The following is a 57671-nucleotide window of genomic DNA, read 5'->3' on the forward strand; positions in this document are numbered from 1 at the left end:
CAAACTCTCATCAATAGTTCCGTAAATTTTTATTTACAGAAATTATTGGCGGCAGTGGCAGGTGTCATAAAAAAACCAATGAGGGTAATAAATAATGATGAAGCGCAATATTCTGGCAGTGGTGATCCCTGCCCTGCTGACTGCCGGTGCGGCAAACGCTGCAGAAGTCTATAACAAAGACGGCAACAAACTGGATCTGTACGGTAAAGCGGTAGGTCTGCATTATTTTTCTAAAGGCAACGGTGAGAACAGCTACGGTGGCGATGGCGACCAGACCTATGCCCGTCTTGGTTTCAAAGGGGAAACACAGATTAATGACCAACTGACCGGTTACGGTCAGTGGGAGTATCAATTCCAGGGTAACAACTCTGAAGGGGGTTCTGACGCGCAGAGCGGCAACAAAACCCGTCTGGCGTTCGCGGGTCTGAAATTCGGCGACGCGGGCTCCTTCGACTACGGTCGTAACTACGGTATCGTTTACGATGCGCTGGGCTACACCGATATGCTGCCTGAATTTGGCGGCGATACCGCCTACACCGATAACTTCTTTGTGGGTCGCGTGGGCGGCGTTGCGACTTACCGTAACTCCAACTTCTTTGGTCTGGTTGAAGGCCTGAACTTCGGCGTTCAGTACCTGGGCAAAAATGAGCGCGCAAGCACCTATGAGGTTGACGGCGATGACAACAACTTCAGCGACGTGCGTCGTTCTAACGGCGACGGCTGGGGTGGCTCTCTGAGCTATGAGTTCGAAGGCTTCGGCATCGTCGGTGCTTACGGCTCCGCCGATCGTACCAATGCGCAGACTAACCCGGCTCTGCGTGGCCAGGGTGATAAAGCTGAGCAGTGGGCAACCGGTCTGAAATATGATGCGAACAACCTCTATCTGGCGGCAAACTACGGTGAAACCCGTAACGCAACGCCAATTAGCGGCGGTTTTGCTAACAAAACCCAGGACATCCTGTTAGTCGCACAGTACCAGTTCGACTTTGGTCTGCGTCCGTCCATCGCCTACACCAAATCTAAAGCGAAAGACGTAGAAGGTATTGGTAATGAAGATCTGGTGAACTACGTGGAAGTTGGCGCCACTTACTACTTCAACAAAAACATGTCCACCTACGTTGACTACATCATCAACCAGATTGATTCTGACAACAAACTGGGCGTAGGCTCCGACGACACCGTCGCAGTCGGTATTGTTTACCAGTTCTAATAGCAGACCCCTTTGTTAAATGCCTCAAAAACAGGACTTCGGTCCTGTTTTTTTATGCCTGTCAGCGGAATCTCGCGACTTCACAAAACCTTGAGAGTTTTCACGTCTAACGGTTGGCATTTTGTAAATCTCCCGTTAACCTGATAGCGGAATTCCCTTCTGTAACCACAATGGAACCTCGTCATGTTTGAGAACATTACCGCCGCCCCTGCCGACCCTATTCTGGGCCTGGCCGATCTGTTTCGTGCTGATGACCGCCCTGGGAAAATTAACCTCGGGATCGGTGTCTATAAAGATGAAACTGGCAAAACGCCGGTGCTGACCAGCGTTAAAAAAGCCGAGCAGTATTTACTCGAAAATGAAACAACAAAAAACTACCTCGGCATTGACGGTATTCCGGAATTTGGCCGTTGCACCCAGGAGCTGCTGTTCGGGAAAGGCAGCGCGCTGATTAACGACAAGCGCGCACGCACGGCGCAAACACCAGGCGGCACCGGGGCGCTACGCGTCGCGGCAGACTTCCTGGCGAAAAACACGGCGGTAAAACGCGTATGGGTGAGCAACCCGAGCTGGCCGAACCATAAGAGCGTCTTTGGCTCTGCGGGTCTTGAAGTCCGTGAGTATGCGTATTACGACGCAGAAAACCATGCGCTCGACTTCGACGCGCTGCTGAACAGCCTCAGCGAAGCCCAGGCAGGCGATGTGGTACTGTTCCACGGCTGCTGCCACAACCCAACCGGCATTGATCCGACGCTTGAGCAGTGGCAAACGCTGGCTCAGCTTTCTGTCGATAAAGGCTGGCTGCCGCTGTTTGACTTCGCATACCAGGGATTTGCCCGTGGTCTGGAAGAGGACGCTGAAGGGCTGCGCGCTTTCGCCGCGCAGCATAAGGAGCTGATTGTTGCCAGCTCCTATTCAAAAAACTTTGGTCTGTACAACGAACGCGTGGGCGCCTGTACGTTGGTCGCCGCCGATGCGGAAAACGTTGACCGCGCGTTCAGCCAGATGAAGTCTGTCATTCGCGCCAACTACTCTAACCCACCAGCCCACGGTGCTTCCGTTGTCGCCACCATTCTGAGCAACGACGCGCTGCGCGCGATTTGGGAGCAAGAACTGACCGACATGCGTCAGCGCATTCAGCGCATGCGTCTGCTGTTCGTGAATACCCTGCAGGAAAAAGGGGCAAACCGAGATTTCAGCTTCATTATTAAGCAGAACGGCATGTTCTCCTTCAGCGGCCTGACCAAGGAACAGGTGCTGCGTCTGCGCGAGGAGTTCGGTGTTTACGCCGTCGCCTCCGGTCGGGTTAACGTTGCCGGAATGACGCCAGACAACATGGCGCCGCTGTGCGAAGCCATCGTCGCGGTTCTGTAAGCGACCCGGAAAACAGAAAGCCCGCTGAAACAGCGGGCTTTTTTACTGGCGCGTGGCACCGGCCTGGGGCCTGGCTACATACCGTTACCAGACAGGCATTTCATCCTGGAGGAAAGGATTATGCAGACGTTCGTACCCCAGCGTCGACAGCGGCCCATGCCCCGGAATAAAGGTTACCTCATCGCCTAACGGCAGCAGCTTACGCTTAATGGAGTCAATTAACTGACTATGGTCACCGCGTGGAAAATCGCTGCGCCCCACCCCGCCTTTGAAAATCACGTCCCCGGATATGAGCAACTGAGATGATTTATCAAAAAAGACGATGTGTCCTGGCGTGTGGCCCGGGCAATGTAACACCTGTAAAGTCACATTCCCTACGCTGACAGTCTCTCCTTCATTCAACCAGCGGTCAGGCGTCAAAGGCTGACACTCGTCGAGGCCGAACATGCGACTCTGGGCAGGCAGTCCCTCAAGCCAGAACTGATCTTCTTTTTCCGGACCGATAATCGGGACGCCGTAGTGCTGCGCCAGCTCTGCCGCCGCTCCCACGTGATCGAGATGTCCGTGAGTGAGCAGGATCTGCATCAGCGTTACGCCGCTGGCGTCCACTTCCTGTTTGATTTTCCCGGCATCGCCACCAGGATCGACCAGCGCTGCCAGACGGGTTTGCTCACACCAGATCAAGGAACAGTTCTGGGAGAACGCGGTGACCGGAATAATACGATAGTTCATACTTCCCCTGTTTCGTTAATCACCAGTGCCGTACGGGACCGGTGTCAATATGCACAAAGTTACTGCGTGGGTAGTATCCTACACCACCAGCGCGCATAGATAACGCGGCTTTGCGAATATTGCTTAACGAAACGCCTTCAATATGGAAATCCATTGCCTGGCCTTTGGTGTGATAGCTTTTTTTAGCGACTCCACGACTGTGGGCGCGCAATTCATTATTGGTATCGAGCGAACGATAACCGGAAATCAACTGGACGGGTTTACGGGAACCGAGTAGCCCCTGCAGGCGGAAAAGCTGGTCAAACAGTCCTGGATCGATGGACTTCACCTTGTTTGCGCGGTAGTCGCGGAAAAAATGGTTAAGTTTGGCTAATTCATCCTGAATGTAAGCTCTGCCATCAAAAAATTCCGCTTTGATTGACTCACCGGTATGAAGATTATTGAGAGTCAAAATACGCGGACGCGGGGTAGAGAGAGTGGCAAACGCAGGCACGGGCAAGATGGCAGCTCCCAGGGCAGCACCACCTAACGCCAGCAGTTTGCGGCGATTAGCGTCAAAATTGTCCATGGTAATAAGGTCTACAGGTAAAAGGTCATCAACAATATGCTTTAGCGCACGAAGGGCACCTTAACTGGCAAAAAAGCCGCCGTCAAGATGGCCCAAGCCCAGCAGTGGCGGGGCTTCTGGCCGGATAGCCCCGTGACTGCCAAATATTACGACAACAGATTTATCAGAACTTCTTCATTTACCTGATTAATTGTTCCGCTTTTGCCACAATTTGTGCGCTGGATCGCGCTATCTGGTCATAATTGTAAATATCTGTGCGATATTCCGTTCGTCCATCGGCTCCCACGAACGCGGTCAGATAATAAAGATTGACCGGAATCGTCTGGCGAATATTGACGTAGCGGGTATCCCCCTGCTTCAGAGCGTCAGAGATGCGGGTATTATTCCAGCCAGCATCCTGTAGCAGCATATTGGCAAGCTCAGAGGCCTTGTTTACGCGCACGCAGCCGGAGCTTAACGCCCGGGAGTCCCGTTTGAACAGATTATGGTTCGGCGTATCATGCAAATAAATAGCATCTGAACTGGGCATGTTAAATTTATACCGTCCCAGCGAGTTATGCGCGCCGGGCGCCTGCTGGAAACGAAACGGCAGATTCGACGGCGTAATGGTGGACCAGTCGACCTGCCACGGATCAATCGCCTCCCTGCTGTTCCAGCCGCGCATCACCGTATAGCCGTGACGTTCCAGATAGCCCGGGTCATTCCAGACCTTCGGCAGGATGTCTTTTCTCGCCAGCGTCGGTGGGACGTTCCACGGCGGGTTGACCACCACATTATTCAGGGCGCTGCTCATCATCGGCGTTTTACGATCGGGACGCCCTACGATAACCCTCGACGCCAGCACCTGGTTGCCGTTCTGATAATAGACCAACGAGTAGGCCGGGATATTAACCATGATCCCCGTCGACAGGTCAGCCGGAAGTAAGCGCAGACGCTGGATGTTCAATGCCAGCACCCCTGCGCGCTGTGCCGGGGTGACGTTCAGCCAGTCGCGGGTCGCAGGGCCAATCGCCCCGTCCGCGCCCAGTCCCTGCCAGGTCTGGAAGCGTTTGACCGCCGCGACAAGCTCTTTATCATAAGCCGCGCGTACGGCTGGCGCTGGCTTGCTGCGCGGCGCGCTCTGCGGCGAGGACTTCGCGTCGGGTGCGTCAATGGCGACGGCTGACGGACTGACCACTGCCTCTGATGGCGTTTCATCGCCGGGTAGCGCGATCTTCGGTCCCCCTTCCAGCATCCCGGTACGCTGGAGGATTTCGCGCAGCGCCGGAACATCATTACTCCACTGTCCCGGACGCAGCGTCGCTTTCCCGGTCAACTGCGGCCATGGACGGGAATCGCCGACCAACTCCAGCAGCGACGCATGCATCGACGCGTATTGCGGGTGTTGCGGCGCCAGCCCGGCGATAAAAGCAGGCAGCTGACCGTTATCCAGCGCGACCTGCCACTGGTTAATCACCGACAGTGGCGGCGTCGTCATTGCGTACGGCTTGCTGCTGTAGAGCCAGCGGTTGCCTTTGACCGGAATATTGGCAATAAAGTGCAGGTACCCCATCATCGCGTCAGACAGAACGACATCGCGCGTTAATCCGCTGACGGACGGATCGGTGAGTAGCGCCACCCAGTGGGTGAACTGTGGCTGGAAGCCCGCGATCGCCACCTCAGCCAGTTGCTGCTGGAAGGCTTTCACCGCATCACGGTTCTCCCACATCGGCCGCATATCACGCGCCGCATACAGCAGTTCCAGTTGATTCATATAGACAGGGGCGTACCCCGCAGGCAACAGGGACTGAAGCTCCGCGCGCGCTTTTTCCGCCGTGCCTTCGGGAAGGGGCTGGAGACCCGCCATCACAGCCGTTGCGGCGGACTGCGCCTGCGGCTGAGCGAGACTTTGTTCATTGGCGACGACAGGACTGCCGCCAGCGATAACCTCAGGCTCATCAGCCTGAACATTGAAGTGTGGAGCGAATGTTACAGCCAGGCACAAACTGAATGCCGAAAGCCGACGACCACCAAATTGATTAAGCAACATCCCTTGCCCCCTGGTTGCTATACGACATGCCCGCACATCCGGGGCTTTTTCCTATTATAGAAAGGCTGACAGGCGTTTACCTAACCTTATGTAAAGGAATTTAAAGATAACTCAGTATGAGAAGGTTGTTAAGTGGGCAGAAAAAAATCCCCGTGTTTTAAGCACGGGGAAATAACGAAAAGGACGCCTTATTCGGTAATGGTTAATGTGGTCTCGACATCATACTTGTACGACCATTGCGTGCCTTTACTTTTGCCTAAAAGCTGTATCGTGCCGCGATAGACTCCCGCAGGCAAAGACGTGTTTGTTGTGGAAGAATACACGAGATTCGCCCAGACAGGCGCAGTGGCCTCGTAACAAGACTGCCCATAAGAGTTCAGTTGGAAGACATTACAGGCCGTGGCGCGACGTCCCTGAACGATCACATTCCACGTTTTCCCGTTCTGATCGGTCATTGGCACCGTGAGCGGGCTGGCACCCTTCGCGTCGGAAATCAGCGAGTCTGGCCCCTGTGTATCGCCAGTCGTCACGAATGCCATATTAGGGATGCCTCCAATATGCTGTGAGTCCCAGTTATCGCCTTGTACGGTGGTGCCGACAACCGAGATGTCCCAGCTCCCCCGGTAATCATCAATGAAGGTGACCGCTTTATTGGTTAACTCTGAGCTGCCAATGGTGGCCTTTACCGTGACCTGCCCAACCGTAGAGCCCGACAGTTTAACCGTAGCGATCCCCCCGCTATCGGATTGCGTTTCAGTAGCAGAAAGCGAATTCAGCGTCGTGCTCCAGGAAACCGTCGCGGAAGGCAAGGGATTATTATTACCGTCGACCACTTCAGCACGGTAAGTGACTTCGCCCTTCCCTACATAGGCTGAGTCAGCGCTTGGGGTTAATTTTGCCAGCGTTGCCGTCTTCGCATCCGCAGTAAAGGTAACGCTATTGCCCGAATGTGCTCCTAAAGGATTAGCGTCTGGCGTTGCAGTAACCGTTACCACGCCTGATTTCACAGAGGTCCCCTCCGTTGTGGCGCTGCCGCTGCTGTCAGTTTGACTGCTTTGCGGGGACAGTGTGACGCCGTCCAGGTCAGCACGCCAGTTTACCGATGCACCCGTTAAGACGTTGCCATTTTCATCCGCAACTGTCGCTGTCCAGCTGATTTTTTCCTGGCCATCGGCTACCGCCGTCGCGGTGTTTGCTTTTACATCCGTCACCTGCGCGGTTGCCACATTCCCGATGACCTGGAGTTGTGCCGTCTGGCTGCTGGCGCCTGCCGCTGCGGTCACCTCGATATTCCCCGCCTTCAGGCTTGAGAATTGGGTCTTCGCGATCCCCTGAGCATCCGTCGTTGATGCACTTTCACTAAAGCGGCTGCTCGTTTCACTGCTACTCCAGTTTACGATTACGCCTGTAATTGGGTTCTGGTTGGCATCAATAACCTTCGCTGTTAGCGTCACGTTATCTTTACCCGCAATAATTCCCGACATTTTATCCGCGCTGAATGACGATACAGTCGCCGTTCCTGGATCGCCAGTAAACGTTAAATCGCCTAACGTTTTTGTGCTTCCATTGATGCTGGCTTCGACGCTGTAGAGGTCCACCGTGGTCGTTGTCAGCAGCACATCCGCAACCCCATCGGCCTGCGTGGTGGAGCTTGTCGCAGACAACTGACCTGTGGAGGGCGAAACAGCCCATTTTACTTCAGCGGCGGACAGCGGGTTTTCATTTGCATCCACAACCGTTGCGCTAACTTTTATTGCCGCAGTTCCATTGGCTAGCGCACGTTGTTTGTCGCTACTTAACGCCCCAACGCGTGCAGTCGTTGGATCAGCCGTAAAAATCGCGGCTTCAGCCTGGAAAGGCGCGCTCTCACTGGTTTGCGCAGTGACAATCACGCTACCCGCTTTCTTCGAGCTTACAGTCATTGCAGCGACGCCATTCGCATCACTGATCGTCTGATTCTGGCTTAATGTGACATTACTGTTGTCCGCTGACCAGTTAACGGTAATATCGGGTAAAGGAAGACCTTCCGCATTTCTTACCGTCGCTTCATAACGGATAGTGCTGGCGCCATCGGCAACTTGTTTTGTGGTGCTTACCGTAATACCGTCAATTTTCTGCGTACTACTATCCGCAACAAAGGTGATGGGATCTGTGGTTTGCGCCTTGCCATTATTAACGCTTGCGCTCACCGTCACTGTTCCCGTCTTCGCTGACTTCAGACTCAATGTTGCCTTACCCTGTACGTCCGACACCGACGTCTTTTCAGTGATTTTTGCGCCGTCCGTTTTATTAACGACCCAGTTAACCGTCACTCCGCCCAGCGCATGATTGGCATTATCCGTCACCTGGGCGGTAATGATGTCGGTATCATTATTGTTTGCCACGACCTGCTTCTTCGCGGCAGAAATAGCGCTGACCTCTGCGCGGGTTATATCTGCGGTGAAACTCAGCGAAGGGGTGCTAATCGCGTTGCCCTGCAGCAACTGAGCTGTCACAACTGTGGTGATCACTGCCGTACTGCTTACCTGAATTTGCGCGGTACCGTTAGCATCTGTCAGCGTAGTGTTCGCGGACAATTTTGCCTGCGGATTATCGGCCGACCAGTCAACAGTCGCGTCTTTCACGATATTACCGTTTTGATCGGTGACATGCGCGGTCAGGGTTAGGGGCGTGACGCCGTTCGCCAGAGCGCTGGTTGCCGGGACATCCACGGCGGTGAGTTGCGCAGCGCTTTGCGTAGCCTCTTCAGTCAGCTTCGCGCTGGCCAGCTTCACGTTTCCGTCAATCAGTGGTTGAATCGTCAGTGTTTCAGCCTGTGTGCCCGCCGTCACGGTAGCAACGTATACGCCAGCTGACGTCTCGTTAAAATGACCAATCGTCGCGTTCTTCTCTGCTACCTCACCGCTCACCTGCGCGGTGTTCATTTTCGCAGCGCTTAGCGTAGCCGTCAGTCGTGCCGCCAGTCCGCTCGCATTTTCGCCAGACGTTGTTTTGAGACTGACAGTAACATTGGCCGTTGAAGCGCCATCAGCAGGAATGCTGGCGGGTGAGACCACCGTTGTCGACTGCAGCGTAGTGACATTAATGCCGCTCACGTTGACCTTCATTTCGCTGGCGTCAGAAGCGTTGCCTTTTTTATCCCACGCAATAGCTTTGAGGGTGTAGCTATTGACGCCACTTCCCTGCCAGGCGGGTAAGGTGAAAACAAATTGCTCCGCACTTCCACCGGAACTGATCTTGCCGCCGTTGCTGAGAAATGAAGCCGCCTGCCATTCAATACGTTCAAGACCATATTTTGTTTTTACTTTCGCTGTCACGGATTGTTTAGTCTGTTCTTCCCCCTGAATCGCCGTGGGTAATGACAGTGAAATGAGTTCCTGTTTGCGGTATTCAAGTACAATATTATTGTTACGGTCGACGAGATCCTGACGGCTTCCCATCAGAGAGCGACGCTGAGCCAGCGCGGAAGGATCGAGCTGATCGCGCAAAGGCACGCCAGGCGACCAGTTTACGCTGAGATTGAGCTGCGTATCGTTCTGGCCGCTTTTGCCCATTTTTTGATTTGCACCAAGGGTAATCAACGGTACAGGGGTATAGTTGAGGCCTAAGGTGACGGCGTAAGGATTTTTCTGTCGATCGTCTTCATCGTCACCGAATAATCCCACGCTGTCGCCATAATATTTTTCATAAATTATATTGGCGCCTAACTGAGGATAAGCAGGCAAATACCCCGTCGCGCGAACATCAAAACCATTCGCCGCGCGCTCGTCATAATCCCGATACTGAGAAGATGCCATCCAGTCACTGAGACGAAAATAGCCATTAGCGGCAAGTTTGACGTAATCCCAACCTAACTCAGCGCCCACGCCGAGACGTTCGTGATGGTTATCCGAAACCTGCCGATCGTAAAAAAGATTCGTGCCCCACATCCAGTTGTCAGAAAAATGGCGATACCCCAGTCCTGTATTGATAACATTTCTGTCATCATGCCGTCTGCCGCCTAACTGAGTAAAAAACAGATGTTCTTTTTCGTTATACAACGGAAGCAGGAGATCAAGTTCAGAATCAGAAAGCGTAAAATGTTCATCAGTACTGATATTCACCCGCGCCGTGCCAAACTGATTCAACCACTTTTGCACGGCGGAGGAGGCTTCGCCTGTTGCCGTCGAGATAACCGTAGTGCTTAAGGCGGTCGCTGCGTCATCACCACTCAGTAACGATCCCGCTTGCACGGCCGCTTGCGCAACACGATTTGCGTCCTGCCCTTCGCGATTATTCGTATCGTTGGCTGATAAAACAGAGGACTTGTCCTGTGCGCTCTCAGCATAACTCGGTGAAAAATAGACCAGGCTTGTGGAGGAAAATAACTGAAGCGCTATTTGCAAACAGGCTAAAGACTTCCTTGTCGATAAATTCATATAATTTGCCCCTGGTTTATCCATAGGGAAAGATAAAAGCTTATCTTATGGTAAACAGCACAACACCTTCAATTACGCCAATAATTAACAGGATTAAATTATCTGGATAAAACTTGAAATTACATTCCTGAAAGAAATTAATATAAACCCACCAGCCAGTTCTTTTGAATAAAAATTAATACCTTATAAAGATAGGCAGAATGAATATTAGAATTTTGAGTTATATATTTAATTTTATATAAATATAAATTTAGAATTTTTCAGGTATCACGCGTAAAAAAGCCGTAATCCACTGATTACGGCTTTTACGTTGTTGCGAACCGATCTACGACGCTTCAGTCACGCCCGGCACACCTTCCGGAGGCTGTGGCGCAAAGCCGCGCAGCCCTACCACGTGTACGTGTTCCGTATTCTGGAAGACTTTACGCACCAGTTTATAGGTGGTGCCTTTTTCCGGACTGATGTTTTCCGGCGCCGCGATGATGAGCTGCATCTGCAGGCGTTCGCACAGCTCAAACAGCGTGGCGATGGAACGCGCATCGAGACGCGCCGCTTCATCAAGGAACAGCAGGCGGCACGGTGAGATATCTTTGCCGCGCAGGCGACGCGCTTCATCTTCCCAGCTCTGTACCACCATCACCAGAATAGACATACCGGTACCGATCGCCTCACCGGTAGACAGCGCGCCGGACTCTGCGCGCAGCCAGCCGTCGGAACCACGGTTAACCTCAACTTCCATTTCCAGGTAGTTACGGTAATCCAGCAATTCCTCGCCAATGGTCTGCGGCGTGCGCTGCCCCATGTCAATTTGCGGATTCAGTCGCTGATACAGCTTCGCCAGCGCTTCCGAGAAGGTAAGGCGATTGCTGTTGAACAGATCCTGATGCTGCTCGTGCTGTTCAGACAACACCTCCAGCAGCGTCGCGTGGGTTTCACGCACGTTGACATTCAACCGTACGCTATTGACCTGGCCGAAGGAAACGCTCTGCAAGCCCTGGTTGAGCTGACGGATACGGTTCTGTTCACGCTGGATAGTTTTACGAATGATGTTCGCCACGCTACGGGAGCTGATCGCCAGTTTCTGTTCGCGGGACGTCAGCTCTTCGGTCAGGCGGCCCAGTTCGATCTCCATCTGTTCGATCGCTTCCACCGGGTCGTCGGTACGAATGATATCCTGACGGATACGTTCACGCAGATGCTGATACACCGCGACGAAGAACTGAATTTTACGCTCCGGACGTTTTGGATCTTCCGACAAGCGCAGGACGTCACGCAGATGCTCGTTATCCGCAACGGCCAGACGCAGCGCGCCGAGCGCCTTATCCGACATGGAACGCAGATCGTCCCCGGAAAGATAGGCCAGCTCGCGGCGGTGCAGGCGGCGCTCCACGCCGCTGTCTTTCACCAGCCGCATCACTGCACACCACCCGGCTTTCGCCGTGACAACCTGCTCACGCATTTCAAAGTAATCGCGTTCCAGACGGCGCAGTTTACGGGTCAGGTTATCCATTTCCGCTTCACAGAAGGTGAGCGCTTTCTCAAGCTGGTTGCGGCGCGAACGGTTATTGCTGAGCTGGGCATGCAGTTCATCACGACGCATCCGCGCACGCTCTTCCGCCCCGCTGTCGGCGCGCACGCCGATATCCTGCAGCTCGCGTTGCAGGTCGTTGAGCAACTCTTTCTTGGTGTCATAGGAACTTTTCAGCGACGCCAGCACCTGGTTGTACTGGCTCAATTGCGCAGCATGACCACGCAGCGCTTCGCGGGCGCGGGTGCGTTCCGCTTCCGCCTGTTCCAGACGTTGACGCAGCTTTTCGTTCAGATCGCTGTTGCCGCTGAGCATTTCCGCTGAGTCGGAGTAACCGAAGTGGGCACGACGCTGCACCACTTCCGTCAGCGCAAACGCCTGTTGACGGGCATCGCGCTGCACTTGTTGGGCATAGGCGAAATCGTCTTTCAGTTGTTCAAACTGTTCCGGGTCGCTCTGCAATACCGAAACGACCGGTTCCAGTTTAGCAAGCTGGTTGCCGTGCTGCTGAATAAAGCGCGCGGCTTCCTGCGCATCGTCCAGCCGTTCGCGGATCTCATCCACGCGATCCGCCAGGCTGTCGTCCGCCAGCAGATTCAGGCGCGGCAGCAGACGGTTCAGGGCGGAGACGCCCTCTTTGGCCTGCTCATATTGCAGCCGCTGCTGCTGGTTATCGTTCTCATGCGCGCTTAATGCGCGCTCCAGCTCAACGCGGCGGGCGTTCAACTGGCGAATTTCGGCTTCCGGATCGGACTCAAACGCCACCGAAAGATGGCTACCGATGAAGCGGCTAAAAGCCTGATGCAGACGCTGGGTTTTCTGGACGTCAAAAGAAAGCGTGGCGAAACGTTCCGACAGACCTTCACGCTCAGCATGCAGGCTTTCGATACGGCTTTCACGCGCAGCGCGGCCAAACAGCGGCACCGACGGGAAACGGGAGTAACGCCACTGGCGATCGGCAATTTTGACCACCACCGCTTTTTCCAGTTCGTCGACGCTGAAAACGCTGTCATCGAAAGACTGCGGGTCCCCTTCAATCAGATACAAATCTTCCGGGCAATCCGTTAAGCCTTCCAGTTGCTCGGCGATCTGCGAAAGATCCGGGACCACGATAGCATGGCGCGACGGGCCATACAGCGCGGAGAAGTACGGCGCATCTTCCAGACTGACGTCGTCATAGATTTCCGACAGCAGGACGCCGCCAAACCGTTCCGCCAACGCGTTAAGCCGTTGATCTTCCGCACCGCCAGGCTGACTTAAGCGTTCAATTTCTTCGTCAACGGCGTTCTTACGCGCGCCGACTTCATCACGCTCAACAATCGCTTCACGTTCGCGTTCCAGCAATTGTTGCAGATATCCGGTCACATCCTGGCTGGAGGTGAACTCCTCGCCACACTGCTCGCTGAGCTGACTCAGGCTGTTCTGCGCCGCCAGCCACACCGGCGCGCGCTGCATTAAGTGCTGAATGCGCGACTGAAGCTGCTCCTGTTCCTGACGCAACGCCATCCGCTGTTCGTGAGCGTTAGAGACGCTATCAGAGAGCGACGCGATGCGCGCTTCCAGTTCCTGATGCAGTGCCTCCAGTTCATCAATGTCGAACTGTTTACCCTGCCGTTTGCAGAACTCCGCCAGCAGACGCTCCGCATCTTGCTGTTCGCGCAGGCGCTGCTCCAGCTCGCTCAGGCGCATCCGCAACGGCTGAACCTGTTCAGCCAGGTGGCGTTGATCGACGCCTTCGCGCAGCAGTTCGCGCGCCACGTCCCATGCTTCGTTACGCGCCAGCGGGCCGTTAATCGCCACCACCAGTTGATACGCCTGCTCAAACTGGCTGTGCGCCGTTTGCGCCACACTCATTTTCTGCTCGAGAGAGAGCATTTTTTCGGTGGCTTCCTGCTCTTTCGCCTGGAAGGTGTCCAGCCACTCGGCGGCGCTGTCTGCGGTGAGGTCCGGCAAATGGCAAAGTTCTTTAGCGCGCTGTAACGCGGAAATCGCCTGGTTGTATTGAATCGCGCGGGTCTGCTGAACGTCCAGCGCCTGCTGGTAGTCGGCGAGCTGGCTTTTCAGCTCATCCACTTCCAGTTCGGCGGCTTCGGCGCGCGCCTCGTTATCTTCCTGCCGTTCGGCGGCTTCCGCCACCACTTCGTTTTGCTCTTCGAGACGGATCTGCAGCTCGTCGAGATCCGCTTCATAGCGCTCAATTTTTTCCTGCTGACGGAGCGCGGTTTGCACCAGATTCAGGTGATCGCTCGCGGCCTGATAGTCGGCCTCAAGATCCCCTTCCGCGCCGTTGTGCTCGGCAAGTTCGCGCGCCATATCGACATGTTTATACTGCTCAGCCGCAAGCTGTTTACGCGAGGCGTAAAGTTCACGACGGAACTCCAGCGCCTTGTCCAGGTGAATGCGACGCTCGTTGGCGTGGCGCATGTAGTCCGCCGCCACATAGTTGGTGGCTTCGCTGATCAGGTGCTTAAACAGATCGCGGTCAGACTGGGTGACGCGGATCGCTTCCAGGGTCATGCGGTTTTCACGCAGCGCCGCTTCCATATCCTGGAATGCCTTGCGCACACCGCTGTTTTCCGGCAGCAGGTAGTCGCGTAAAGAGCGGGTGATGGCGCTGGAGATGCCGCCGTACAGCGACGCTTCAATCAGGCGATAGAATTTACTGCGGTCGGAAGCCGAGCGCAGACGACGGGCAATGATGCCCAAATCAAACATCAACGAATGGTAATCAGTTATGGAGTTGAACTGCTTAAACTGTACGCCTTCCATTTCATCGAGCTTGTCTTTCAGCTCGTTGAGCGTGAGCACGCGCGCCTGACGTTCGTTGAGGGTTTCCGTCACCAGTTGCGTCGGCTGAACCGACATCGGCAGTCCCTGAATGGCAAAGGGTTTAATGTCAACTTTCCGGTCGCGACCGGCGACCTGTTGCAGACGCACGCCGACCACCACCCGCTGGTGGCGTGAGTTGATGGTATCGAGCATCGAATAACACACGCCCGCCTTCAGCTTACCGTGCAGGCCTTTATCGCGTGACCCGCTGGTCGCCCCCGCTTCGGTTGTGTTACGGAAGTGCAACAGGGTTAAGTCCGGGATCAACGCCGTGACGAAGGCCGCCATGGTGGTCGATTTCCCCGCCCCGTTACCGCCGGAAAGCGTGGTGACTAATTCATCAAGGTCAAAGGTACGGGCAAAGAAACCGTTCCAGTTAATCAGCGTAAGTGAGCGAAATTTACCGCGTTCAATCATTATTCTTCTTCTCCACTGTCCGGCTGATTCTCTTCGGTCTCATCGTTGAGCTGTAAGTGGTTTTCGACCGGCATCGCCTCTCCGTCGCGAATTAAGCGGCGCTGGGCTTCGCGCGGGTCGTCGCCAGTACGAACATCCGCGCCAAAGCGGAATACCGATTCCGTAATGCGGAATTTGCTGCTGTCGTGCCCCATAAACCATACCATGCCTAAGCGACGCAGACGGTTTAAGGACGAGCGCATTTTTTCCTGCAGCTTTTGCCGGTCCACGTCGGAGCCGGTTGAGCGGTTATTCACCAGCTTCAACAGTTTAGCTTCGTCGGCCAACGTTAACAGTTCGTCGTACAGCTCCTGTTGGGTGAAAATCCCTTCATTCGCCAGCCGCTCCGGGCTGAGATAGAGGTAGCAGAGGATTTTCCCGACCATCATATCCAGTTCGGAAAGAACAGAACGCGGGATCAGCGTCGTGGAACGCGGACGCAGGTAGAAAAACCCTTCCGGCGCGCGGATCAGCTCGACGTTATAGCGGCTGTAAAACTCTTCCAGATAGTCCTGAAAATCCATCAAAAAGGCATGATTATCCAGTTCGTCCAGTCCAATATGACGGCCTGAGCGTAACGCGCTGTCCAGCGCCGGAAATAACGGATTCGCCAGCGCCTGCGCCAGCTTAACCGGCATCACTTGTTCAATATTTGTCAATGACATGCGCCTGTACCTTGGCTCCGTAATCATTAATCGGCTGCCATTTGGCTGGCAGTCCGGTGAAGTCTGCTTGCGCTACGCCAAGACGTACCGCCTGATCGATAACAATACGCGCCACGTCGAAATGACGCGCACGCGGGTACTGCGACAGATATTCGCGTACCACGAGACCGAGATCCAGCGGCGTCTCTTTGGTTTTGTAGACAGCCAACTGTTCTTCGATGATCGCCGCCAGTTGCTCGCGGATCTCGTTAAATTCTTCGTACTCTAAATCCGGTGGAAGTTCCCCAGTCACCTCTTCGTCGCGCAGCGCCATTTCCTCGTCACGCATATCCAGCAGACGATCGGCGTTCGCATAGGTCAGCGCCCACGGCTCGTCGAAATAGGTCTGGACAGACTGGCGCAGACGTTGGGCAAAAACGCGATTTTTATCCATGTCGATAGCGGTACGGATAAATTTATGCACGTGGCGGTCATAGCCGATCCACAGATCGATAGACTGCTGACCCCAACTGATAATACGGTCAAGCTTACTTTGCAGATCAAATACCAGACGATCGACGAAATGCAGATCGTCATGCGCCAGCGTCGCATCCTGGATGCGCAGCAGGTTGGCCTGCAGCTTATCACCCGCCGCCTCCAGCGTATCCTGCAGTTCGCGCAGGGTGCCCGACGTTTCCGAGAGCAAGAGTTCGCAGCTGGAAATTGCCGCCCGCCAGTCTTTATTCAGCAGTTGCGCGATGTCGTCTTTTACCTGCTGTTGCTGCTCATCCATGATGCGCTGAGTGAGATCGATGCTGTCGAAAATTTCCGCCACCGAATATTTCAGCGGCGCATAGACGTTACGGTGCCAGTGGAACTCGTCGCCGCCTTCATCTGCGGCATCCGCTGCGCGCTTCAGTTCCCCTGCGACGATCGACAACTGCATTGACAGACGCAGCGTGGAGAACTCGCGCTGGCGGATATAATAATCGGTAATCCCGATGCCAAGCGGGGTAAGACGGTAAATGGCGTTCCCTTCCGCCTGCTCGCTGGTAAAGCGGTTCAGCAGACGTTGACGCACCATGTCGTTGATCGCATTGTTCGCGCGTACGCCAATGGTTTCGCTGGTTTGCTCAAACGCATCACTGACATGGCGAAACGCATCCACCAGTTCGCCTTCACTCATCTCGCCGTCGAGTCGCTCACCGTTCAGCGTGGCCACGGCCAACAGAAACGAAAGTCGGTCTACCGGCAGCGAGATAGAAAAATCATTTTTTCTGGCCCAGGCAACCAGTTCGGGGACTGTCTGGGAAAATTCACTCATAGGTTATCCTTGCATCTGCGGGTAAAGCCTCATGGGACAGGCGTTTCAGCGCGGTGACGTGTATATACCGGCCAAGGCTTATCCAGGGTTCCTGACGGCAATAACGCGTTTCAAGTTCAAGCAGCATCTCATAGCAGTCCCGCTGCTGGTGCTTTTCACGCAGATAATCATGAAAGACGCGCACCCCGGTTTTTCCGGTAATTTGCCAGCCAATCTGTTCCAGCCACTGATAAACCTGCCCTGGCTCACGGGGATAGTCCGGTGAAAGCGTGCGCTTTTTACGCTTTGGCATCCCCACCTGCACGTAATCGAAATTCCCGGCCACCATATTGTGCATCAACAGGCCGTTGGCATTGTAGAACATTAACGACAGTGCGCCACCGGGGCGCAATACCGACCACAGCGTCTCTAATACGCAGACCGGTTCTGCAACCCATTCCAGCACCGCATGAAACAATATCAGATCAACCGGGCTTTCCAAATGCGAAGCTACGTCCTGAGCGGCGCATTGTATAAAATGCATGTTATCGCTCACACCTTTTGCGTCCGCCGCCTGCTGCGCGCGGGCGATCATTTCCGCGGAAAGGTCACATAAGGTGACGTGGTGGCCCCGCTCTGCCATTTTGATCGCGGTCTGGCCTTCGCCGCCGCCGGCATCCAGCACGCGCAGTTTTTGCGTACCGTATTGCGCCAGCAGGCCATCGAGATCCTGCCAGAGGATCGCCTGGCGCAACTGGCCTTTGGTGGTGCCGTAAATGTTACGGGAAAACTTTTCCGCGATGTCATCAAAATTGCGATCCCGCATCGGGCTCTCCACTGACGGCTTGGGGTTCTTAATCAAAACCGCTATTTTGTCACACCCGAGCGGAGAATGAACCTGTCTGGTGTAATATCCTGATTATTCTTCTGCCGTATGGTTAAAAAAGGAACCAAAAAGAATGCTTTTTACACTAAAGAAAGTGATTGGCGGCATGCTGCTGCCTCTCCCTTTCCTGTTGTTAGCGATCGGCGCAGGGTTGATGTTGCTGTGGTTTAGCCGTTTTCAGAAAACCGGGAAGGTGATGATCAGCGCAGGCTGGCTGGCGCTGTTTCTGCTTAGCCTGCAGCCCGTTGCGGACGGACTGCTTCGGCCGATAGAAAGCCGGTATACCACCTGGCAGGAGACACGAAAAGTGGACTACATCGTCGTGCTGGGCGGCGGCTATACCTGGAATCCCGAGTGGGCGCCCAGCTCCAACCTGATCAGTAACAGCCTGCCGCGCCTTAATGAGGGCATTCGCTTATGGCGGGCGAATCCGGGTTCGAAGCTGATCTTTACCGGCGCGCCCGCGCTGACTAATCCGGTCAGTACCGCGGAAGCCGGCGCGCGCGTCGCCGAATCGTTAGGCGTGCCTCGCGCAGATATTATTACCCTGGAGCAGCCGAAAGATACTGAAGAAGAAGCGCTGGCGGTGAAGCGGGCCATTGGCAACGCGCCGTTCCTGTTAGTGACGTCCGCCTCGCACCTGCCGCGGGCGATGATTTTCTTTCAACGCGTCGGGCTGGATCCGCTGCCTGCCCCGGCAAATCAGTTGGCAATTGATTCACCGCTGAATCCGTGGGAATACGCGCTCCCCTCGCCGGTCTGGCTGATGCACAGCGATCGCGTGGGTTATGAGACGCTGGGGCGTATTTGGCAGTGGCTGAAAGGACTGTCAGGCGAGCCAGGGCAGGAGTGATTTCGCCGCAAGATCGACGTTAGCGCGGCTAAAGCGCCCGGTATTGACCAACTGGGCCACTTCGTCCCATAAGACATAAAGCCAGCGCCGACAGATAAACGACTCTGCCACAGGCGCGCGGCGCAGGTAATGCCAGAGCAGATCTTCCGCCAGCGCGTTATCCATCAGACGGAACAGTTCATATTCCCGCGGCGCCCAGAGCATAATGCCCGGCCCCACCATCGCCAGAAGCTGATCGCTTCTGGCATCTTTTAACATACTGCGCAGGCTGAAATTGCCATGCACCAGCACGCAATTATCATTGAACCCCTCGAATAACGCAGGGAGGCATTCCCGCGTTCGAAACAGGATCCTTTTGTCCTGCATCGTCAGCCCGGTGTTGTTGAACTGATTGAGCGTGCTCCATAGCACTTCAACACGCTGGCGATACCACGAGGGCCAGATGTTTTCCTGGGTATTATCCACCGCGCCGACGCAGCCCCGGCTGTCCTGACGATGCCAGGCGAGCAGACCTTCGACGATCTGATCTTTAAGCTGCTCCCAACGCTCCGGGGTGCGCGCTGGCGCTTCCACAGACACGCCCCGCAGGCGTTCCAGCAGCAACACGTCGGGGCCGGGGTGCTCGTCGTGGGTCATTACGCCATACACGACCGGCATCCGGACGGTACCGCTGCGCGCCAGCATAGTGATTTTCCACGCCAGCTGCTGCGCGACGCCGGGAGTGGTGAAACTTCTGGCCATCAGCGGCATCGGATTGCCATGGCTGTCATACAGTGACCACAGCGCCGTATCGGCTTTTTCATTCACGCATTCAATACGGCTCAGTTTTTCGCCCAGTAAATGGCTTAATTCGGCACGCAGCTGTTCCATTCAGTTTACCCTTATAAACGCTACTGCTTTTATAATGAGCGCCAGAGGGGCAGATGTCACCCGGATGAGATCAATTGTTGACAAGAAAATGTGAGGAAAATCGTAACGGTACGACGCGCCGCCCAGGATCGGACGACGCGTCGTAAGGGAACATTAACGCATTTCGGCGCGGACGCGCTCAAGATCTTCGGCGGTATCCACCCCGGTACCGGGAACTTCTTTCGCCACCGCGACGTGGATCTTTTCGCCGTACCACAGCACACGGAGCTGCTCCAGCATCTCGATGTTCTCCAGCGGGCTGGGCTGCCAGCTCACGTAACGGCGAATGAAACCGGCACGGTAGCCGTAAATCCCCAGATGGCGCAGGAAGGTATCGCCAACGGTTTCCAGGCTTTTGGCGAATCGGTCACGATCCCATGGGATTGTCGCGCGCGAGAAGTAAAGCGCATAGCCTTCCGCATCCAGCACAACTTTGACCGCGTTGGGATTAAAGGCTTCTTCCGCGCCGTGGATCGGTGCCGCCAGCGTAGCCATGCCGACCTGACGCTGCGCCAGGTTTTCTGCGACCTGACGAATAATGACCGCCGGGATCATCGGCTCGTCACCCTGAACGTTAACAATCACGGTGTCATCGCTAAACCCGCACTTCTCGACGACTTCCGCCAGACGTTCCGTGCCAGACTGGTGGTCAGCGCGGGTCATGCAGACTTCGCCGCCCGCAGCCTCAACGGCGCGCGCGACATCGTCGTGATCGGTTGCGACGATAATACGCTCGGCGCCGGATTCACGGGCGCGCTCCAGGACGTGCACTATCATCGGCTTGCCATTAATGTCCAGCAGCGGTTTGCCAGGCAGGCGCGTTGACGCATAGCGCGCGGGGATGATGACCACGAAACTCATGATTTCCCCTCGTCAGCCGCCAGCACGCGGGCTTCTGTTTCCAGCAGGACGGGAATGCCGTCACGCAGGGGAAACGCAAGGTTATCCAGTTTGCAGATCAGTTCTTGTTTTTCCTGGTTAAACCAGAGTTTCCCGTTACAAACCGGGCAGGCGATGATTTCAAGCAGACGATGATCCATAGTTCCTCCAGATGGACCGGACAGTGAATCGGTAAATCTTATCATAATCGTTCACGCGTCTGCGTCTAATTCCCAGCCCTGCCGACATTCCGTGAACAGTCCCGGCGGGCAGTGGCCTAACGTCACGCGCGTGGCCTGCTGCCAGCGGGCAAAATCGCCAATCGCCTGTTTTAAGCCGTTCTGTAGCGAAATCCCGGACGTGACGCCCTTTTCCAGGTGCAGCGAAATGATCTCCAGCACCGCTGTTCTACGGTGCATTTTGGCGTCCATCCGACCAACCAGCTGTCCCCGGTGAAGCAACGGCAGGACAAAATAACCAAACTGCCGTTTCGGCGCGGGGGTGTAGCATTCCAGCCGATAACTGAAACCGAAGAGTTGTTCCGCGCGTTTACGATCCCAGACCACCGGGTCAAACGGCGACAGAACCGCACTGTGCGTCGCGCTCAACTTTTTTGCCTGCGCCTGTTCAAGCAGCGGCAGGAGCTCTGCGTGTAGCCACAGCGTACCGAGCGTGTCGACTTCAACGGGAATAATTTGCTGTTGCTCCGCGCGCGTCTCTCGCCAGCGCTGTAGATCGGGTCGCTTTAGCCGATAGTAATCCGCCAGCCATTGCTCGCGAAAAATGCCGAGGCTGCGGGCGCTGTTGTCCAGCATGAACAGCTCAGCCTGGGCGCGCGGTAGCAGGTCGCGCTCATCATCCCAGTGCGGCATCACGCGATGGGTTAAATCATAAACGCGCTGAAAGTTGCGCCGTTCAACCACCATCAGTTTCCCGGCGGTGAACAGCCCTTCCAGGTGGCGCTTATGCGGCTTCCACTCCCACCATCCGCTGGTTCCCTTACGTGGATGCGCAAAATCCGCCGACCGCACCGGGCCGTTATGCTGAATATGCTGTATGAGTTGTTCAATTTCCCCGGCATGGTCGTTCATCCACGCCGCTTTGTACTTCCAGCCCATGTTTTCCGGGGTCAACATCCGGTGACGTATGAGCTTAAAGTCGCTGCGCGGCAAAAAGCAGGCTTCGTGCGCCCAGTACTCCATTAGCTCGCCGCGAGTCAGCGCGGCGTCAAGCCACTGCGAGGGATAATCCCCCAGACGGCTGAACAACACCAGATAAGGGCTGCGCGCGACAATATTGATGGTGTCGATTTGCAACAGCGACATGCGGGTTATGGTCGCGAGAATATCGGACTCGCGGGCTCGACGGCGTGGCTTGCGCAGTAAGCCCTGTGCAGCGAGGTGGAGAAGACGGGCCTCTTTAAGAGAAAGGGACGGCAACGACATTGATGACTCCATCATTCATTCGCTGCCCTCGTGTCAGAATGCTAACGCGCCAGCGAGATCAGCTTTTCAAGTAACGCTTCAGGTTTGTTCCCCGACAAATGCGCATCGACAGGGAGATACCACCAGTTGTCTTCAGCAAACGCGCGACACTTCACGGCATCTTTTTCCGTCATGATCAGCGTTTGCCCTGCATTCAGCAATGCCTGTACGTCACGCGCGCGCAACGCCTGGTGATCCGCCAGTGCGACACACTTTTGCGGCTGCACGCCGCAGGCTTCAAGCGTGGCGAAAAAACGTGGCGGATGACCAATGCCTGCCATCGCAACGACATTGTGTAACTGCGCGACGTTACGCCGCTCGCCAGTGCGCAAATTTACCGCCAGCCCCGGCTCCAGACGCATTGGAATTTCTCCCGGCTGCGGCACACCGCCATTAACAATCATCGCATCAACGGTTTTCAGACGGCCTGCACGTTCACGCATCGGCCCTGCCGGTAACCACCAGCCGTTACCGAAGCGGCGAACGCCGTCAATCACCACGATCTCAACATCGCGCGCCAGACGATAGTGCTGCAAACCATCGTCAGTCACGATAATCTGGACGTCATGCTGCGCCAGTATCGCCTGAACCGCCTCCGGGCGATGAGGCGATACGGCAACCGGCGCCCCGGTACGCTGATATATCAGCACGGGTTCATCACCCGCCTCGGCCGTAGTGGTTTCAGCGCTCAACAACAGGGGATAGGCAGCCGCTTTGCCACCGTAGCCTCGCGAAACAACACCAACGCGCAGTCCACGTCGCTGAAGCTGCTCCACCAGCCAGATCACCACCGGCGTTTTGCCGTTACCGCCTGCCGTCAGGTTTCCCACCACAACAACCGGCACCGGGGCGCGCCAGGCGCGTTTGATGCCCAGCCGATAGCACAGACGAATCGCCCCGCTCACCAGGCCATACAGCCAGGAGAGCGGCAGGAGTAGCCGCCACAGAGGCGATTCACCGGACCAGATGCGTGCGATCATTGACCAAACTGCATTTTGTGTAGCTGCGCATAGACGCCATGGTGCGCCAGCAGTTCGCTATGCGTCCCGCGTTCTACGATCACGCCGTCTTCCACCACCACAATTTCATCAGCCTGTTCAATGGTAGAAAGGCGATGCGCAATCACCAGCGATGTGCGGTTTTTCTGCAACTCGTCCAGCGCCGCCTGGATGGCGCGCTCAGATTCGGTATCAAGCGCCGACGTCGCTTCATCCAGAATCAGGATTGGGCTGTCACGCAACAGCGCGCGCGCAATGGCGATACGCTGACGTTGACCGCCGGAGAGCAGCACGCCGTTTTCTCCGATGATGGTATCGAGGCCATTATCCATCTTATTGATGAAATCCATTGCGTAAGCCATGCGAGCAGCCTCTTCGATCTGCTCACGGGTGTAATGCTCGTTACGCGCATAGGCAATATTGTTGGCTACCGTATCGTTGAACAGATGCACATTCTGCGACACCAGCGCAACCTGATTACGCAGGGACGCCAGCGTATAGTCACGCAGATCGTGACCATCCATCAGGATTTCGCCTTCATCGATGTCGTAGAAACGCGTAATCAGACTGGCGATCGTCGACTTACCGGAGCCAGAGCGCCCCACCAGCGCGACCGTCTTACCCGCCGGAATTTTCAGGTTGATGTTGCGCAGCGCAGGCACTTCGCGTCCCGGATAGGTAAAGGTAACATTGCGGAATTCCAGATCGCCGCTGGCGCGTTCAATAACGCGTTTACCGTCATCTTTTTCCTGTTCGCTGTCGAGAATCGCAAACAGAGTCTGACACGCCGCCATACCGCGCTGGAACTGGGCGTTGACGTTAGTCAGAGATTTCAGCGGACGCATCAGGGCGATCATTGCCGAAAAGACAACGGTAATGGTCCCCGCCGTCAGGCTCTCCATAACGCTCGGGAAGCTAGCCGCATACAACACAAACGCCAGCGCCAGCGAGGCGATAAGCTGGATGATGGGGTCAGAAATAGACGACGCGGAGACCATTTTCATCCCCTGCAGACGCATTTTGTTGCTCACCTTATCAAAGCGTTTGGTCTCGACCTCCTGGCCGCCAAAGATCAGGACTTCTTTGTGTCCCTTCAGCATTTGCTCGGCGCTGGTCGTGACCTGCCCCATCGTGTTCTGCATGTTTTTACTGATGGCGCGAAAACGCTTTGATACCACGCGGATCGCAATCGACACAATCGGCGCCAGCACCACGAGGATAATCGACAGTTGCCAGCTGTAATAGAACATCATGGCAAACAGGCCGATTATCGACGCGCCTTCGCGCACAACGGTAATCAACGCGCTGGAGGACGAGGAAGCCACTTGTTCAGAATCATAGGTGATGCGGGAGAGCAGTGTCCCGGTAGATTGCTTATCGAAGAAGGCGACGGGCATCCCCATCATATGACCAAACAAACGGCGACGCATGGTCATCACCACTTTGCCCGATACCCAGGAGATGCAGTAACTGGAGATATAGCTGGTAATACCACGTAATATCATCAGCCCAATGACCACCAGCGGCATCCAGAGCAGCACTGAGCGATCGGTTTTACCAAAACCTTCATCAAGTAAAGGTTTGAGGAGCGATAACATGAAGGTATCGCTGGCCGCGTTGAGGATTAACGCCACACCCGCCACGATCAGACCCGCTTTGAAAGGCGCAATGGTAGGCCACAGTCGGCGAAACGTCTGCCACGTAGAGAGATCTTTATCGTTATGCATTCAAAAAACCAGCATTTGTTGAAATAGCCGCATATTCTACCCGTTATCGTCTGACACGCCAAACCACTGATGATACCAACGCGGTAAAATTTGCTCCCGTAGGCTGCTTATGCGCCAGCCCTGTGCGGAGAAATCCAGCGAAATTTGCCCCTGATGCGGGGTATCGCGCCACTGGTACCCCTGCTGCTGATAACGCTGTCTGACCTTCCATGACGGTAACCGCCAGGCGTTATAACGCGATGCCGAGGCCAGCGCCATCTCGCCATTAACCCGCTGTATGAGTGCCAGCGAAGAGGACGTATTGCTGCCATGATGCGGCACCTGAATAATCGTAGCCGACAGATGCTGCCAGTAATGACTCAGCATCCGTTGCTCAGCTGGCGTCTCTATGTCGCCCGTCAACAGTAGGCTGTGGCGACCATCGTCGATCTTCACCACACAGGAGTGATTATTGCCCTTGCCGCGATCGCCTTTTAACGGCCAGTGCGCGCTGAAACGCAATCCCTGCCAGTACCAGACCTCACCGCGATAACACGGTAAATGATTTCGCCAGCCTAACGGACTGCGGACCCATAGCCCGGGCCAGGCGCTCAGCATAGAGTCTAGCCCACCCCGGTGATCAAGATGTTCATGGCTGAGAATAATCCCTTCTGGCTCCAGATGATGCCAGCGTAGCCACGGAATAATAATGTGTTGCGCGCTGTCCCCTTCAGGCCAGGCCAGCCCGGTGTCGTACAACAGCGCTTTGCCGTTACGCGCGATAACTACCGACAATCCTTGTCCAACATCCAGCATATGCGCCTGCCACGTATCGGTACGCGGCGGGCTCCAGAAAGGCCAACTGAGCAGGGCAAGCGTTGCCAGGCAGAGTCCGGGTAACACCCGTAAGGCATTAAACCGCCAGCCAACAAGCACCAGCCAGGGAGCGAAAACCAGCCACTGCCAGCGCGCATCTACCGCTATCCATCCTTTCGGCAATTGGGTTAACGCCCAGAACACGGCGGCAAGCGAGCGATCGGCCAGATACCACAGTACAGACTCAACCACTAACGGCCCGCTGACGTGCGCCACCATTCCTGCGAGGATCAGCGGTACGCTAATAAACGTTACCAGCGGCACGGCGAATAAATTCGCCGCAAAAGAGGTCAGGCTAAGGCCGTGAAACAACGCGATTTGCAGCGGCAAAAGCAACAGCGTCATCCCCAACTGTAAATGGGCCAGCTCGACCAATAAACGCCCTGCCCGCGGTAACGTCCACTCCGGACAGGGAAACCATTGATACCAGAACAGCAGGGCCGCAACGGCGAAAGCGGAAAGCCACAGGCTCTGGGAGAGCACCGCCAACGGATCGCAAATAACAATCGCCGCCAGACAGCTGCACCAGACGGCCCATCCGCTCCACTGCCGTCCACTCAGCTTTAGCGCCGTCCAGACAAATAGCGCAATGATCGTACGCAGCGCGGGTGGCTGAAGACCGGTTAGCCAGGCGTAGAATATGGCGCCGAGCAGCCCGCCGATAAGCGGATGCTGCCAGTGGATCCAGCGCACCGGCAGCAGAAACTGAACGCCACGAAGCAATCCACTGACGAGCAGAGCCATTAAGGCAATATGCAGCCCGGAAATCGCCATCAGATGGGCGGTGCCGGTATCGCGAAGGATGTTTTTCACCTCTTTCGTGATCGCCAGACGTTCCCCCATCCCCAGACCGACTATCACCTGCTGCCACGGATACTCCGCCAGCCTGGCTTTCAGTGATGCGAGATATCTGGCTCGCCAACTGCATTCCCCGTCCAGGATTTTTGCCTGCAGAAAACGGCCTGTGAGCGGTTGATGCTGTGCCAGGGCGTAGCGCTGGCTGTCAAATCCCCCGTCATTTAACTGCCCGTGAACAGCCTTGATCCTAATCGTCATCGCCCAGTGCTGCCCTGCACAGGGTTCGGAAGGCAAATACTGCCCATAAAGAACGATACCCACCGCAGGAAAAAGACGATGCCCTGCCAGATGAGTGATACGTCCGGCGTGTGTCGTGATGTTATCCGTCGCGGTCAGCTCGATAATGGCGTCCTGATTTTTTACCGGCAGCGTGTTTCCGGCCCAAAGCGACTGTTTAGCCGCGAAAACGCCCCACAGAAAAAACAACAGAACCAGCCCGGCAAGCTGCATCCATTTGCCGGAGAAAAGCGTTAGCGAACAGGCCAGCGCGAAAAGACTGACAAGCCAAAGCGTATCAGGCAAAGCCGGTAAGAAAAGCAAAGGGAAAATACCGCATAGCGCGCACAGGCTGACCGTCGTGATTTTCATGAACACCTCCGTGTGAGCGGAAGTGTGCAGGTTAGCCAACAGTCTGTCAGGCGGTAATGGCAGGCTTTACGATGCGGTTTCCAGCGTTTTTATCACCGTGTTGTAAACCGCCAAATTTATTGCGGGGCGTCTTCCTGAATAGAGCGTCAGAAATGAAAAAAGCACCAGAAAGGTGCTTTTTCGCAGGTTACGTTTTGAGGAAACTTAACCGTAAATATTGGCGCGATCGCGCAGTTCTTTACCTGGCTTAAAGTGCGGAACGTATTTTCCTTCCAGCTCGACTTTATCGCCAGTCTTCGGGTTACGCCCGGTTCGTGGTGCGCGATAGTGCAAAGAGAAGCTGCCGAAACCGCGGATTTCAATACGCTCGCCCTGCGCAAGAGTCGAGGCCATATGTTCCAGCATCTCTTTAACTGCATCTTCAACCGCTTTTGCGGGAATATGAGATTGCTGGGTTGCAAGTCTTTCAATCAATTCTGACTTGGTCATGATTCCTCCGGTTCCTATAAGGCATATAAGCGCTGCTGTTGCATTGATTAAGGGCGGCCGTAGCCGCCCTTTGTCATTGATTACAGAACGAATCCTGTAATCTGTCAAGTAATCTCATCTGACTTCGCGATGAAACATCCCGAAGTTTCAAAGAATTACTCGCCTTTAGCTGCTTTGAATGCTTCAGCCATTGCGTTGTTAGAGAAGTTTGCATCTTCCTGTTTGTTAACAGTTGCGATGGCATCTTTCTCATCAGCTTCGTCTTTCGCACGAACAGACAGGCTGATTGCACGGTTCTTACGGTCAACGCCGGTGAATTTCGCTTCAACGTCGTCGCCTACGCTCAGAACCAGTGTTGCATCTTCAACGCGGTCACGGGAAGCTTCAGATGCGCGCAGGTAACCTTCAACGCCGTCAGCCAGTTCTACGGTTGCGCCTTTCGCGTCAACTGCAGTCACTTTACCGTTTACGATTGCGCCTTTCTTGTTCAGTGCAACCCAGTTGTTGAACGGATCTTCTGCCAGCTGTTTAACGCCCAGAGAGATACGCTCGCGCTCTGCGTCAACCTGCAGAACAACGGCTGCGATTTCGTCGCCTTTTTTGTATTCACGTACTGCTTCTTCGCCTGCAACGTTCCAGGAGATGTCAGACAGGTGAACCAGGCCGTCGATGCCGCCGTCCAGGCCGATGAAGATACCGAAGTCAGTGATAGACTTGATTTTACCTTCAACACGGTCGCCCTTGTTGTGGGTTTCCGCAAACTGCTGCCACGGGTTAGATTTGCACTGCTTCAGACCCAGGGAGATACGACGACGTTCTTCGTCGATATCCAGAACCATCACTTCCACTACGTCGCCAACGTTAACAACTTTGGACGGGTGGATGTTTTTGTTGGTCCAGTCCATTTCGGAAACGTGTACCAGGCCTTCAACGCCTTCTTCGATTTCAACGAAGCAACCGTAGTCGGTCAGGTTGGTCACGCGACCGGTCAGTTTGGTACCTTCCGGGTAACGCTTAGCGATAGCAACCCACGGATCTTCGCCCAGCTGTTTCAGGCCCAAGGATACACGGGTACGCTCGCGGTCGAACTTCAGCACTTTAACAGTGATTTCGTCGCCAACGTTTACGATTTCGCTCGGATGCTTAACGCGTTTCCAGGCCATATCGGTGATGTGCAGCAGGCCGTCAACGCCACCCAGATCAACGAATGCACCGTAGTCAGTGAGGTTCTTAACGATACCTTTAACTTCCATGCCTTCCTGCAGGTTTTCCAGCAGCTGATCGCGCTCTGCGCTGTTTTCGGATTCGATAACGGCACGACGAGAAACAACAACGTTGTTGCGCTTCTGATCCAGCTTGATGACTTTGAACTCAAGCTCTTTGCCTTCCAGGTGCAGCGTGTCGCGCACTGGACGAACGTCTACCAGGGAACCTGGCAGGAACGCACGAATACCGTTCAGCTCAACAGTGAAGCCGCCCTTAACTTTGCCGTTGATAACACCGGTAACAGTTTCAGCATCTTCGTAAGCTTTTTCCAGCGTGATCCATGCTTCGTGACGTTTAGCTTTCTCACGGGACAGCAGGGTTTCACCGAAGCCGTCTTCTACTGCATCCAGAGCAACGTCAACTTCGTCACCCACCTGGATTTCCAGCTCGCCCTGGGCGTTTTTGAACTGCTCAGCCGGGATGGCGGACTCAGATTTCAGACCAGCGTCAACCAGTACTACGTCTTTGTCGATAGCAACAACAACACCGCGAACGATGGAACCCGGACGGGTTTCGATTTCTTTTAAGGATTCTTCAAACAGTTGAGCAAAAGATTCAGTCATGTTTAATCTTCAGGTTTCATATTTAACGTCCATCTGACTCCATGCCGGATGGGGTTGTTTAACATACCCGCTGTCATTCCATTGCAACGGGGGTACTGCAAATTCGGTCGCTTTTAAGCGAGTGCCAGTTTTTGGCGCGCGTATTGTAGCGCTTTTTCAATCACTTGCTCAATGCTTAATCGGGTTGAATCTAAAACTAAAGCATCAGCAGCGGGAACTAACGGCGCTACAGCACGGTTTCGGTCGCGATCGTCGCGTTCTTTGATCTCGGCCAAAAGGCGTTCAAAGTTAACACTAAAGCCCTTTTCCTGCAACTGTAGCATACGGCGATGCGCACGTTCTTCAGAGGAGGCGTCAAGGAAGATTTTCACCGGCGCGTCAGGAAAAACCACCGTCCCCATATCCCGTCCGTCCGCGATCAGGCCAGGCAACTCACGGAAGGCGCGTTGACGACGCAACAGCGCTTCACGTACGCGTGGAAAGGCGGCGACCTGTGACGCAGCGTTCGCCACTTCCTGCGTGCGAATTTCACCACTCACATCTTCGCCTTCGAGAATCACTTCCAGATTTCCGTTGGTTGAGACAAAGCGCACATCAAGATGGGTCGCCAACGGAACCAGCGCATCTTCAGAGGCGACATCGACATGATGATGCAGCGCCGCCAGCGCTAACACGCGATAGATAGCACCAGAGTCCAGCAGATGCCATTGCAATGCTTCCGCCATTGCCTTGCACAAGGTGCCCTTTCCTGCACCACTTGGGCCATCAATGGTAATTACCGGGGCAATTGCCGTCATCTTTCTCTCCTTAAACAGGCACACCGTTAACGTAAACGCCGCGCATTATACGCGCCAACGCCCACAATCGTTAACGTTGTGTGCAAAAACCCGAATCGTCTGTATTCAGATGAAGAATAATTGCGCAATTATAGCGGGCTGGCGCATAACCAGCCCAAAAGATGACAATGTTTTACTTTTTGTCGGCGGCAATACGGTCGCGCATGTGCTGAGCGCGATCGGCTGAGGCGGGGTGGGAGTCCATCAATGATTTCGCATGCCCCGCGTCCATGGTGGCGAATTTATCGAATGCGGTGACCAGTCCCTGGGTATTTATGCCGCGTTTCTTCAGCAGGTCATAGGAGAAATCATCAGCATCCGATTCCTGGCTGCGGGAGAACGAAGAGTTGATTACCCCTTCGGCCAGGTCGCCGAGTTGAGATTGCGACAGTTTGGACGCCACTCCGCTGGTAGCGGAGAGGGCGTCACGGGCCGCCAACGTTGCATAGGCCGTTTGCATGGCTTTACGGGAATGCCCTAACGAGACGTGGCCTAACTCATGCCCCAGAACGCCTTCGATTTCGTTATCGGTCATCAGATCCATCAGGCCTGAATAGACGCGAACACAGCCGTTGGCCATTGCCCATGCGTTGATCTCACGGGTCATATATACCTTGTAAGATACCGGCGTGCCGTCAATGTTATTGCCCAGCGCTTTCGCGATTTTATTTAGCCGCTTCGTGTATTTGCTCTTAGAACCCGCCACTTTATTTTCACTGTCCATCTGTTTGCAGGACTCAGCAGACAGCGCTTTGACGTCCGCATCCGAAAGCGTCGCCGCTTTGTAAGCAGCGACGCCGGAACTGGCGAGTAAATCGCCGTTGACGCCATTTTTACAGCCAGCCATTAACGTAGCGGAAATCGCCACCGCCAGCAGCAATGATTTATTTTTCATGCTAATCTTCCAATGATATTTATAATAAAAAGATATAAATCAAGAGGTTAAATCGAGAGGAAGGTAGCATTAGCGATAAGGGTAAATAAAGTACGAAAGCGGACGCAAGCGCGCCAGCACAAAGGCTGGCGCGAAAGATAATCAGGCGGGAGTGCTAATACGCGCCAACTGCTCGAAATAATCCGGGAAGGTTTTAGCGGTACATTTCGGATCAAGAATGGTCACCGGCGTGTCGGATAACGCCACCAGCGAAAAACACATCGCCATACGGTGATCGTTATAGGTGCCAATTTCAGCAAACTGTAATTTCGCTGGCGGGGTGATGCGAATATAGTCGCGCCCCTCTTCCACTTCCGCCCCTACTTTACGCAACTCGGTCGCCATCGCAAACAGACGGTCGGTCTCTTTGACGCGCCAGTTATAGATGTTACGAAGCGTGGTCGTACCTTTAGCAAACAGCGCCGCCGTCGCAATGGTCATTGCCGCATCGGGAATGTGGTTCATGTCCATATCAACGGCATTTAGCTCACCGCGAGTACAGGCAATAAAATCATCGCCCCAGGTCAGTGTCGCCCCCATTTTTTCCAGCACATCCGCGAAGCGAATGTCCCCCTGCATACTTTTGCGGCCAATACCGGTCACCTTTACCGTCCCGCCTTTAATGGCTCCCGCGGCAAGGAAATAAGAGGCGGATGAAGCATCGCCTTCGACCAGGTAAACACCGGGAGACTGGTATTGCTGACGGCCCTTCACGACAAAACGCTGATAGTGATGGTTTTCAATTTCCACGCCGAAGGTTTTCATCAGATTTAACGTAATGTCGATATACGGCTTCGACACCAGCTCGCCTTTAATGCTGATAATGGTTTCCTGCGACGCCAGAGGGGCCGTCATTAACAGTGCGGTCAAAAACTGGCTGGAAACGCTGCCATCAACCTCAACCTGACCGCCGGTAAAGCCACCGCGCAGACGAAGCGGCGGATAGTTTTCCTGCTCCAGATAGTCAATACAGGCCCCGCCCTGACGCAACGCATCAACCAGATGACCAATTGGTCGCTCTTTCATACGCGGCTCGCCGGTCAGCACAATGTCGTTTGTACCGAGGCAAAGCGCTGCGGCAAGCGGACGCATGGCCGTTCCGGCGTTGCCCAGAAACAGCTCCAGTGCGCCGGTAGCCTGTAGCGGACCACCGTTGCCGGTGATTTCGCAACGGGTACGATCCGCAGAAAGGGTGTAATTGATCCCCAACGCGCTCAGCGCATTGAGCATATGGCGCACATCATCGCTGTCTAACAGGTTGGTCAGAACGGTGGTGCCATGGGCTAACGCCGCCAGGAGCAAAGCGCGGTTAGACACGCTCTTAGAGCCAGGCAGATTAATGGTGCCATCGACCCGCGCGATGGGTTGTAACGTCAGGGATTCCATGTACTCAACTCTCAAAAAACAAAAATAAAAACCCCACAGACGACGCTGTGGGGATGAAACGCCACACTTATTTAGCCGTGACGACGTTCGAAATCGACCATAAAGTCGGTCAGGGCTTTGACGCCTTCCAGCGGCATCGCGTTATAAATGGACGCACGCATTCCCCCCACCACACGGTGGCCTTTCAGCGCGTGAAGACCTGCCGCAAAAGACTCTTCAAGGAACAGTTTGTCCAGCGCGCTGTCCGCCAACTGGAACGGTACGTTCATGCGGGAACGGTTGGCTTTCGCCACATCGTTGCGGTAGAAATCGCTGTTATCAATCACGCCATACAGCAGTTCGGCTTTCTGTTGATTGATTTTATGCATCGCGTCGACGCCGCCATTCGCCTTCAGCCATTTAAATACCAGGCCGGAAAGATACCAGGCAAAAGTTGGTGGCGTATTAAACATTGAGTCGTTATCGCTCAGAACGGTGTAGTCGAGGATCGACGGGCAGCTGGTGTGCGCTTTTCCTAACAGGTCTTCGCGAACGATCACAATCGTCAACCCGGCAGGTCCGATGTTTTTCTGCGCGCCTGAATAGATAACGCCGTAGCGGGAAACGTCTAACGGCGCCGAAAGAATCGTTGAGGAGAAATCAGCCGTCACGACCACATCGGAGGCAAAATTCGGCGTTTCATTAATGGCAATGCCGTCGATGGTTTCGTTCGGGCAGTAGTGCATATACGCCGCGTTATCCGAGAGTTGCCATTCGCTCATCGGCTTGACCGCGCGCAGTCCGTCCACGGTGACTTTGGCATCAATCACGTTTGGGGTGCAGTATTTTTTCGCTTCTTTTACCGCGCTGGCCGCCCAGTAACCGGCGTCCACGTAGTCTGCGGTGGTTTTATTTCCCAAAATATTCAGCGGAATAGCCGCAAACTGCCCGCGTCCGCCGCCGTGACAGAACAGAACTTTATAATTGGAAGGGATGTTGAGGAGATCGCGAAAATCCTGTTCCGCTTCCGCTGCGACCTGGATAAATTCTTTACCGCGGTGGCTCACCTCCATGACGGAGGTGCCAAGACCGTTCCAGTCGCACAGTTCCTGTTGAGCCTGTTTGAGCACGTCTGCCGGTAACATTGCCGGGCCTGAACTAAAATTGAAAACCTGAGCCATTTCCCCTCACCACGTTGCATTGTTATTCACCCACGCTCTGACGAAGCGCAAAGAGTGGGTTTACGTTATTCCTGTGGATATTGGTTTTATCATTCAGTGATACGCGCCGCAACGGGTAATAATCGGCGCGGTTAAAATGAGTGTTCGCTCACACAACACAATCTGTCGGATTGATGGCTAATGACCGATATTTTTGCTGTCAGAGCACCCTTTTTGCCCGACTGGCCTTCGACCATTCTGGATTCTTGCAGCGCGGACAATCTTGCCTGTCGCCAGCGTTAAGGGTAATGACTTCGCTGCAACGCACGCAGGCGTAATCTCCCGTTTCGGGAACGACATGAAATCGCTCGGTGCAATATTTAGGCAAAATGCTCAGACCGGGTTTTATCTTTTCTTCTTCAAAGAAATAGACGCTGATTTGCCCGTTGGTTTCCAGTATCGCCAGCCGCACCTGGCCAAGTTGCTCTACGCCATTCAGACGCAGTTCCATAAAGAACTCAAACTCCGTCATATTGGCATGATTCAGTTTGGACCATGCCAGCTCGCCATCTTCAATGATGACGACCGGTTTCCCCTCCAGTAAATCGCCAATCCTTTCACTACGCGCCATCAGCCACATCGCCAACCGATAAAGCAGCGCAATTATGATAAAGACCACCAGCACCGGCAGCATTGGGACATCATCATAAAAAGCGACGTCCCCTGCCGCGGAGCCCAGCGTCAAAATAATCAACACTTCAAAAAGCGACATCTGGCGCACGCCGCGCCGTCCCGTCAGCTTAAGAAACAGATAGACCAGTACAAAGGTATAAAGACTACGTAACGCAACCTCGCCCAAAAATTCCAGTGGCACTTTGTCCAGTGCCATCCGTTGTAGATCAAACGCTTTCATTTCTCTGCTCTTATGGTGGTTTACTGCATAAAAGCATAGTCAAAACTTTTATTTCCGCCGCGTTCGTGGCGGCGATAGCGTCAGTCAGATAAAACCCGTATCATTGCGCGCTTTCCGTACGACAAAAGTGATTTTCATGACGCAAACATTTATTCCCGGCAAAGACGCCGCCCTGGAAGATTCCATCGCTCGCTTCCAGCAAAAATTGCTCGATCTCGGTTTCCATATTGAAGAAGCCTCATGGCTGAATCCGGTGCCAAACGTCTGGTCGGTGCACATCCGCGACAAAGAGTGCGCGCTGTGCTTTACCAACGGCAAAGGCGCGACGAAAAAAGCGGCGCTGGCCTCTGCGCTGGGCGAATATTTTGAGCGTCTGTCGACGAACTATTTCTTTGCCGATTTCTGGCTTGGCAATACCATCGCCAACGGCCCGTTTGTGCATTACCCTAACGAAAAATGGTTCCCGCTGAACGACAGTGACGACGTGCCGGAAGGGTTGCTCGACGCGCGTCTGCGCGCTTTCTACGATCCGGAAAACGAACTCGCCGGCAGTATGTTGATCGATCTCCAGTCCGGCAACGAGGAACGCGGCGTGTGCGGCCTGCCTTTTACTCGCCAGTCAGATAACCAGACCGTCTATATTCCGATGAACATTATCGGCAATTTGTACGTCTCTAACGGTATGTCCGCCGGTAATACCCGTAATGAAGCGCGAGTCCAGGGACTGTCGGAAGTCTTTGAGCGTTATGTGAAAAATCGCATCATTGCCGAAAGTATCAGTCTGCCGGAGATCCCTGCCGATGTACTGGCGCGCTATCCGTCGGTGGTGGAGTCCATTGCGACACTGGAAGCGGAAGGTTTCCCGATCTTTGCCTATGACGGATCGCTGGGCGGCAACTATCCGGTGATCTGCGTTGTCCTGTTCAACCCGGCTAACGGCACCTGTTTTGCCTCTTTTGGCGCCCATCCGGATTTCGGCGTCGCGCTGGAACGTACCGTGACCGAACTGCTGCAGGGCCGTGGACTGAAAGATCTCGATGTGTTTACCCCACCCACCTTCGACGACGAAGAAGTGGCCGAGCACACCAATCTGGAAACCCACTTTATCGACTCCAGCGGTCTGATCTCGTGGGATCTGTTCAAGCAGGATGCCGACTATCCGTTCGTCGACTGGAACTTCTCTGGCACCACCGAAGAGGAGTTCGCAACGTTAATGGCCATCTTCAACACCGAAGATAAAGAGGTCTACATCGCCGATTATGAACATCTTGGTGTGTACGCCTGCCGTATCATCGTACCGGGTATGTCTGACATCTATCCCGCCGAGGATCTGTGGCTCGCGAATAACAGCATGGGAACGCATCTTCGCGATACTCTGCTTTCGCTTCCGGGTAGCAACTGGGAAAAAGAAGAGTATCTCCGTCTTATCGAGCAGTTAGATGATGAAGGGTTTGATGACTTTACCCGCGTGCGCGAACTGTTGGGCCTGGCGACGGGTCCGGATAATGGCTGGTATACCCTGCGTATTGGCGAGCTGAAAGCGATGCTGGCTTTGGCGGGCGGCGATCTGGAACAGGCGCTTATCTGGACCGAATGGACAATGGAGTTCAACGCGTCCGTCTTTACGCCGGCGCGAGCCAACTATTATCGTTGTCTGCAAACGCTGCTGCTGCTTTCCCAGGAAGAAGAGCGCGAACCGCTGCAATACCTGAACGCCTTTGTGCGTATGTATGGCGCGGATGCGGTAGAAGCGGCAAGCGCGGCGCTGAGCGGCGAAGCGGCCTTCTACGGCCTGCAGCCGGTGGATTGCGATCTTCATGCCTTCGCTTCACACCAGTCTCTGCTGAAAGCGTATGAAAAGCTGCAGCGCGCAAAAGCCGCATACTGGTCAAAATAAAGGCAATTGGCTTACTGACTGTAGGCGTTAATTATCGTCTGAGCTATATTACGGGGCGCTTTACGTGCCCCGTTTTACTTATTTTTGAAGATCCAAATATAAATGTAATAACAAGGTTAAATATTGGTAGTTGATATTACTATTATTAACCGCTATTTGTTACTTTATTTGGCAATTACTCCATATTAATTAACCGCTCAACAGACCCAGGAAGGAAAAAATTCAACTCATTTGCTAAATTTTAAAATTTATTTTTATTAGGATAATCAATAAATTACACCGAAATCGCATAAAAACCATGCGCTTTACGGGCCTATAAGCCAGGCGAGATATGATCTGTATCAATTTCTCATCTATAATGCTTTGTTAGTATCTCGTCGCCGACTTAATAAAGAGAGAGTTAGTGTGAAAGCTGACAACCCTTTTGATCTTTTACTCCCTGCTGCAATGGCCAAAGTGGCCGAGGAAGCAGGTGTCTATAAAGCAACGAAACATCCGCTTAAGACTTTCTACCTGGCGATTACCGCCGGTGTATTTATCTCCATCGCCTTTGTTTTCTATATCACTGCGACGACCGGCACGGGTACGATGCCCTTTGGTATGGCGAAACTGGTTGGCGGTATCTGCTTCTCTTTGGGGTTGATCCTTTGCGTAATTTGCGGCGCTGACCTCTTTACCTCCACCGTTTTGATTGTTGTTGCCAAAGCCAGTGGGCGTATTACCTGGGGCCAGTTAGCGAAAAACTGGCTGAATGTCTATTTTGGTAACCTGGTGGGTTGCCTGCTCTTTGTGCTATTGATGTGGCTTTCCGGCGAGTACATGACCGCCAATGGTCAATGGGGACTCAATGTTCTGCAAACCGCCGACCACAAAATGCACCATACTTTTATTGAAGCCGTCTGTCTCGGCATCCTCGCTAACCTGATGGTGTGCCTGGCCGTATGGATGAGCTATTCAGGTCGTAGCCTGATGGATAAAGCGTTTATCATGGTTTTACCGGTCGCCATGTTTGTTGCCAGCGGTTTTGAGCACAGTATCGCAAACATGTTTATGATCCCGATGGGTATTGTTATCCGTGATTTCGCCACACCGGAATTCTGGACCGCTGTTGGGTCTACTCCGGAAAGTTTTTCTCACCTGACCGTGATGAACTTCATCACTGATAACCTGATTCCGGTTACGATCGGTAACATTATCGGCGGCGGTTTGTTGGTCGGGTTGACATACTGGGTCATTTATCTGCGCGGCAACGATCATCATTAATTCTGATTTTCGCACTGCGCAGTAAATAAAAAATCCACTTAAGAAGGTAGGTGTTACATGTCCGAGCTTAATGAAAAGTTAGCCACAGCCTGGGAAGGTTTTACCAAAGGTGACTGGCAGAATGAAGTAAACGTCCGTGACTTCATCCAGAAAAACTACACTCCGTATGAGGGTGACGAGTCCTTCCTGGCTGGCGCGACTGAAGCCACCACAGCGCTGTGGGACAGCGTAATGGAAGGCGTTAAACAGGAAAACCGCACTCACGCGCCTGTTGACTTTGACACCTCTGTTGCTTCTACCATCACTTCTCACGACGCTGGCTACATTAACAAAGCCCTTGAGAAAATCGTTGGTCTGCAGACTGAAGCGCCGCTGAAACGTGCGATCATCCCGTTCGGCGGTATCAAAATGGTTGAAGGTTCCTGCAAAGCGTACAATCGCGAGCTGGACCCGATGCTGAAAAAAATCTTCACTGAATACCGTAAAACGCACAACCAGGGCGTGTTCGACGTTTATACTCCGGACATCCTGCGTTGCCGTAAATCCGGTGTTCTGACCGGTCTGCCAGACGCATATGGCCGTGGTCGTATCATCGGTGACTATCGTCGCGTTGCGCTGTACGGTATCGACTACCTGATGAAAGATAAATTCGCGCAGTTTACCTCTCTGCAGTCTGACCTGGAGAATGGCGTAAACCTGGAAGCGACGATTCGTCTGCGTGAAGAAATCGCTGAACAGCACCGCGCGCTGGGTCAGATCAAAGAGATGGCGGCGAAATACGGCTGCGATATCTCTGGTCCGGCTACCAACGCTCAGGAAGCAATCCAGTGGACCTACTTCGGCTACCTGGCTGCCGTTAAGTCTCAGAACGGCGCGGCAATGTCCTTCGGTCGTGTCTCCACCTTCCTGGATGCGTACATTGAACGTGACCTGAAAGCGGGCAAAATCACCGAGCAAGACGCTCAGGAAATGATTGACCACCTGGTCATGAAACTGCGTATGGTTCGCTTCCTGCGTACCCCGGAATATGATGAACTGTTCTCTGGCGACCCGATCTGGGCAACAGAATCTATCGGTGGTATGGGCGTAGATGGCCGTACTCTGGTCACCAAAAACAGCTTCCGCTTCCTGAACACCCTGTACACCATGGGTCCTTCTCCGGAGCCGAACATCACCGTTCTGTGGTCTGAAAAACTGCCGCTGAACTTCAAGAAATTCGCCGCTAAAGTGTCCATCGACACCTCTTCTCTGCAGTACGAGAACGATGACCTGATGCGTCCGGACTTCAACAACGACGACTACGCTATCGCATGCTGCGTAAGCCCGATGGTTGTGGGTAAACAAATGCAGTTCTTCGGTGCGCGTGCAAACCTGGCGAAAACCATGCTGTACGCAATCAACGGCGGCGTTGATGAAAAACTGAAAATGCAGGTGGGTCCGAAATCTGAACCGATCAAAGGCGACGTTCTGAACTTTGACGAAGTGATGGACCGCATGGATCACTTCATGGACTGGCTGGCTAAGCAGTATGTCACCGCGCTGAACGTTATCCACTACATGCACGACAAGTACAGCTACGAAGCCTCTCTGATGGCGCTGCACGACCGTGACGTGGTTCGCACCATGGCATGCGGTATCGCAGGTCTGTCCGTTGCGGCTGACTCCCTGTCTGCTATCAAATATGCGAAAGTGAAACCGATTCGTGACGAAGACGGTCTGGCTATCGACTTCGAAATCGAAGGCGAATACCCGCAGTTTGGTAACAACGACGCTCGCGTTGATGACATGGCGGTTGACCTGGTAGAACGTTTCATGAAGAAAATTCAGAAACTCACTACCTACCGTAACGCTATCCCGACTCAGTCTGTGCTGACCATCACCTCTAACGTTGTGTATGGTAAGAAAACCGGTAACACCCCAGACGGTCGTCGTGCTGGCGCGCCGTTCGGACCAGGTGCTAACCCGATGCACGGTCGTGACCAGAAAGGTGCGGTTGCCTCTCTGACCTCCGTGGCTAAACTGCCGTTTGCTTACGCGAAAGATGGTATCTCTTACACCTTCTCTATCGTACCGAACGCACTGGGTAAAGACGACGAAGTTCGTAAAACTAACCTGGCGGGTCTGATGGATGGTTACTTCCATCACGAAGCGTCCATCGAAGGTGGTCAGCACCTGAACGTGAACGTCATGAACCGTGAAATGCTGCTCGACGCGATGGAACATCCGGAAAAATATCCGCAGCTGACCATTCGTGTATCAGGTTACGCAGTACGTTTTAACTCCCTGACGAAAGAACAGCAGCAGGACGTTATCACCCGTACTTTCACTCAGACCATGTAATTCCCTGTCTGACTGAAAAAGCGTAGAATAAAGGCTCCACGTAAGTGGGGCCTTTTTAGCAAATAGCCCGCCTCACAGCCTGGTTTGTCAGTTATCTATACTTTGGGTATCTGCCAAAACAGACTCGACACAGCCCATGAGCTGTGCGCCAACACGGCCCCGGATGGGCCACATCTGGAGAAACACCGCAATGTCAGTTATTGGTCGCATTCACTCCTTTGAATCCTGTGGTACCGTTGACGGCCCGGGCATTCGCTTTATTACTTTCTTCCAGGGCTGCCTGATGCGCTGCCTGTATTGCCATAACCGCGATACGTGGGATACCCACGGCGGTAAAGAAGTTACCGTTGAAGAACTGATGAAAGAGGTGGTGACCTATCGCCACTTTATGAATGCCTCTGGCGGCGGCGTAACGGCATCTGGCGGCGAAGCGATCCTGCAGGCGGAATTTGTTCGCGACTGGTTCCGCGCCTGTAAAAAAGAAGGCATTCATACCTGCCTGGACACCAACGGCTTTGTCCGCCGTTACGATCCGGTTATTGATGAACTGCTGGAAGTGACCGATCTGGTGATGCTCGACCTTAAGCAGATGAACGACGAAATCCACCAGAACCTGGTGGGCGTATCAAACCACCGCACGCTGGAGTTTGCCCGGTATCTGGCGAAAAAAGAGGTTAAGGTCTGGATCCGCTACGTTGTGGTGCCAGGCTGGTCCGACGACGACGACTCCGCGCATCGCCTGGGCGAGTTTACCCGCGATATGGGTAACGTCGAGAAAATCGAGCTGCTGCCCTATCATGAGTTAGGCAAGCACAAATGGGTGGCGATGGGTGAAGAGTACAAACTGGACGGCGTTAAGCCGCCGAAAAAAGAGACAATGGAACGCGTAAAAGGTATTCTGGAGCAGTACGGTCATAAAGTGATGTACTAACTCATTGACGCGTTTGGGCCTACGCCAGTAGGCCCGATAAGCGCTGCGCCATCTGGCGCGCCCGCCCCGGCTACGACATAAAATATTGCGAAAGTTTATTCGCCACGCTTTCAATTGAGAAAATACTTTTCTGATGAGCTTTGCGGCACTCAGCATAGCGTTCATCCTGTGCTTCCAGGGCATTGAGCAGTCGGTCTGCAACAAGCATCGCACCGGCTATTTCTGCAAAACCGTACTCACCTTCCCCTTTCAACGCCACCGCCGCCTGCAGATTCCAGTCGGAAAGACGACTCAACGGCGCTATCGTGCCGCGGGTTAGGGAAAGAATTCGCACATTCTGCTGCTTCGCCAGCGTCAGGGCTTGCATCATGTCCGCTGACGACTCTCCGGTATGAACCACAATAATCCCCTGACTCTGCGGGTCGACCATAATGGATGACGTGGCGAGATAAAAACGATCGACGAAACTCGCCGCTTTGCCCATTTTGATCAGGTTCATTTGCAAAAACAGCGCAACGGGTACGGCAGCGCCAACGGCGTAAATCGCGACATTGGTTACTGTATTAAGCCACGCAGCGACAGCAAACAGCTCTTGTTGATTAAGGATGGCGTGGCTGTCGCGAATACTCGACACCACAGCCGCGATCTCCTCATTTCCCTGTTCATCAGGACGCGTTGCCCCCTGCTCAAGCGCCAGTGCCGTTCGGAAGTCGGAAAAGCCTTTAAAGCCGAACGCGCGGCAAAAACGGGTGATACTTCCCTCACTGGTTTCGATGGAATCCGCTAGCTCGGTAATGGTATGCCGCATCACAAAATCGGGGTTTTCCGTCACAAAACGGCCCACCTTTTCCAGAATCGGGCTCAGCCCCGAGGATTCATTTCTGATATTTATCAGCAAGTTAGTATCAATCTGACTCATTTTTCGCCTTTTTGCTCAAAATGCAAACACAATCACATCTTTCAACGCGGTGAATGGATAATAATTTTTTTTCACCAAATCATCAAGAAAAATAATTATTTTTACACTACAGGAGAAAGCGTATGAAGGGTCTTATTGTCTGTCGCACTGGCATGGGCAGTTCTTTGATGCTCAAAATCAAAGCACAAAAAATCATCGATAAACACGGCTGGGATATTGAACTCGAACATGACGTATTGTCCGGACTTGCCACCTGGCAAGGCATTGACTTTGTTATCACCATGCGCGACCTCACCGATGAAATCGAAGCTGCCGGATTCAAAGCAATCGGCATAACCGACTTGATGAATAGCGAAGAAATGGAAACTGCGCTCACCAGCGTAATTCAGAGCAACTAACCTCTTTCGGAGGCAATATGGATCTCCTCAGGTTTATTGTATTCGACATTTTAGGTGTAACCCCACTCTTAGTTGGATTTATTGCATTAATCGGCCTGTTAATCCAACGTAAACCCATCGAAAAAGTGCTGTCCGGCACCTTCAAAACCATTGTCGGCTTTCTGGTTTTTGCTGGCGGGGCCGGACTGGCGGTAACCTCTTTGGGTAATTTCCAGACGTTGTTCAGCGATGGTTTTGGGTTGAAAGGGGTAATGCCTTTGGCAGAAGCGCTAACCGGACTGGCGCAAACCAAGTTTGCGATGTGCGTGTCGCTGATTATGGTGATTGGTTTTGGCTGGAACCTGCTTTTCGCCCGCCTGACCCCCTTCAAATATATCTTTCTAACCGGACAGCACAATCTGTACCTCTCAGCGTTGCTGACCGTTACGTTGAAAGCGCTGGGCTATAGCGATGGCATTACGATTATCGTCGGGTCGGTGTTGCTGGGGTTGGCCGCCTGTATTTACCCGGCGATTGCACAGCCCTGGATGCGAAAAATCACCGGCAATGATGAGATCGCAATGGGGCATTACGTTACGCTGGCCTATGCCGCCTCGGGCTGGATCGGCTCGAAAGTTGGCGATCCGAAAGAGTCGACCGAAAAGCTAAATCTGCCCGGCTGGCTGGGGATTTTTAAAGACTATATTGTCTCCGTCTCAATTTCGGTCAGTATTTTCTATTACATCGCGGCGCTGGCGGCCGGTAAAAGCGCAGTGTCCGCCGTCGCGGGCGGAATGCACTGGCTGGTTTACCCCCTGTTTCAGTCGCTGACGTTTACCGCTTCACTGTACATCATCATTACCGGGGTTCGCCTGCTGCTCTCAGAAATCGTGCCGGCATTTCTCGGGATCTCTGAAAAATTCATTCCCAACGCGAAACCGGCGCTCGACTGTCCGGTCGTGTTCCCTTACGCGCCCACCGCCACTGTCCTTGGCTTTATCTCTTCGTTTGTCGGGGGACTCGTCGTGATGGGGCTTCTCGCGCTGGTGGGGCAAACGGTGATCATTCCCGTCGCGATCCCTTACTTCTTTATTGGCGCGACCGCTGCCGTGTTTGGCAATGCTTCTGGCGGCTGGAAAGGCGCCGTGGCAGGCAGTTTTATCACCGGCATTCTCATCGGCATCGGCCCCGCACTGATCTATCCCATCATGGAATCGGTGGGGCTTTCAGGCACCAGCTTCCCGGAAACAGACTTTGTTGCGCTTGGTCTGGTGGTCTATTACATCGGCAAAATGCTGCCCTGATAAGGAGTGAATATGACTATTGATGAACTGAAGTCCCATGCCCGCGCCGCACGTCGCGATATTGTGACCATGATTTATGAATCCGGCATTGGTCACCCAGGCGGCGCGCTTTCCATTATCGACATTCTGACCTGGCTTTATCATCAGGAGATTGACCTGAATATTACGCCCCGGGCAAGGGTGGTGATGAGTAAAGGCCATGCCGTTGCAGCCCAGTACGTCATGCTGTATCAATTGGGAAAAATCGCCCGCACTGAGTTTGCCACCTTTCGCCAGATCAACTCACGTCTTCAGGGCCATCCAAGCGTGAAGTCGCTGCCGGACGTCGATGCCACTACCGGTCTGCTGGGTCAGGGCCTGTCGGTGGCGCTGGGAATGGCAGCGGCAAAAAAACGCCGCCAGGATCCGCATCGCGTCTTCGCCATTCTCGGCGATGGCGAGATGCACGAAGGCCAGATCTGGGAATCCCTACAACAGGCTGCCCATATGCGAATGGATAATCTGGTCGCCGTCATTGACTACAACGGTTTCTCTTCACACGATCCGGTGAATCAGGTGATCAACCTGGAGCCTCTTGCCGACAAAATTCGCGCGTTTGGCTGGCACGTACTGGAGCTGCAGAATGGCAACGATATGCATCAGGTCGCCGACACATTTCTGCTCTCACGTCATTTGAAAGGCAAACCGGTCGCCATCATCGCCCATACCATTAAAGGCTTCGGCGTGAGTTATATGGAAAACAACGGGGACTGGCACTCTAAAACCCCGACGGCAGAACAATACCAGCAGGCAATGGAGGAGTTACGGTCATGAAAGCACCCCGCGACGAGATTGGCAACGCCCTGCTTGCCCTGAAAGCAAAAGGCTATCCCGTTGTCGTTATCGACAGCGACCTTGCGAGTTCAACCCGAACCGACCAGTTTCAGCAGGTCTGCCCCGACGCGTTTTTCGAAATGGGCATTGCTGAAGGCTCCGCCATGAGTTTTGCTACCGGTCAGGCCCTGGAAGGAAATATTCCGTTCTACGTTAATTTTGCGATGTTTGTCACCGGTACCGCCTGGACACAGTTACGCCAGGCCTGCTATGCCAACGCCAATATCAAGCTGGTTGGTAGTCATCCCGGCATGGATGATGGGCCTGACGGCGCTTCGCATCATGCGTTGGAAGACCTGGCGCTGACGCGGGTACTGCCGGGGATAACCATTCTGACGCCGGGTGATGCCGAGGAAATTGAGGCAGCGTTTGAACAAGCGGCTACGATCCACGGTCCCGTTTATATCCGCGTCGCGCGTGAACCTATGCCTGTCCGTGATAAATCTCGCGTCCCCCGCATCGCTGACATAGCCGCTGTAGAAGATTCCGGCAACGATTTTGCGATCCTCTACGAAGGCACCGTTCTGGAACAGGCAAGTGAAGGTTACGCACAGTTATGCGCAGCGGGTAAGCGAGGCAAACTGATCCATGTCGCCACGCTGAAACCTTTTAACCGCGAACGCTTTCTGCAACTGACCGCGGAGTGTCCGCACATCGCAACCATCGAAAACCACAGCATAACGGGTGGACTGGGGGGACAAGTTGCAGAAGTGCTGGCTGAGGAAGGCGTACCCACGCGCTTAAGCCGACTCGGTACGCGGGACACGTTCACGGAGTCAGGTAACAGTCGCCAGCTAAAAGAGAAGTACGGAATTTCAGCATCGGCGCTGTATCAGGTACTGCGTTAAGGAAGCACGCGAGTCGGATGGCGCAGCCTGAAGTCATAAGGTCGTCATCCGACATCGCGGAATAAGGAGTTAACGATGAAGCATCCCCTCTTTGTAGCCAGCCAGTTTTATGTACGTTGCCACAGCTGGCAACAGGCCATTATGCTCGCCTGCTCACCGCTGGAGCAGCAGGGACTGGTGACAGCTAATTATGCGCAGGCGATCGTTCGTGAAACCGAAAAGCAAGGCCCGTGGTACCTGTTAACACCCGAGTTTGCCCTGCCCCATGCTCGTCCGGAAGAGGGCGTAATCAGTAATGAAACGCATCTGTCGCTGCTGTGTGTAAAAGAGGCGGTGTGTTTTCCGGGTTACCCCGATGTGCGGTTGGTCGTCGTGCTGGCTGCCGTCGACAGTACCCGTCATATCGAAAAGATTCAGCAACTGGTCTGCTGGCTTGAGGAAGCAGAGCGTCTGCAGCAGTTGACTCATATCACCTGTTCGGCGCAGCTGCGCACTGTGCTCGGTTCGGTCTGAACAACCGCCAGCAGAGCAAGTCCGCTGGCGGTCACTGCGTCATTAAACGTGAGCCACCGGGTTCGGCGTGTGCCCGGCATTACGCAGCAGCATCAGTAAATAAATAAACGAGACGCTGGCAATCATAATAAACAGCAGATTATCGGAATAATTCTGCATTAACATCGCGGTGAAGGAGGGCCCTAACAGGCTGCCCACGGTGTAGCTCAACAGCAATGCCTGGTTCATCGCCACAAGCTGATGCTGTTCCACTTTTTCACATGCCCATGCCATCGCCACCGGATAGAGGGTAAAACCTGCCGCCCCCAGAATAAACAACGCGGGGGCCATCGCGGCCTGGCTGAGCATCGCGATACTGCCGAGGATCACCACGAAGACCTGAACGCGCAGAACCAACAGGCGACCAAACTTATCGGCCAGACGTCCGATCGGCCACTGTCCCAGGATCCCGGCGCTAACCAGCACCGCCATCCAGAAACCGATGCTGGCGTTGCTGATCCCCTGGTGATTCAAATACAGCGGCATCAGACCGTACAGGGAGCCGAGAACAATTCCGGAGATAATACAACCATTCACCCCCAGACGCGCCTGACGCAACCTGAGCATCGACGTCACAGGCGTGGCGCTGTGTTCTTCCGACTGTTGATTCAGAATACGCGTGAAGAGCAGCGGTAAAATCGCCGCCAGTACCATACCCGTTACCCACGGCAACACATTCATCAGCTCCGTGGACACTTTGCTGACCAACAGCTGACCGAGGAATGTCCCCACGTAGTAAACCATCATATAAGCCGCCAGCAGGCGACCACGATTGCGTGAGGTGCCGCTGCACATCAGCGCACTTTCCACTACCACCCAGATCATGGCGCAGCCCACGCCCGCCACGAAGCGCCAGGCCAGCCAGCTCCAGAATCCGACCATTACCCCAAGCCCCACACAGCCAGCGGCAAAAATCAGCGAAGCAAGGTAATAGCTACGGTTAAACCCGAGATGTTTAATTAAATAGCCCGTCAGTAACGTACCCACCAGATTTCCGGTGAAATAAGACGAACTGATAATGCCCACCTGCCAGGTCGGCAGGTTTTCCTGAGCGAGCCAGAGCGGGACGAGCGTGTTCAGCACCGCGATCGCCAGGGTCAACAAAAGCAGGCCAGACAGCAAAAGCATGACGGGCCGGGTATAGGTGGACATGAGTATAAACCGTGAGGAAGTTCAAATTTCACGCGCATCATGCCACCAACAAAAACATTGTCAATCGGCTGAAACCGCGGCCTGACGGCCCTTTTTATGGTTCGATTCAATTTATTGATTGAGAAAATGTATTCTTACCGCATCGTCCCACTCAGGTGGCTGTTTTTATTGATTTATCGCTAAAAGGCGCCGCGTCGTTTGGTCGAAAAATCTCATAGTCCCACCAACAATTTTTTTTCCGTTCTATGCTTTGAGTGAACCTCCCGCACCCGGTTGGTTTCGGGTGTTTCGCTGACTCTCTCAAGGAGAAGAAATGGCCAAGCCTTATGTTCGTCTCGATAAAAATGATGCTGCGGTTCTTCTGGTCGATCACCAGGCCGGATTGCTCTCACTGGTCAGGGATATCGATCCCGATAAATTCAAGAATAACGTTCTCGCCCTCGGTGATTTAGCCAAATATTTTAAGCTGCCGACTATCCTGACAACCAGTTTTGAAACGGGTCCAAACGGGCCGCTGGTCCCCGAACTGAAGGCGCAATTTCCGGACGCCCCCTACATTGCGCGTCCCGGCAATATCAACGCCTGGGATAACGAAGACTTTGTCAACGCCGTGAAGGCGACAGGGAAAAAACAGTTGATCATTGCCGGTGTAGTCACTGAGGTTTGCGTGGCGTTCCCGGCGCTTTCGGCCATTGAGGAAGGGTTTGACGTTTTTGTGGTGACCGATGCCTCGGGCACGTTCAATGACATTACCCGCCTGTCGGCGTGGGATCGAATGTCGCAGGCTGGCGCGCAGTTAATGACATGGTTTGGCGTCGCCTGTGAGCTTCATCGCGACTGGCGCAATGACATTGAGGGGCTGGCGACGCTGTTCTCAAATCATATTCCGGATTACCGTAACCTGATGACCAGCTACGATACCCTGACGAAGCAGAAATAGAAAACCGGGGTCAACGCCCCGGTTTGGTGAGAGAGCCGGATGGCGTTGTCGCCATCCGGTAATTCCCTGTACGTTAACTGGCTACCGCTACGCCCACGGTCATATGCAGACCGTAGAACACGCCGCGGCCAATCAGTTCACCGACCAACAGCAGAACAAATGCTACCGAAAGCAGCGGTACCGCCGGCTGGTAGCCTTTCAACTGCGGCACAATCCAGCAGCAGAGCGCCACGGTGAGAACAACTATGCGCCAGGCCATCAGCGTACCGTAATCCGGCACCAGCGCCGACGCCTGTTGAATGGAGCTATAGATAGTCGCCAGCTCGGCGCCTTGCATCACCGACATAACCGCGCTCACAACCAGCGCCAGCAGTGAAACCGCAGGCAGCAGACGCATCGCCCAGCCATCGACGTCAGCCACGCGCAGCAGCAGATAACCGAGCAGCGGCCCCCCCAAAAACAGCGTCAGGAAGAAGCCCATCGGCGTCCAGAGGCTGTACCAGGTCGGTACGGTATCGATGCTGTTATAAACGCGAACCATCATCCAGACAAATATCACGCCCAGAATCATGGTGACGATCAGCCACACTGTGCGTAACGCCGGAGAGAGCTTTTTCATCACGGCCAGCAGCCAGCCGATACCGCCAATCGCAAAGAAAACAGAGCCGCTGGCGATTTCATTACTCAGCGCCGACGACCCTACGCGATTCAGCGAATTAAACGCGCGCATCGGCGAGCCGAGGTGCAGCATGGAGGCGATAAAACCAATCCCCATCAATACCCATAACGCAAACATACAGCGGATCACCCGCTGCTGCGTCTCTGCGCGCAGGTCGCCTTTGATCAGCGCCAGCGCCAGAACGATAAAGCCACCGACTACACACTGCCCGAAGACCGTGAAGATCATTAGCGGCCATTCATGCCATCCACTTACCATCTTACACCTCCTTCGGATTGGCCAGATAACCCGTGGTGTCTCCCGTCGGGCGGCTGTTGGCGTTAGGTTTGATTACAATATTAGGTTTAGTGAAATGCGCCCCCGGCAGCGGAGCGACAGCGGCCAGATCGCCGTGTTTTTTACGCAGTTCATCAATCGGACCGAAGTCCAGCGCGCGCAGCGGACAGGATTCCACACAGATCGGTTTTTTGCCTTCCGCCACACGGTCATGGCAGCCGTCGCATTTGGTCATATGACCTTTGGCGGCATTGTATTGTGGCGCGCCGTACGGGCAAGCCATATGGCAGTAGCGGCAGCCAATGCACACATCTTCATCGACCACCACAAAACCGTCTTCCCGTTTATGCATCGCCCCGCTTGGGCACACCTTGGTACAGGCAGGGTCTTCACAATGGTTACACGAAATGGACAAATAGTAGGCAAAGACGTTCTGGTGCCAGACGCCGTTATCCTCCTGCCAGTCGCCGCCTGCATACTCGTAGATGCGCCGGAAGCTGACGTCCGGGGTTAAGTCTTTATAATCTTTACAGGCCAGTTCGCAGGTTTTGCAACCGGTGCAACGGCTGGAATCAATAAAAAATCCATACTGGGTTGTCATCGGCTACTCCTTACACCTTCTCAACCTGAACAAGGTTCGTATGTGACGGGTTCCCCTTAGCAAGAGGAGACGGACGCTGGGTGGTCAGCACGTTGATACAACCGCCCTGATCGATGCGTTTTGCATCCGGGTCGTACCACGCCCCTTCCCCTAACGCGACGACGCCCGGCATCATGCGCGGCGTGACTTTCGCCTCAATGTGCAGCTCGCCTCGACCGTTGAAAATACGCACCTTATCGCCATTGCTGATACCGCGCTTCTGAGCATCAAGCGGGTTGATCCACATTTCCTGGCGGCAGGCCGCTTTCAGCACCTCAACGTTGCCATAGGTGGAGTGGACGCGAGACTTATAGTGGAAGCCCGTCAGCTGTAACGGATAGTCTTTCGTCAGCGGATCGTTGTAATTCTCAAAGCCCGGGGTGTAGATCGGTAATGGATCGATCACGTCCCCTTCCGGCAATTCCCAGGTCGCAGCTATCTCGGCCAGTTCCTGCGAGTAGATTTCGATTTTGCCCGACGGGGTGGTCAGCGGGTTCGCCTGCGGGTCTTCACGGAAGGCTTTATACGCCACGTGATGCCCTTGCGGATCGCGCTGTTTAAAGATGCCCTGCTTGCGGAACGCTTCAAAGGTCGGCAGGTCGGGAATCGCTTTACGCGACTGCTCGTACAGATGACGCATCCACTCTTCCTGCGTGCGCCCCTCGGTGAACTGCGCCTCCACGCCCAGACGCTTCGCCAGCTCGCTGGTCATCTGGTAGATGGTCTTGCACTCAAAACGCGGCTTGATGGCCTGGTCAGCGAAGATAACGTAGGACATGTTGCCGCAGGAGGCATCCAGCGCGAAGTCCATCTGCTCAGAAGCCGTGCAGTCCGGCAGTAGAATATCGGCGTATTTCGCCGACGAGGTCATATGACAGTCAATGACGACAATCATTTCGCACTTCTTGTCATCCTGCAGGATTTCATGGGTGCGGTTGATTTCTGAATGCTGGTTGATCAGGCAGTTACCTGCATAGTTCCAGATCATTTTAATCGGCACGTCGAGTTTATCTTTGCCACGCACACCGTCACGCAGCGCGGTCATTTCCGGGCCGCGCTCAATGGCATCCGTCCACATAAACATGGAGATACTGGTTTCAACCGGATTTTCCAGCGTCGGCATACGCTCAAAAGGCAGCGAGTAAGAGCCTTCACGCGCGCCGCTGTTGCCGCCGTTAATACCCACGTTACCGGTCAGGATCGCCAGCATCGAGATCGCACGGGTAGCAATTTCACCGTTCGCGTGACGCTGCGGTCCCCAGCCCTGGCAGATGTACGCAGGTTTCGCGCTGCCAATTTCACGTGCCAGTTTGACGATGCGGTCTGCCGGAATGCCGGTGATCTGCGCCGCCCATTCAGGCGTTTTGGCTATGCCGTCTTTACCTTCCCCCAGAATATAGGCTTTGTAATGACCGTTTTTCGGCGCGCTGGCGGGCAGCGTTTTTTCATCGTAGCCCACACAGTATTTGTCGAGGAACGGCTGATCGACCATGTTTTCGGTAATCAGTACATACGCCAGCGCATTCACCAGCGCGGCGTCGGTTCCCGGACGAATCGGGATCCACTCATCTTCACGACCTGCACCGGTATCGGTATAGCGCGGATCGATAATAATCATCCGGGCGTTAGACTTCTGCCGCGCCTGCTCAAGGTAGTAGGTTACCCCACCGCCGCTCATGCGCGTTTCACCTGGGTTATTGCCAAACAGCACAACCAGTTTACTGTTTTCAATGTCGGATGGGCTGTTTCCGTCGGCCCACCCGCCATAGGTGTAGTTCAGACCGGCGGCTATCTGGGCTGAAGAGTAATCGCCGTAGTGGTTGAGGTAGCCGCCACAGCAGTTCATCAAACGCGCGACCAGCGTTTTCCCTGGCGGCCATGAACGGGTTAACGTGCCGCCCAACGTCCCGGTACCGTAGTTCAGATAGATGGATTCGTTACCGTACTCTTTGATCAGCCGCTGCATATTGCTGGCGATGATGTCGTAGGCTTCATCCCAACTGATGCGTTCAAACTTTCCTTCACCGCGTTTGCCAACGCGCTTCATTGGATACTTAAGACGATCCGGATTATAAACGCGACGACGCATTGAACGCCCACGCAGGCACGCCCTTACCTGATGCAGACCATCGTAGCGATCATCGCCGGTATTGTCTGTTTCAACGTATTTGATTTCGCCATCCACCACATGCATACGCAGCGGGCAACGGCTGCCGCAGTTCACGGTACACGCGCTCCAGATAACTTTTTCGCTGGCCTGCGCTGGGCTGATGGCTTCGGCGGCGTTAGCGATTCGGGTAAATGGCAGGGTAAACGCGCTGCTGGCCATTGCCAGACCGCCTATGGCCGTCGTTTTTACTAAACCACGACGACTCACCTCAGCTGCCATAACGGCATCGGGGATCTTAGTTTTCATAATGGCTCACTCTGCTTGCTCACAGTAAAAGTGCAAAAATTAACGTTATTATTTGAATATGAATGCGACGCTATATAGTTACATATACAACGAAATAGTAGGATGACAGCGAAAAATGCTGAATTTCATTCGAAGGTAGTATTACTCCGTAGGGAGTATGAATTATTGTCCGGTGTCAAACAGGCACAAAAAAAGCGCCATCAGGCGCTTTTTTAGGGAAGGATGGCGTAACTATCAGCCAATATATTCCAGTCCGTTCATATATGGACGCAGTACTTCCGGCACCTGAATGCGGCCATCAGCCTGCTGATAGTTTTCCATCACCGCAACCAGCGTACGTCCTACCGCCAGACCAGAGCCGTTCAGGGTATGTACCAGACGGGTCTTTTTGTCGGACTTACTGCGGCAGCGTGCCTGCATACGGCGTGCCTGGAAGTCCCAGACGTTCGAGCAGGAAGAGATTTCGCGATAGGTATTCTGCGCCGGGATCCACACTTCCAGATCGTAAGTTTTGCAGGCGCCAAAACCCATATCACCCGTGCAAAGGATAATCTTACGATACGGCAGACCCAGCAACTGCAGCACTTTTTCGGCGTGGCCGGTCATCTCTTCCAGCGCCGCCATGGAATCTTCCGGACGGACGATCTGCACCATTTCCACTTTGTCGAACTGGTGCATACGGATCAGACCACGGGTATCGCGACCATATGAACCGGCTTCGGAACGGAAGCACGGCGTGTGCGCGGTCATTTTGATCGGCAGCTGATCTTCGTCGATGATTTCATCACGCACCAGGTTGGTCAGCGGCACTTCCGCCGTTGGGATCAGCGCATAGTTGCTGCTGTCCGCTTCTTCTTCCAGCGGACGGGTATGGAACAGATCGCCGGCAAACTTCGGCAACTGTCCGGTACCGTACAGCGTGTCGTGGTTAACCAGATACGGGACGTAATTTTCGCTATAACCATGCTGTTCAGTGTGCAGATCAAGCATGAACTGAGAAAGCGCACGGTGCATACGGGCAATCTGCCCTTTCATGACCACAAAACGCGAACCCGTCAGCTTCACGGCAGCGGCAAAATCAAGACCGGTATGCATTTCACCCAGCGTGACGTGATCGCGCACGTCGAAATCAAACTCGCGCGGGGTGCCCCAGCGGCTGACTTCAACGTTGTCGTTTTCATCTTTCCCCACCGGCACTTCGTCAGCAGGCAGGTTTGGAATGTTCAGCGCGATGTCACGGATCTCAGCCTGCAGAACGTCCAGTTCGGCTTTCGCTGCGTCCAGCTCTTCACCAAGCTTGTTCACTTCCAGACGTAAAGGCTCGATATCTTCCCCGCGCGCTTTTGCCTGGCCGATGGATTTCGATCGAGAGTTACGCTCTGCCTGCAGGTTTTCCGTATTGACCTGCAAAACTTTACGACGCTCTTCAAGAGCGCGCAGCTTATCTACATCCAGCTTAAAGCCCCGGCGTGCCAGTTTTTCAGCGACTGCGTCTGGCTCATTACGCAGCAGATTGGGATCGAGCATGCTTATCCTGTGCTTATCGAATTAAAAGAGGAAATGTGACCACAGCCTGCAGTCACAGGGATACAGTGCCAACATTACCGCAACGCCTGCACTAACGGTAGCGTTTTATAGGGCTATTTTGATCCTGTCCGGCGAGCCAGGCGAGCTTTTCGCCAATCTTGCCCTCAAGACCTCTGTTGGTGGGATGATAATAACGCGTTTGTGCCATTTCCTGAGGAAAATATTCTTCGCCCGCGGCGTAGGCATTCGGCTCGTCGTGGGCATAACGGTATTCCTGACCGTAACCCATCTCCTTCATCAGCTTCGTCGGCGCATTGCGCAGATGGACAGGCACATCGTAGTCCGGACGTTCTCTGGCATCCGACATGGCCGCTTTGAAGGCGGTATAGACCGCATTACTTTTCGGCGCGCAGGCCAGATACACAATCGCCTGCGCAATGGCGCGCTCGCCTTCTGCTGGACCAACGCGAGTAAAGCAGTCCCATGCGGAAATCGCGACCTGCATCGCACGCGGATCGGCATTGCCGACATCTTCTGAGGCGATAGCCAGGCAGCGGCGCGCAACATACAACGGATCGCCGCCCGCGGTGATGATACGCGCATACCAGTAGAGCGCCGCATCCGGCGCGCTGCCGCGCACCGACTTATGCAGCGCGGAAATCAAATCGTAAAAACGATCGCCCTTATTGTCGAAACGGGCGCTGCGCTCTCCGGCAATCTCGGTCAGCAATGCAGGAAGGAGAACGCGTTTACCGCTGTCGTCGACTTCCGCCATATCAGCCATCATTTCCAGCGTATTCAACGCCCGACGGGCATCACCGTTGACCAGTTCAGCAATCGCCCGACGCGTTTCATCCGGCAGCACGATATCCTGCCCCCCGTAGCCACGGGATTTATCCTCCATCGCCTGAGTGAGAACCTGTTCGATGTCTCCGGTCGTCAACGATTTCAGCAGATAGACACGCGCACGGGAAAGCAATGCGGAATTCAACTCAAAAGACGGGTTTTCCGTTGTCGCGCCGATAAAGGTAATAGTGCCGTCTTCAATATGCGGCAAAAAGGCGTCCTGTTGGCTTTTGTTGAAGCGATGAACTTCGTCGACAAACAGGATTGTACGACGCCCGGCATTTCGATTTTGCCGCGCGCGTTCAATGGCTTCGCGGATCTCTTTGACGCCGGACGTAACGGCGGATATCCGCTCAACGTCAGCGTCGGCGTAACGGGCAATCACTTCGGCAAGAGTGGTTTTCCCGGTCCCGGGCGGCCCCCACAGGATCATGGAATGCAGATGCCCGGCTTCAATAGCGCGGGGCAAGGGCTTGCCTGCGGCCAGCAGATGCTGCTGGCCGATATACTGCGCTAAATTTTCTGGCCGCATCCGCGCGGCCAGTGGCTGAAAAGTATTATCTGAAAAATCGAGCGACAGATTGCTCACTCATGCCTCTACTTACGTTGGTCGTCTACCGTTACGCCTTGCGGCGGGGTAAAGGTAAATTTCGATGCGTCGACCGCGCCGTTCTGCTGAGATTTCAGCTGGTAACTGCTGCGCTGGTCGTCCTGTTCCACGGCGCTGAACTGATGAATTGTCCCGTCACGTCCCACATTGATGGTGAACTGCTTCAGGTTTCCGTTGCTGGCTTTCGGCGTCAGCACAAAATCATCGCCATTTTGCTTGATATTATACTGCTGCCAGTCGCTGGACTGGTTGCGGGCAATGAGCATAAATGGCGTATTGCCGGTCGCGTCTTTCAGCCAGGTGGCGGTAGCCTGCTCAACGAACGGGTTGTAAAACCACAGGGTTTTACCGTCGGACACCAGAATACTTTCGTCAGGCTGCGTCATATGCCAGTTAAACAGATTGGGACGCTTTACCCACAGATCGCCCTGGCCTTCCTGAACGGCGGTGCCGCTGCCATCTGTCACTTTTTGCGTGAAGCTGGCATGGAAGCTGCTCACTTTATCCAGACGGCTTTTCAGATCGCTCGCGGCATCTGCCCAAACGCTACTGACAACGAACCCTGAAAGCAAAGCACAGGTGATGGCAATTTTTTTCATTGTTATTCCTCAAAATACGTCACTCCCGACCGGGAGTTCCTTCTGCTATCCATTCCAGGCCAAAATTCAGCGTGAGGAAAGAAGATTAAACTGAATTCGTGGTTATTGGCCGGATAGCCTCTTGTGACTTATCCGGCCAACAGAGTTACTCAAAGGGCGGCGGCGCCAGCACTTCACGGTTACCATTATGGCCCTGCTCGCTGACGATCCCCTGCGCCTCCATCTGTTCGATAATTCTCGCCGCACGGTTGTAACCGATACGGAACTGGCGCTGTACGCCTGAGATAGAAGCCTTGCGTTTTTCAGTCACAAAGTTGACCGCCTGATCGAATAACGGATCCAGCTCTTCGCCGCCGTCAAAGCCACCGCTGCCGCCTTCGCTTTCGCTGTCGGACGTAATACCGTCAACATATTGTGGACGACCGCGCGCTTTCCAGTCCTGGACCACGGCATGCACTTCCTGGTCACGAACAAAGGCGCCGTGAACGCGTACCGGCATGGTGGAGTTAGGCCCGGAATAAAGCATATCCCCCATTCCCAGTAAAGATTCGGCGCCGCCCTGGTCGAGAATGGTGCGCGAATCAATTTTACTGGAAACCGTAAAGGCGATACGGGTCGGGATGTTGGCTTTGATCAGACCGGTAATAACGTCAACGGACGGACGCTGCGTCGCCAGCACCAGGTGAATCCCCGCCGCACGCGCTTTTTGCGCCAGGCGGGCAATCAGTTCTTCGACTTTCTTACCAACGGTCATCATCAGGTCGGCGAACTCATCGACCAGCACGACAATGTACGGCAGTTTTTCCAGTACCGGGTGCTGAGCGTCCATACTGTCGCCCGGCTTCCAGTATGGATCCGGAATCGGACGCCCCATCCGCGCCGCCTCAGCGATTTTCTCGTTGTAGCCGGCCAGGTTACGCACGCCAAGCGCGGACATCAGTTTATAACGACGCTCCATCTCGTTCACGCTCCAGCGCAACGCATTGGCGGCGTCTTTCATATCGGTCACCACTTCCGTCAGCAGATGCGGGATCCCTTCATATACCGACAGTTCGAGCATTTTCGGGTCGATCATGATAAAGCGCACGTCTTCCGGCTGCGCTTTGTACAACATGCTCAGGATCATGGCGTTAACGCCAACGGATTTACCGGACCCGGTAGTCCCTGCTACCAGAAGATGCGGCATTTTCGCCAGATCGGCCACCACCGGATCGCCGGCAATGTCTTTACCCAACACCACGGTAAGCGGTGACGGATTTTCGCGGAATTTGGCGTTATCCAGAACCTCACGCAAATAAACGGTCTGACGTTTCTTGTTCGGCAGCTCCAGGCCCACATAGGGTTTGCCCGGAATCACTTCGACCACGCGCACCGCGACGGTCGAGAGCGAACGCGCCAGGTCGCGGGAGAGGTTAGAAATACGCGCGGCTTTAACACCCGGCGCCAGGTTCAACTCAAAACGCGTGATCACCGGGCCAGGTGAATAGTTCACCACGTCCGCTTTAATACGGAAGTCTGCCAGGCGTGCTTCGACCAGACGCGCCATCTGTTCCAGCGCAAACGTGTCGACAGGTTCTACTTCGCTCGGCGGCGGCGTCAGCAGATCCAACGACGGCAGCGGCGTAGTCGGTTTTTGCAACGGACGGCTGTCACCGTTACGCATCAACAACGGATGGATCAGGCTTTCCTGAGGTTGTTGCGCGACCGGCTGTTGCGGTTGCTGATAATGCTGCTGCGGCGCGACCGGCTGCTGCGGTTGCTGATAATGCTGCTGCGGTTGCTGATAATGCTGCTGCGGTTGCTGATAATGCTGCTGCGGCGCGACGGGCTGTTGCGGTTGCGCCGGTTCAGGCATCACGCCCGGCGTAAACAACGGTTCATGCGGCCCTTCATCCACCAGCGCTTTCATTGGCGAAAAGGCAAAATCGTCCAGAGAGAAAGGGTTCGCTCCGACAGGCTGTTCACCGGAATAACGCTGTTGCTGCGAGGAAGCAAACTGACGGGCCAGCTCAGCTTCTGCCGCGGCAT

At 54.3% G+C, this 57671-nt stretch carries 44 protein-coding genes (1 of these 44 running past the window's edge); 13 read left to right on the forward strand and 31 right to left on the reverse strand.

The window, feature by feature from the left end; translation table 11 throughout:
• Positions 1–94 precede the first annotated feature (94 nt).
• Both ompF and aspC read left to right on the forward strand, forming a co-directional pair.
• Positions 95–1210, forward strand: a complete 1116-nt coding sequence (ompF, locus tag OGY07_RS22620; protein WP_286603307.1) for a porin OmpF — start codon at positions 95–97, stop codon at positions 1208–1210.
• A 183-nt stretch (positions 1211–1393) separates the two neighbouring features.
• Complete coding sequence (aspC, locus tag OGY07_RS22625; protein WP_286603310.1) at positions 1394–2584, forward strand: aspartate transaminase; 1191 nt, start codon at positions 1394–1396, stop codon at positions 2582–2584.
• A gap of 84 nt (positions 2585–2668) precedes the next feature.
• Here aspC and OGY07_RS22630 read toward each other — a convergent pair whose 3' ends face one another.
• From OGY07_RS22630 to cmoM, 8 genes are all read right to left on the reverse strand, one after another.
• Positions 2669–3316 (reverse strand): MBL fold metallo-hydrolase, encoded by a 648-nt coding sequence (locus OGY07_RS22630; RefSeq protein WP_060569543.1) that lies wholly within the window; start codon positions 3314–3316, stop codon positions 2669–2671.
• A gap of 19 nt (positions 3317–3335) precedes the next feature.
• Entirely contained in the window at positions 3336–3884 is a 549-nt protein-coding gene (gene mepK, locus OGY07_RS22635) for a peptidoglycan L,D-endopeptidase MepK (RefSeq protein ID WP_042288084.1), read from the reverse strand.
• Between the two features lie 178 nt (positions 3885–4062).
• Positions 4063–5913 (reverse strand): L,D-transpeptidase, encoded by a 1851-nt coding sequence (gene ldtD / locus OGY07_RS22640; protein WP_286603316.1) that lies wholly within the window; start codon positions 5911–5913, stop codon positions 4063–4065.
• Positions 5914–6101: 188 nt separating this feature from the next.
• Complete coding sequence (locus tag OGY07_RS22645; RefSeq protein WP_286603319.1) at positions 6102–10145, reverse strand: Ig-like domain-containing protein; 4044 nt, start codon at positions 10143–10145, stop codon at positions 6102–6104.
• Positions 10146–10656: 511 nt separating this feature from the next.
• The gene (gene mukB / locus OGY07_RS22650) at positions 10657–15105 is read right to left on the reverse strand and encodes a chromosome partition protein MukB (RefSeq protein WP_286603321.1); all 4449 of its coding nucleotides are present in this window, start codon (positions 15103–15105) and stop codon (positions 10657–10659) included.
• Positions 15105–15809, reverse strand: coding sequence for a chromosome partition protein MukE (mukE, locus tag OGY07_RS22655; protein WP_042288098.1), 705 nt, complete (start codon positions 15807–15809; stop codon positions 15105–15107). The genes mukB and mukE overlap by 1 nt, the downstream gene beginning before the upstream one ends.
• Positions 15790–17112: a chromosome partition protein MukF gene (gene mukF, locus OGY07_RS22660; protein ID WP_042288102.1), complete on the reverse strand. Its 1323-nt coding sequence runs from the start codon at positions 17110–17112 to the stop codon at positions 15790–15792. The genes mukE and mukF overlap by 20 nt, the downstream gene beginning before the upstream one ends.
• On the reverse strand, positions 17105–17917 hold the full coding sequence (gene cmoM, locus OGY07_RS22665) for a tRNA uridine 5-oxyacetic acid(34) methyltransferase CmoM (RefSeq protein WP_060569539.1): 813 nt from the start codon (positions 17915–17917) through the stop codon (positions 17105–17107). Before cmoM ends, mukF begins: the two co-directional genes overlap by 8 nt.
• A 133-nt stretch (positions 17918–18050) precedes the next feature.
• On the opposite strand from cmoM, the gene elyC reads away from it, so the two are divergent.
• Positions 18051–18830 (forward strand): envelope biogenesis factor ElyC, encoded by a 780-nt coding sequence (gene elyC / locus OGY07_RS22670; protein ID WP_286603324.1) that lies wholly within the window; start codon positions 18051–18053, stop codon positions 18828–18830.
• On the opposite strand, the gene OGY07_RS22675 is transcribed toward elyC, so the two are convergent.
• The 14 genes from OGY07_RS22675 to OGY07_RS22740 all read right to left on the reverse strand — a co-directional run bounded on the left by OGY07_RS22675 (position 18807) and on the right by OGY07_RS22740 (position 34654).
• Positions 18807–19700 carry a YcbJ family phosphotransferase gene (locus OGY07_RS22675; protein ID WP_042288113.1) on the reverse strand — a complete coding sequence of 298 codons (894 nt, stop codon included), beginning with the start codon at positions 19698–19700 and terminating at the stop codon, positions 18807–18809. The genes elyC and OGY07_RS22675 overlap by 24 nt on opposite strands.
• Before the next feature lie 153 nt (positions 19701–19853).
• Entirely contained in the window at positions 19854–20600 is a 747-nt protein-coding gene (gene kdsB / locus OGY07_RS22680) for a 3-deoxy-manno-octulosonate cytidylyltransferase (RefSeq protein WP_181821570.1), read from the reverse strand.
• Entirely contained in the window at positions 20597–20779 is a 183-nt protein-coding gene (ycaR, locus tag OGY07_RS22685; RefSeq protein WP_042288120.1) for a protein YcaR, read from the reverse strand. Before ycaR ends, kdsB begins: the two co-directional genes overlap by 4 nt.
• 51 nt (positions 20780–20830) lie before the next feature.
• Entirely contained in the window at positions 20831–22063 is a 1233-nt protein-coding gene (locus tag OGY07_RS22690; protein ID WP_286603328.1) for a winged helix-turn-helix domain-containing protein, read from the reverse strand.
• Positions 22064–22104: 41 nt separating this feature from the next.
• A complete protein-coding gene (lpxK, locus tag OGY07_RS22695) occupies positions 22105–23082 on the reverse strand; it encodes a tetraacyldisaccharide 4'-kinase (RefSeq protein ID WP_286603330.1) in 978 nt (325 codons plus the stop codon).
• Complete coding sequence (gene msbA / locus OGY07_RS22700; protein WP_042288128.1) at positions 23079–24827, reverse strand: lipid A ABC transporter ATP-binding protein/permease MsbA; 1749 nt, start codon at positions 24825–24827, stop codon at positions 23079–23081. The genes lpxK and msbA overlap by 4 nt, the downstream gene beginning before the upstream one ends.
• Positions 24828–24863: 36 nt before the next feature.
• Positions 24864–27128: a ComEC family protein gene (locus OGY07_RS22705; protein ID WP_286603333.1), complete on the reverse strand. Its 2265-nt coding sequence runs from the start codon at positions 27126–27128 to the stop codon at positions 24864–24866.
• 204 nt (positions 27129–27332) lie between these two features.
• Positions 27333–27617 carry an integration host factor subunit beta gene (ihfB, locus tag OGY07_RS22710; protein WP_000167332.1) on the reverse strand — a complete coding sequence of 95 codons (285 nt, stop codon included), beginning with the start codon at positions 27615–27617 and terminating at the stop codon, positions 27333–27335.
• Between the two features lie 155 nt (positions 27618–27772).
• Positions 27773–29446 carry a 30S ribosomal protein S1 gene (gene rpsA, locus OGY07_RS22715; protein ID WP_042288135.1) on the reverse strand — a complete coding sequence of 558 codons (1674 nt, stop codon included), beginning with the start codon at positions 29444–29446 and terminating at the stop codon, positions 27773–27775.
• Positions 29447–29559: 113 nt separating this feature from the next.
• A complete protein-coding gene (gene cmk, locus OGY07_RS22720) occupies positions 29560–30243 on the reverse strand; it encodes a (d)CMP kinase (protein ID WP_042288138.1) in 684 nt (227 codons plus the stop codon).
• Between the two features lie 172 nt (positions 30244–30415).
• Positions 30416–31177: a metalloprotease LoiP gene (gene loiP / locus OGY07_RS22725; RefSeq protein ID WP_286603341.1), complete on the reverse strand. Its 762-nt coding sequence runs from the start codon at positions 31175–31177 to the stop codon at positions 30416–30418.
• A 141-nt stretch (positions 31178–31318) separates the two neighbouring features.
• Complete coding sequence (gene aroA / locus OGY07_RS22730) at positions 31319–32602, reverse strand: 3-phosphoshikimate 1-carboxyvinyltransferase (RefSeq protein WP_042288144.1); 1284 nt, start codon at positions 32600–32602, stop codon at positions 31319–31321.
• A 71-nt stretch (positions 32603–32673) separates the two neighbouring features.
• Positions 32674–33762 (reverse strand): 3-phosphoserine/phosphohydroxythreonine transaminase, encoded by a 1089-nt coding sequence (gene serC / locus OGY07_RS22735; protein ID WP_181821579.1) that lies wholly within the window; start codon positions 33760–33762, stop codon positions 32674–32676.
• Positions 33763–33961: 199 nt separating this feature from the next.
• A complete protein-coding gene (locus OGY07_RS22740) occupies positions 33962–34654 on the reverse strand; it encodes a DUF421 domain-containing protein (RefSeq protein ID WP_042288148.1) in 693 nt (230 codons plus the stop codon).
• A gap of 136 nt (positions 34655–34790) precedes the next feature.
• On the opposite strand from OGY07_RS22740, the gene ycaO reads away from it, so the two are divergent.
• The 4 genes from ycaO (at position 34791) to pflA (ending at position 41085) form a co-directional block, all read left to right on the forward strand.
• Positions 34791–36551: a 30S ribosomal protein S12 methylthiotransferase accessory factor YcaO gene (gene ycaO / locus OGY07_RS22745; RefSeq protein WP_286603344.1), complete on the forward strand. Its 1761-nt coding sequence runs from the start codon at positions 34791–34793 to the stop codon at positions 36549–36551.
• Between the two features lie 405 nt (positions 36552–36956).
• Complete coding sequence (focA, locus tag OGY07_RS22750; protein ID WP_286603346.1) at positions 36957–37814, forward strand: formate transporter FocA; 858 nt, start codon at positions 36957–36959, stop codon at positions 37812–37814.
• Positions 37815–37871: 57 nt separating this feature from the next.
• Positions 37872–40154 carry a formate C-acetyltransferase gene (pflB, locus tag OGY07_RS22755; protein ID WP_042288152.1) on the forward strand — a complete coding sequence of 761 codons (2283 nt, stop codon included), beginning with the start codon at positions 37872–37874 and terminating at the stop codon, positions 40152–40154.
• A gap of 190 nt (positions 40155–40344) precedes the next feature.
• On the forward strand, positions 40345–41085 hold the full coding sequence (gene pflA / locus OGY07_RS22760; RefSeq protein ID WP_042288154.1) for a pyruvate formate lyase 1-activating protein: 741 nt from the start codon (positions 40345–40347) through the stop codon (positions 41083–41085).
• Between the two features lie 70 nt (positions 41086–41155).
• Here the strand turns inward: pflA and OGY07_RS22765 are convergent, their stop codons facing one another.
• On the reverse strand, positions 41156–42004 hold the full coding sequence (locus OGY07_RS22765) for a MurR/RpiR family transcriptional regulator (RefSeq protein WP_286603350.1): 849 nt from the start codon (positions 42002–42004) through the stop codon (positions 41156–41158).
• A 122-nt stretch (positions 42005–42126) separates the two neighbouring features.
• Between OGY07_RS22765 and OGY07_RS22770 the strand changes: the two genes are divergently transcribed.
• The 5 genes from OGY07_RS22770 (at position 42127) to OGY07_RS22790 (ending at position 45919) form a co-directional block, all read left to right on the forward strand.
• Positions 42127–42402 (forward strand): PTS sugar transporter subunit IIB, encoded by a 276-nt coding sequence (locus OGY07_RS22770; RefSeq protein WP_181821585.1) that lies wholly within the window; start codon positions 42127–42129, stop codon positions 42400–42402.
• A gap of 17 nt (positions 42403–42419) precedes the next feature.
• The gene (ulaA, locus tag OGY07_RS22775) at positions 42420–43685 is read left to right on the forward strand and encodes a PTS ascorbate transporter subunit IIC (protein ID WP_181821587.1); all 1266 of its coding nucleotides are present in this window, start codon (positions 42420–42422) and stop codon (positions 43683–43685) included.
• Positions 43686–43697: 12 nt separating this feature from the next.
• Positions 43698–44498, forward strand: coding sequence for a transketolase (locus OGY07_RS22780; RefSeq protein WP_269677550.1), 801 nt, complete (start codon positions 43698–43700; stop codon positions 44496–44498).
• Positions 44495–45406 carry a transketolase family protein gene (locus OGY07_RS22785; protein WP_286603356.1) on the forward strand — a complete coding sequence of 304 codons (912 nt, stop codon included), beginning with the start codon at positions 44495–44497 and terminating at the stop codon, positions 45404–45406. The genes OGY07_RS22780 and OGY07_RS22785 overlap by 4 nt, the downstream gene beginning before the upstream one ends.
• 75 nt (positions 45407–45481) lie before the next feature.
• Positions 45482–45919, forward strand: coding sequence for a PTS sugar transporter subunit IIA (locus tag OGY07_RS22790; RefSeq protein WP_205611848.1), 438 nt, complete (start codon positions 45482–45484; stop codon positions 45917–45919).
• Positions 45920–45961: 42 nt separating this feature from the next.
• On the opposite strand, the gene OGY07_RS22795 is transcribed toward OGY07_RS22790, so the two are convergent.
• Positions 45962–47110: an MFS transporter gene (locus OGY07_RS22795; RefSeq protein ID WP_181821595.1), complete on the reverse strand. Its 1149-nt coding sequence runs from the start codon at positions 47108–47110 to the stop codon at positions 45962–45964.
• Between the two features lie 313 nt (positions 47111–47423).
• Between OGY07_RS22795 and ycaC the strand changes: the two genes are divergently transcribed.
• Entirely contained in the window at positions 47424–48050 is a 627-nt protein-coding gene (gene ycaC, locus OGY07_RS22800) for an isochorismate family cysteine hydrolase YcaC (RefSeq protein ID WP_042288161.1), read from the forward strand.
• Positions 48051–48123: 73 nt separating this feature from the next.
• Here the strand turns inward: ycaC and OGY07_RS22805 are convergent, their stop codons facing one another.
• The 7 genes from OGY07_RS22805 to OGY07_RS22835 all read right to left on the reverse strand — a co-directional run.
• The gene (locus OGY07_RS22805) at positions 48124–48987 is read right to left on the reverse strand and encodes a dimethyl sulfoxide reductase anchor subunit family protein (protein WP_286603361.1); all 864 of its coding nucleotides are present in this window, start codon (positions 48985–48987) and stop codon (positions 48124–48126) included.
• Between the two features lies 1 nt (position 48988).
• Positions 48989–49606, reverse strand: coding sequence for a dimethylsulfoxide reductase iron-sulfur subunit DmsB (gene dmsB, locus OGY07_RS22810; RefSeq protein ID WP_181821597.1), 618 nt, complete (start codon positions 49604–49606; stop codon positions 48989–48991).
• Positions 49607–49616: 10 nt separating this feature from the next.
• Positions 49617–52061 (reverse strand): dimethylsulfoxide reductase subunit A, encoded by a 2445-nt coding sequence (gene dmsA / locus OGY07_RS22815; protein WP_042288168.1) that lies wholly within the window; start codon positions 52059–52061, stop codon positions 49617–49619.
• A 234-nt stretch (positions 52062–52295) separates the two neighbouring features.
• Positions 52296–53588 (reverse strand): serine--tRNA ligase, encoded by a 1293-nt coding sequence (gene serS, locus OGY07_RS22820; RefSeq protein WP_042288170.1) that lies wholly within the window; start codon positions 53586–53588, stop codon positions 52296–52298.
• A gap of 91 nt (positions 53589–53679) precedes the next feature.
• Entirely contained in the window at positions 53680–55023 is a 1344-nt protein-coding gene (rarA, locus tag OGY07_RS22825; protein WP_060569521.1) for a replication-associated recombination protein RarA, read from the reverse strand.
• A gap of 8 nt (positions 55024–55031) precedes the next feature.
• Entirely contained in the window at positions 55032–55643 is a 612-nt protein-coding gene (gene lolA / locus OGY07_RS22830) for an outer membrane lipoprotein periplasmic chaperone LolA (protein ID WP_042288173.1), read from the reverse strand.
• Between the two features lie 145 nt (positions 55644–55788).
• Positions 55789–57671, reverse strand: the 3' portion of a protein-coding gene (locus tag OGY07_RS22835) for a DNA translocase FtsK 4TM domain-containing protein (protein ID WP_286603364.1). It continues 1966 nt past the right edge of the window; the window shows 1883 of its 3849 coding nt (coding positions 1967–3849); the start codon falls outside the window, past its right edge; it ends in the stop codon at positions 55789–55791.

This window comes from Citrobacter sp. Cs237, assembly GCF_030332325.1.
GTDB classification, from domain to species: Bacteria; Pseudomonadota; Gammaproteobacteria; order Enterobacterales; family Enterobacteriaceae; genus Citrobacter_A; species Citrobacter_A sedlakii.

Excerpts from the sequence above, each read along its gene's own strand:
- pflA (WP_042288154.1), top strand. The coding sequence starts at position 40,345 with ATGTCAGTTATTGGTCGCATTCACTCCTTTGAATCCTGTGGTACCGTT.
- OGY07_RS22790 (WP_205611848.1), top strand. The coding sequence starts at position 45,482 with ATGAAGCATCCCCTCTTTGTAGCCAGCCAGTTTTATGTACGTTGCCAC.
- OGY07_RS22770 (WP_181821585.1), top strand. The coding sequence starts at position 42,127 with ATGAAGGGTCTTATTGTCTGTCGCACTGGCATGGGCAGTTCTTTGATG.
- serS (WP_042288170.1), bottom strand. The coding sequence starts at position 53,588 with ATGCTCGATCCCAATCTGCTGCGTAATGAGCCAGACGCAGTCGCTGAA.
- mepK (WP_042288084.1), bottom strand. The coding sequence starts at position 3,884 with ATGGACAATTTTGACGCTAATCGCCGCAAACTGCTGGCGTTAGGTGGT.
- OGY07_RS22785 (WP_286603356.1), top strand. The coding sequence starts at position 44,495 with ATGAAAGCACCCCGCGACGAGATTGGCAACGCCCTGCTTGCCCTGAAA.
- OGY07_RS22690 (WP_286603328.1), bottom strand. The coding sequence starts at position 22,063 with ATGTCGTTGCCGTCCCTTTCTCTTAAAGAGGCCCGTCTTCTCCACCTC.
- loiP (WP_286603341.1), bottom strand. The coding sequence starts at position 31,177 with ATGAAAAATAAATCATTGCTGCTGGCGGTGGCGATTTCCGCTACGTTA.
- mukF (WP_042288102.1), bottom strand. The coding sequence starts at position 17,112 with ATGAGTGAATTTTCCCAGACAGTCCCCGAACTGGTTGCCTGGGCCAGA.
- dmsA (WP_042288168.1), bottom strand. The coding sequence starts at position 52,061 with ATGAAAACTAAGATCCCCGATGCCGTTATGGCAGCTGAGGTGAGTCGT.
- mukE (WP_042288098.1), bottom strand. The coding sequence starts at position 15,809 with ATGTCATTGACAAATATTGAACAAGTGATGCCGGTTAAGCTGGCGCAG.
- elyC (WP_286603324.1), top strand. The coding sequence starts at position 18,051 with ATGCTTTTTACACTAAAGAAAGTGATTGGCGGCATGCTGCTGCCTCTC.
- OGY07_RS22740 (WP_042288148.1), bottom strand. The coding sequence starts at position 34,654 with ATGAAAGCGTTTGATCTACAACGGATGGCACTGGACAAAGTGCCACTG.
- rpsA (WP_042288135.1), bottom strand. The coding sequence starts at position 29,446 with ATGACTGAATCTTTTGCTCAACTGTTTGAAGAATCCTTAAAAGAAATC.
- lpxK (WP_286603330.1), bottom strand. The coding sequence starts at position 23,082 with ATGATCGCACGCATCTGGTCCGGTGAATCGCCTCTGTGGCGGCTACTC.
- OGY07_RS22765 (WP_286603350.1), bottom strand. The coding sequence starts at position 42,004 with ATGAGTCAGATTGATACTAACTTGCTGATAAATATCAGAAATGAATCC.
- kdsB (WP_181821570.1), bottom strand. The coding sequence starts at position 20,600 with ATGAGTTTCGTGGTCATCATCCCCGCGCGCTATGCGTCAACGCGCCTG.
- aroA (WP_042288144.1), bottom strand. The coding sequence starts at position 32,602 with ATGGAATCCCTGACGTTACAACCCATCGCGCGGGTCGATGGCACCATT.
- pflB (WP_042288152.1), top strand. The coding sequence starts at position 37,872 with ATGTCCGAGCTTAATGAAAAGTTAGCCACAGCCTGGGAAGGTTTTACC.
- OGY07_RS22675 (WP_042288113.1), bottom strand. The coding sequence starts at position 19,700 with ATGGAACAGCTGCGTGCCGAATTAAGCCATTTACTGGGCGAAAAACTG.
- OGY07_RS22705 (WP_286603333.1), bottom strand. The coding sequence starts at position 27,128 with ATGAAAATCACGACGGTCAGCCTGTGCGCGCTATGCGGTATTTTCCCT.
- lolA (WP_042288173.1), bottom strand. The coding sequence starts at position 55,643 with ATGAAAAAAATTGCCATCACCTGTGCTTTGCTTTCAGGGTTCGTTGTC.
- ycaO (WP_286603344.1), top strand. The coding sequence starts at position 34,791 with ATGACGCAAACATTTATTCCCGGCAAAGACGCCGCCCTGGAAGATTCC.
- mukB (WP_286603321.1), bottom strand. The coding sequence starts at position 15,105 with ATGATTGAACGCGGTAAATTTCGCTCACTTACGCTGATTAACTGGAAC.
- aspC (WP_286603310.1), top strand. The coding sequence starts at position 1,394 with ATGTTTGAGAACATTACCGCCGCCCCTGCCGACCCTATTCTGGGCCTG.
- cmoM (WP_060569539.1), bottom strand. The coding sequence starts at position 17,917 with ATGCGGGATCGCAATTTTGATGACATCGCGGAAAAGTTTTCCCGTAAC.
- ldtD (WP_286603316.1), bottom strand. The coding sequence starts at position 5,913 with ATGTTGCTTAATCAATTTGGTGGTCGTCGGCTTTCGGCATTCAGTTTG.
- serC (WP_181821579.1), bottom strand. The coding sequence starts at position 33,762 with ATGGCTCAGGTTTTCAATTTTAGTTCAGGCCCGGCAATGTTACCGGCA.
- ulaA (WP_181821587.1), top strand. The coding sequence starts at position 42,420 with ATGGATCTCCTCAGGTTTATTGTATTCGACATTTTAGGTGTAACCCCA.
- ycaC (WP_042288161.1), top strand. The coding sequence starts at position 47,424 with ATGGCCAAGCCTTATGTTCGTCTCGATAAAAATGATGCTGCGGTTCTT.
- dmsB (WP_181821597.1), bottom strand. The coding sequence starts at position 49,606 with ATGACAACCCAGTATGGATTTTTTATTGATTCCAGCCGTTGCACCGGT.
- cmk (WP_042288138.1), bottom strand. The coding sequence starts at position 30,243 with ATGACGGCAATTGCCCCGGTAATTACCATTGATGGCCCAAGTGGTGCA.
- msbA (WP_042288128.1), bottom strand. The coding sequence starts at position 24,827 with ATGCATAACGATAAAGATCTCTCTACGTGGCAGACGTTTCGCCGACTG.
- ompF (WP_286603307.1), top strand. The coding sequence starts at position 95 with ATGATGAAGCGCAATATTCTGGCAGTGGTGATCCCTGCCCTGCTGACT.
- OGY07_RS22805 (WP_286603361.1), bottom strand. The coding sequence starts at position 48,987 with ATGGTAAGTGGATGGCATGAATGGCCGCTAATGATCTTCACGGTCTTC.
- OGY07_RS22780 (WP_269677550.1), top strand. The coding sequence starts at position 43,698 with ATGACTATTGATGAACTGAAGTCCCATGCCCGCGCCGCACGTCGCGAT.
- ycaR (WP_042288120.1), bottom strand. The coding sequence starts at position 20,779 with ATGGATCATCGTCTGCTTGAAATCATCGCCTGCCCGGTTTGTAACGGG.
- OGY07_RS22795 (WP_181821595.1), bottom strand. The coding sequence starts at position 47,110 with ATGTCCACCTATACCCGGCCCGTCATGCTTTTGCTGTCTGGCCTGCTT.
- ihfB (WP_000167332.1), bottom strand. The coding sequence starts at position 27,617 with ATGACCAAGTCAGAATTGATTGAAAGACTTGCAACCCAGCAATCTCAT.
- OGY07_RS22630 (WP_060569543.1), bottom strand. The coding sequence starts at position 3,316 with ATGAACTATCGTATTATTCCGGTCACCGCGTTCTCCCAGAACTGTTCC.